The sequence below is a fragment of the Corynebacterium sp. 335C genome (assembly GCF_053525695.1).
On record NZ_JASTTB010000002.1, the window covers coordinates 454,817 to 512,487 of the forward strand.

Consider the following 57,671-nt stretch of genomic DNA (forward strand, 5'->3'; position numbering starts at 1 on the left):
GCGCCCGCTACGAGGACCTCGCCCGCGAAATCGACCACGCCCTCGACTTCATGGCCGCCTGCGGCGTCTCCGACAACAACCTCCAGACGGCGCAGATCTACTGCTCCCACGAGGCGCTCGTCGTCGACTACGAGCGCGCCATGCTCCGCCTCGCCGAGGACCACGAGGGCACCGTCAACCTCTACAACCTCTCCGCCCACCAGCTGTGGGTCGGCGAGCGCACCCGCGGCATGGACGACTTCCACATCGCCCTCGCCGCCCTCATCGGCAACCCCGTCGGCCTGAAGATCGGCCCGACCACCACGCCGGAGCAGGCCGTCGCCTACGTCGAGAAGCTCGACCCGCTCAAGCAGCCCGGCCGCCTGACCCTCGTCTCCCGCATGGGCAACGACAAGGTCCGCTCCGTCCTGCCCGCCATCGTCGAGGCCGTCGAGGCCACCGACCACAAGGTCATCTGGCAGTGCGACCCGATGCACGGCAACACCTACTCCGCCTCCAACGGCTACAAGACCCGCCACTTCGACCGCATCGTCGACGAGGTCCAGGGCTTCTTCGAGGTCCACCGCGCCATCGGCTCCCACCCGGGCGGCATGCACATCGAGCTCACCGGCGAGGACGTCACCGAGTGCCTCGGCGGCGCCCAGGACATCATGGACGTCGACCTGCCGGGCCGCTACGCCTCCGCCTGCGACCCGCGCCTCAACACCCAGCAGTCGCTGGAGCTGGCGTTCCTCGTCGCGGAGATGCTGCGCAACTAGGGCGCGGCGTCGTGCGGAGCGTCGCGCGTGTTGCGTGACGACGCCACGGGCCGCGGGGCCCGCCGTCACCCGGAACCGTCCGGAGGATCGGGGTCCCCGCGGCCTTCGCCGTCCCCGGGGGCGGGCGCCTTCGGCCGGCCCGCGGCACGCCGCCTGACGACGGCGCCCGGCGCCATCCGCCCGTGCGGATGCGCGTTCGGCCGGACCCGCCGCTCGGGGTCGACGTCGCGCGGCGGCGTCCACCGCACCTTCCCGCCGTCGGCGGCGGGGTCGGGGGAGCGGGTGCTCCACCAGAAGCGCGGATCCGTCCGCGCGTCGTCGACGAGCCCGTGGACGCGCCTGTCGACGAGCGTGAGGTTGCCGATGTCGGTGCCGCCGCCCGAGCCCCACGCGTCGACGTGGTGGACGTCGCACCAGGCGGGCGGGGCGTCGGTGCCGGGCGCGGTCGACATGCCCTCCTCCGCGCCGAGCGCGAGGTACTGGGCGAGGGAGGCGGTGCGGCGGGCGCGGCCGAACCACATCGTCTGGCCGCGCAGGTCGAGCACCGACAGGAACACCTGCGACGCCGACGCCCGGCGCAGCGCCTGCTCCACGCTGATGGTCGTGCCGACGTCCGTCACCGCCACCCCGGCCCTCGCCGCGAGCTCGTCGACGCCCATGTACGCGACGATGGTGCCCGCCCCGCGACCCGGGCGCAGGGGAGCGGAGGGCAGCGGCCGGGGAGGGGCGTCGTCGCGTGGGACGGTGCGGCCGGCGGTGCCTGCGCTCGCGTTCGCGTCCGCTTCCTCGGTCTCCTCCGCGGCCGCGGCCCGCGCGGCGGCCTCCGCGGCCTCCTGCGCCGCCTCCGCCTCCGCGATGACGCCCGCCTGCCGCGCCGGCGCGTACCCGGCGGCGACGGCGGCCTCCAGCGCGTCGTAGCGCCGCTGCCCGGCCGACCGCCCGTCGGCGGCGGGGTCGGAGCCCTCGGGCAGGAGGCCGCCCGGCCGGGCGTGGTCCGCCCACAGCCGCAGCAGCACGGCGGCGAACTCCGGGGTGACGCGCCCGCGCAGGTTCCGCATGTTGTCGGCGTCGGGCTGCGACAGGTGCATGTCCCGCCTTCGCGCCCGGTCGTCGTCGGTGTACGGGTCGTCGAGGCCCAGCAGCGTCCGCAGCATCTGGCCGAGCGCCCTGAGGTCGTCGACCTCCACGACGTCGAGGATGGCTGCGATGTGCGGGTCGGCGACGCGGACGACGTCCTCCGCCTTCTCCGGCAGCTTCTCCAGCTCCCTGTCGATGATCTCCAGGGCGTCCGCGCCGACGACGCCGTCGGCGACCTTCGCCCGCACCTCCGGCAGCAGGTTGCGCGCCTCGCGGTCGCGGTGGGCCGGCACCGTCTCCTCGTCCTGCAGCCGGACCGCGGCCCGCACCCGCCGCCGCGCCTCCGCGCGGGAGATGTGCGCGTGGCGGGCGAGGTCCGCGATGTGCCGCGGCTTGCCGCCGACGACGCCCCCGGCGCCCTCCGCAGCCAGGTAGGCGGCGTCGACCAGCGCCATCCGCGCCCGCGCCCGCTCGAGCTGCCGGTACAGGCCGCGCCGCGACTCCCGGTCCAGCAGATCCCAGGCGCCCTCCATGACGTCGACGGCGCGGGCGAAGTCCTCGACGGCCGTGCGCAGCTCGTCGCCGCACGCCGCGGGCTCCCCGCGCATCGCGTCGCCGCCGGTTCCCCCGTCATCCGCCATGGACGTCACCCCCTCGTCCCCGTGATACCCCGAACATTAGTTCATGCGTTCGAAAGGGGGAAGGGTGTGATGGTGAACATCAGGTGAAATGGCGGATAATGTCGAAAACCCGTTCGCCCATGACCTGCGTGACGACGCCCGCCGCGTCGCCCGGGGCGTCGTCACGCGCGGTCCGCGTGAACCGCGGACCCGCACCCCGCGCGCGATGCGCGCGGCGCGCCTACAGCGTGCGGACCTCCACGACGTCGTCCTCCTTCGCGCTCGCGCCCGGCCGCGGCGACTGCGTGATGACTAGGTCGCCGCCGTTCGCGCCGCCCGGTGTCGAGATGCGCAGCCCGCGCGCCTCCGCCTCGCGGCGGGCGTCGTCGACGGTGCGGCCGATGAGCATCGGCACCTCGACCGTCTCGGAGACGTAGACCGTCACGCCGGGGGAGTCGGGGTCGACGACCTCGCCGGCCTTCGGCGACGTCCGCTCGACCTGGCCCGACGGGCGCGACGACGAGTCGTCGACCGTGACCTCCTTGACGGCCAGGCCCGCCTCGCGCAGCGCCCGCTCGGCCTCCTCGCGGGTCTTTCCCGCGAGGTTCGGCACCTCGATGCCGTTGTTGACGGTGAGCGCGACGGCCGACCCCTTCTCGACGTCCGTGCCCTCCTTCGGGTCGACGGCGATGACCTCGTCCGGATCGCGCGACTTGTCGAACTTCTCCTCGACCGACCCGACGGACAGGCCCGCCCGCTCCAGCGCCTTCTCCGCGTCGGCGCGCGACAGCCCGACGACGTCCGGCACCGCCACCGGCGCCGGGCCCTTCGACAGGTGCACCGTCACGGCGGAGCCGGTGCGCACGCTGGTGCCGGCGGCGGGGTCGACCTCGGCGACCTTCCCCTCGGGCACGTCGTCGGAGTACACCTCCTCGCCCCGCTTCTCCGTCAGCGTCCGCTCCTTCAGCAGCTGCGCGTACCGCGCGGGGTCCGCGCCGGAGGGGACGTCCGGCACGGTCGGCCTGCCCAGCGATACCAGCACCGTGACGACCTCGCCGCGCACCACGCGGCTGCCGCCCTCCGGCTCCGTGCCCGCGACGCGCTGCGCCGGCACCTCGTCGTCGTACACGTCCCGCGACGCCGGCTCGAAGCCCGCCTCCCGGACCGTGTGCGTCGCCTGGTTCGGCGACATCCCGGTCAGCGTCGGCACCTCGCCGTAGCGGCCGGAACCCAGCCACCAGGCGCCCAGCGCCACCGCGAGCGTCGCGACGAGCGCCACGATCAGCCAGATCGCGCACCCCGTCCGCGTCCGCTCCCGGCCGCCGGCCTTCGCGGGCCGCGCGGCGCCGCGGTCGTCGGGATCGCCGTAGCCGTCATAGTCGTCCGGCCGGTCGCCGGCGCCCGGCCCGTCGAACAGGTCGTCGTATCCGTCGTCGCGGGCGGCGGCGGGCACCGGCGCGTCGAACCGCGTCTCCGACCCGCCGTCCGGCCCGGAGTGCGGGCCGAACAGGCCCGGCTCCGGGACGCGGCCGAGCACCGCGGTGCCCTGCTCGTCGTCCGGCTCCGGCACGTTCGACCACGCCCGGCCGTCGCGGCGCTCCGCGAGCGTGTCGCGGTCGCCTCCGCCGGCGTTCGGTTCGTCGTCCAGCCCGTCGCCCAGCGCGAACGGGTCTCGGTCGGCGCCGTCGTCGCCGGACTCACCGGAGCCCGCGCCCGCGGCGACCGCGAACCCGGCCGCGCCGGCCGCGCCCGCGAGCCCCGCGGCCCCCGCCACGCCCGCGAAGCCGCCGCCCGCGCCCGTTCCGTCGTCACGCGTCCGCGCCTCCTCCGCGGCGCGGTGGGCGGCGGAGTCGGCGGGCGCGGGCACCGTGAAGTCGGGCAGGCCGAGCGCGTCGGCGGCGGCCTCGAGGTCGGCGGCGAACTCGGCGGCGTCGGCGTAGCGGTCCTCCGGCCGGCGGGCGCAGGCCCGCGCGACGAGGGCGTCGAACTCCGGCGGGACGCCGTCGATGGCCTCCGACGGGTCGGGGACGTCGGACTCCAGCCGCGCCAGGGCGACGGCGAGCGACGTGTCGCCGCGGAACGGGGTGCGGCCGGTGAACATCTCGTACAGCAGCACGCCGGCGGAGTACACGTCGGAGGCGGGCCCCGCCTCGTGGCCGCGGACCTGCTCGGGGGACAGGTAGGCGACGGTGCCGACGATGACCGACGCCGACGTCACCGACGCGTCGGCGGCGGCGCGCACGAGCCCGAAGTCGGCGAGCTTGACCTGCCCGGCGTCGGAGATGAGCACGTTCTCGGGCTTGACGTCTCGGTGGACGAGCCCGCGGGAATGCGCCAGCGACAGCGCGCGCAGCACGGGCCGCAGGACGGCGGCCGCGGCGTGCGGCGGCATGGGGCCGCGCTCGCGGAGCAGCTCGCGCAGCGTGCCGCCGTCGACGAGCTCCATGATGAGGAAGACGTGCCCGGCGTCGTCGGCGCCCTGGTCGAAGACGTTGACCAGGCTGGCGTCGGCCATGCCGGCGACGGCGCGGGCCTCGCGCTCGAAGCGCACGCGGAACGCCCGGTCGTCGTGGAAGCGCGGGTCCATCACCTTGGCGGCGACGAGCCGCCCGAGGCGCTCGTCGACGGCGCGGTGCACGGCCGACATCCCGCCGCGGGCGATGCGCGGCCCGATGCGGTAGCGGCCGTCGAGGAGGTCGCCCTCGCGCAGTTCAGTCATCCCTCATCGCTCCTTCTGGTGGCGGCCCCCAGTATGGCGGAGCGCCCGACACGTGCGCCAACCCGCCCGCGCCCCGCCCGCGCCCCGCCCGCGCCCCGCGCGGTAGCATCGGCGGCCATGAGAAAGATCCCGGCCTGCTCCGACGTCCTCGATCCCTCCGAGCCCGTCCTGCCCCTGCCGGACGTCGCCGATCGCATCGGCGAGCCGGTGACCCGCGTCCACGCCCTGCTGCAGGAGGGCAAGCTCATCGCGGTGCGCCGCGACGAGGTGGCGCAGGTGCCGGAGCGGATGCTCGATCTCGGCGAGGGCGCCGTCGCCCGCTTCGTCCCGGGCGTGCTGGCGCTGCTGCACGACGGCGGCTACTCGCCGGAGGAGATGCTGCAGTGGCTGTTCACCGAGGACGAGTCGCTGCCGGGCCGCCCCATCGACGCCCTCCACGGGCATCTGGCGCGCGAGGTGCGCCGCCGCGCCCAGGCGATGGCGCTGTAGGGGGCCGGCGCCCCGCGGGCCCGCGCCCGCGGGTCACCGCGGGTCACCGCGGGTTATCGCGGGGCTTTGCGACGGTCCCCGCCCCGGCCCGCCGCCGACGATGCGGCGGCCGCCAGGAGGCGGGGCGCGGCGACGGCCAGCCGCCGGTGCCGGGGGACGACGGCGCGGCCGGCGAAGGGGTCGTGGCCCTGCGCCTCGATGCGGTCGAGGATCTCGCCGTAGAGGATGTAGCTGGTGCGGATGGCCTCGCGGGCGGGGGAGCGCAGCAGCGCGATGCCGGGTTCGGCGTCGCGGTAGGAGGCGCGGTTGACGGCGATGAAGTGCCGCATGGCGGCGACGATGGCGGGGGTGGCCCGGCCGGCGTCGCGGGCGGCGCGCAGGTCGGCGGGGCCGACGCCGAAGCGGGCCCATTCGTCGAGGGGGAGGTAGATGCGGCCGCGGTCGAGGTCCTCGGCGACGTCGCGGAGGAAGTTCGTGATCTGGAAGGCGCGGCCGAGTTCGGCGGCCCGCGGCTCGGCCTCGCGGTAGGCGGGGGAGCCGGGTTCGCCGCGGCCGAGGACCGGCAGGGTCAGCAGGCCGATGACGCCGGCGGAGCCGCGCATGTAGCGGTCCAGCTCCGCCCACGTGCGGTATCGGGTGCGGTGGACGGTGGTGCCGGGCAGGTCGTCGAGCATGGCGTCGAGGAACTCGTCGAGCAGCGCCGCGTCCATGCCCCAGCGGCGGATGGCGCCGGCTGCGGCGAGGATGATGAGCCGCTCCCGGTCGGCGACGGGGTCGACGCCGGCGGGCGGGGCGGGCACGCGCGCGTCGGCGAGGTCGCCGGGCCAGGCGACGGCGGCGCGCAGCACCCGGTCGAGGTGCCGGACGCGGGCCTCGACGTCGGCGGGGTCGCGCAGGGGGCGGGCGACGCCGTCGTCGAGGTCGACGTAGTCGTCGATGAGCCGCGCCCACGCGTAGAGGCTGCGGACGCCGTCGGCGCGCTCCTCCGGCAGCAGGCGGATGGCCAGGGCGTAGGTGCGGCCGTGCCGCTCGGTGATCTCGCGGGCGACGGCGCGGGCGCGGGCGAGCACGTCGTCCCCGGCCGGGGCGGCCTCAGCGCGCACCGGGGGCCTCCGCTGCGGCGAGGTTCCCGTCGTCACGCGCCTCCGCCTCCGGCGACTGCGCGCGGTACTCCGCGGACCATTCCTCGGCGGGCGCGGGGCCCGGGGCGGAGTGGTCGACGGCGGCGTCGCGCCCGTCGCCGTGCCGGCCGCGCCACGCCATGGTGTCCTGCCAGCGGCCGCCGGCGAGCCAGCGCGTCGCCAGCACCGCGGCGACGGTGACGACGATCATCCAGCTCGGGTCGTAGAACCGCGTGTTGCCGCCGCCGGCGAAGGACATGCACAGGATGAGCGTCGCGACGACGGTGACCTGCACGACCCACCGTGGCGGGCGGATGGCGCCCAGCGGGGTGAGCAGGCTGGCGTAGTACCACGGCAGCGTCACGGCGTTGAACACGACGGCGACGCCGTAGGCGGCGCACATGCCGGCCAGCGCCCGGCGCGGGGTGCGGCGGAACGCGAACCAGCACACGACCAGGCCGACGATCATGAGCACCGACGACACGGAGCGGGTGACCTCCACGACGGCGTTGAACGTCACGTCGTCGTCGATCCACGCCATCACCCCGGAGATGACGCCCGCCACCATCGACGGGGCAGCCAGGGGGTTGATGACCTTCGTGTTGCCGCTGATCTCGGTGACCCAGCCCCACGTGGAGCCGGTCACCCACGTCACCGCGGCGAGCACGGCCACGAGCACCGCGGTCAGGGCGACGCCGAGGCCGATGATGGCGGGGGAGCGGCGCAGCAGGTCGGCGGCCCCGCCCATTGGGCGGCGGCGGGTCAGCGCGATCCACACGACGAACGGCAGCGCGATGACCGCCGTGGCCTTCATCGACACCGACACGCCCAGCAGCGCCGCCGCGGCGAACGCGCCCGGCAGGGGGCGCAGCTCCAGGGCGGCGACGAGCGCCAGCGACACCAGGCCGACCATGACGGCCTCGTTGTGCATGCCCGCCACCAGGTGCAGCAGCACCAGCGGGTTGAGCACGCCCAGCCACTGCGCCAGCACGGGGTCGCCGCCGAGCCGCTCGGCGATGCGCGGCACCGACCACGCGATGGCGAGGAACCCGGCCAGCGACACGACGCGGAAGCACACGACGCCCAGCGTCACGTTGTCGCCGACCAGCCGGGTGATGGCCTCGCTGAGCCCGAGGTGCAGCGGGCCGTACGGCGTCGTCGTGTTGCGCCAGTCGGCGGAGACCTCCAGCAGCATCGGGTTGGGGTTGGCCGCGGCGCCCTCGGTGTACGGGTCGAAGCCGTCGCGCATCATCGTGCCCTGCATCAGGTACGAGTACACGTCGCGGGAGAACAGCGGCCCCGACAGCGCCAGCGGCACCAGCCACCAGCGCAGCGTGCGGTTGAGCTCCCCGAGCCTGGCGACGGCCTCCCGGTGCGGTGCCCCGGCGACCGCGCCGGGCGCGCCGCCGTCAGCGCCGCCGCCGTCAGCGCCGCCGCCGTCAGCGCCGTCGCCCGCGCGCCGCCAGATCTGCTCGCGGCCCGCGACGACCCAGCCGGTCAGCAGGATGATGACGCCGATCCAGATGAGCGTCTCGAACAGGGCGAAGCCGTGCCCGTAGGTGATCCAGCCGAGGCCGAGGGCCTCGACGACGCCGCCGCGGTAGCGGGTCGCGCCCGCCCCGTAGGAGCCGACGGCGATGAGCGCCGCCCCGATCATGCCGAGGCCCGCCGATCCGACGCGCATGATGCTCACCGTTCGCTTCCCTTCCGTCGCGTGCCGTCCTCCCCGCATTGTCCCCGGGAGGCGCCCCGGTCCGGAAACCGGGAGGCCGCCAGGGCCCCCGACATCATCGTCGTCGGCACGCCGACGCCCGGCACGGTCGTCGACCCGGCCGTCACGACGCCGTCCGGCAGCGCCGGGGAGAGGTTCCGCGGGCGGAACGGACCGGTCTGCCGGAACAGGTGCGCCAGCCCGAACGGGCTGCCGGCGCCCATGCCGCGCGCCGCCCACGTGCCGGGGTGGTCGACGCGGCCGACGCGCCACGCCGCCGCCAGGCCCGGGAAGCCGCGGCCGTCCAGGACGCCCGCCAGCTCCTCCACGTAGTGCGTTGCGACGGCGTCCCAGCCGATCGCCGCCGACTCCAGGTTCGGCGCCGGTGCCAGCACGCTCACGGGCTCCCACGCCACGCCCGCGGCGTCGCGCACGACGCGGTCGGGCGCCGACACGGCCGGCCGGGTGACCAGCAGCGACGGGTCGGACATGATGCGTCCGCCGCGGGGCGCGCAGATCTCGTCGAACGTCCGGTCCCACTCCGCGCCGAAGGAGATGACGTGGTGGCGCCGCGGCCACGCCGCCGCGACCTCGGCCGGCACCGCGCCGTGGGCGACGACCGCCGACGGCGACCAGCGCCGCGCCGCGCGGGCGGCGGCGTCGGCGGCGCCGCGGGCCCCGGAACGCCCGGGGACCCAGCCCTCCAGGACGTGCCGGTCGACGGTCGCGACGACGCCGTCGCACGCCAGGCGGGTGCCGTCGTCACGCACCACCGCCCGCACCCGGTCGCCGTCGCAGTCGAGGCGCGCGACCCGGAACCCCGTGATCACCTCGCCGCCGGCGGCGCGGACGCCCGCGGTCAGCAGCTCCGGCAGCGCCCCGGCGCCGGAGCCGCCGCGCGCGGCGACGGGGTAGTGCACGCCCAGGCCCGTGTCCATGTGCGCGATGCAGCCGTACACCGCCCGCGCGTCCCGCGGGTGCATCCCCGCGTACAGCGCCTGGAAGCTGAACAGCCGCGCCAGGTCCGCGTCCGGCAGCCGCCGGCCGACCGAGCGGCCCAGCGACCCGAAGGCCCCCAGCCGCGCCAGCCGCGCCAGCGCCGCCGCCTTCTCGGGTCCCCGGGCGACGTCGGCGACCCGGTCGAAGTCGGCGTCCATGAAGTGCGGCAGCGCCTCGTCGTGCACGGCCTCGAGCCAGCCGCGGAGCTCGCGCAGGCCCGCGATGACGCGGTCCGCGCGTTCGTTCCCGGCTGCGCCCGCGCCGTCCCCGGTGCCGCCGGCGCCCGCGCGGACGAACCGCGCGGCCTCCGCGTCCATCGCGGCCGGGTCGGAGGAGACGTCGAGGGACCGGCCGTCGGCGAACGTCGCGTGGTAGCACGGCTCGACCCGCTCCACCCGCCAGTCCGGGTCGGCGTCCGCGGCGGTCAGCCCCACCGCCGCCAGCGCCTCGTCCGCCAGCCACGGCAGCGTCAGCACCGTCGCGCCGGTGTCGCACCGGACGGACACGCCCGCGCCGGGCACGGCGACGTCCTCCGTCGCGCAGCGCCCGCCGACGTGGTCGTCCGCCTCCAGCACCGTGACGCGGACGCCGCGGCCCAGCAGGTGCAGCGCGGCGGTCAGGCCCGACAGGCCCGCGCCGACGACGGCGACGTGGCCGGCGGCCGGCGCCATGCGGCGAGCCATGCGGCGCGCCAGGCGTCGCGGCCCCCGCCGCACGGACGCGCGGCCGCCCGCCGCGGTCACTGCAGCCTCTGCGTCGCGCGCCGGCCCATGTCGCGCAGCCGGTCGCGGTGGGCGGCGTCGATGTCCAGGTCGTCGAGCGCCGCGAGCCCGCGCTCGGTGCGCACGGCGATCTCCTCCTCCATCTCCTCGACCGCCCCGGTGGAGCGGATGAGGTCGGACAGCTCCCGGATCTCCGCCGGGTCGGTTACCCGGCCCAGCGCGTGGTCGAGGCGCATCGCGTCGTCCGGCGCGGTCTCCCGCAGGCGGGCGATGGCGGTGCCGGCCAGCACGGTGCGCTTGCCCTCCCGCAGGTCGTCGCCGATGGGCTTGCCCGTCACCGACGGGTCGCCGAACATGCCCAGCTGGTCGTCGCGCAGCTGGAAGGCGATGCCGATGTCGCGGCCGAAGCGCCGCAGCCCCGCGACGGTCTCCTCCGGGGCGCCGGCGATGGCCGCGCCGATGTGCAGCGGCCGCTCGATGGTGTACGCCGCCGTCTTGTACGTGTTGATCCGCTCCGCGGTCTCCACGCGCCCGTCGCCGGCGGCCTCCGCGGTGATGTCCAGCAGCTGGCCGCCGAGGACCTCCAGGCGCATCCGCCACCACGGCAGCCGCGCCCGGTCGAGCGCCGGGTCGGTGATCCCGGAGAACGTCAGCATGTCGTCCGCCCACGTCAGGGCGACGTCGCCGAGCAGGATGGCGACCGACTCGCCGAAGCGCGCCGCGTCGCCGCGCCACCCGCGCTCCCGGTGCAGCGCCTCGAAGCGGCGGTGCACCGTCGGGTTGCCGCGGCGGGTGTCGGAGGCGTCGACGATGTCGTCGTGCACCAGCGCGCACGCCTGGATGAACTCCAGCGCGGACACCGCGCGCAGCACCGCGGCGGGGTCCTCGGGGTCGGCGTGCCGGCCCTCGGCGCCGCCGCAGGCCAGCCAGCCGGCCCACGCGAACGCGGGGCGGACGCGCTTGCCGCCCTGCATCGTGAAGTCCCGCAGCGCCGCCACGGAGGCGGTGAAGTGCCCGCCGATGCCGGCGACGTCGTCCTCCCGCTCGTCGAACCAGTCGGCCAGCACCCCCTCGACGGCGGAGGGGACCTCCGCGGCGGGCAGATCGGGGGAGATGCGCTGGTCGGTCATGGGGTCACCTTCCGGGGGCCTCGTTCGGCGGGGCGGCCGGGGCGGCGGGGCGGGCGGGCCCCGGGGCTCGATGTTCCGGGCAATCGCGCCGGTCTCCGGCCCCGGCCGGATTGGTCCCCCTAGAATAACCGTCCATGTCCGACGTCACGGCCCGACCCGATTTTCCCCGCCGACAGGTGACCGTCCGCCAGGCGCTGGAGCTGCCCAGCCCCGGCATCGTGCCGTTCTCGGTGGAGTTCATGCCGCCCCGCGACGACGCGGCGGAGGCGCGCCTGCTCGCCGCGGCGGAGGCGTTCCACGATCTGGGGGCGTCGTTCGCGTCGGTGACCTACGGCGCCGGCGGCTCCAGCCGCGAGCGCACGATCCGCATCGCGGAGCGCGTCGCCCGCGAGCCGCTGACGACGCTGGTGCACCTGACGCTCGTGGACCACACCGTCGACGAGCTGCGCGCCATCCTGCGCCGCTACCTCGACCGCGGCCTGACCAACCTGCTGGTGCTGCGCGGCGACCCGCCGGGCGACCCGCTGGGGGACTGGGTCACCGCCGACGGCGGCCTGACCTACGCCAACGAGCTCATCTCCCTCATCCGGTCGGAGGAGGAGTTCGCGGGCTTCGAGATCGGCATCGCGTCGTTCCCGGAGGGCCACTTTCGCGCCGGCGGGCTGGACAACGACACGGCGCGGACGCTGGAGAAGCTCCGCTCGGGCGCCGAGTACTCCATCACGCAGATGTTCTTCGACGTCGACCACTACCTGCGGCTGCGCGACCGCCTCGCCGCCGCGGACCCGGAGCACGGCGCGAAGCCCGTCATCCCGGGCCTGATGCCCATCACGTCGCTGCGGTCGGTGCGCCGCCAGGTGGAGCTGTCCGGCGCGAAGCTGCCGACGGCGCTGGAGGATCGGCTGCTCGCCGCGGCCGCCGGCGACGAGGAGGGCAACCGCGACGAGATCCGCAAGGTCGGCATCGAGGTCACGACGGAGATGGCGGAGCGGCTCATCGCCGAGGGCGTGCCGGGCCTGCACTTCATGACCATGAACTTCGCCCGCGCCACGCAGGAGGTCCTGCACAACCTGGGCATGGCCCCGGCGTGGGGCGGCGGCAGCTCGATGCTGCGCGGCGGGTTCTAGCCGGCGGGACCCGTCGCAAAGCCCCGCGCCGCGAGGGGCCCTACGCGTCGCCCGCGTTGCGACGGGACCTGCGCGGCGCCAGCGGCAGCGGCGCGCCGAGGATGGCGAACGGCCGGGCGTCGCCGGGGAACAGGAAATCCCGCAGCACGTCGCCGAAGCCCAGCCGGCGGTAGAGCCGCCACGCGCGGTTGGCCTCCTCCGGCACCTCGGGCGTCGACAGCAGCACGAGTCGCTCGCGGCGGCCGTCCAGCAGCGTGCGCAGCAGCTCCTCGCCGAGGCCCGCGCCCTGGTGGCCGGGGGCGACGTGGATCTCGGCGAGCTCGACGTAGTCCGACAGCGTCGCGTGGATCTCCCGCAGCGGGCGGCGGCGCGCGGCCATCCCGCCGCGGACCTGCCGCGACCACCACTGCGTCGGCCCGCCGGTGTGGCAGAACGCGACGCCGGCCAGCGGGTTGCGCGGGTCCTCCAGCGCCTCCTCCGGCGGGGCGGACCCGTCGTGGGCGAGGATGCACGCCGCCGCCCAGCCCGGCTGCGTCATCTGCAGCAGCCAGGCGCGCACCCGTCCGGGCGCCAGCGCGGGGTCGTAGCCCATGGCGTCGATGTAGAGGTCGACGGTCTCCGTGCACCGGGCGCGGAACGTCGCCGGGGTCATGGGCATCACGGTGTACTGCACGCGGCCAGTCAACCACGCCGGGGGCGGGCCGCGCGGGGGTTCGGCGGCTCCGGTGCGCGCGAGGGGGTCGGGGGGAGGGGCGGGTGCGTTGCGACGGGACCCCGCCGCGGCCGGGGCCGGGGGAGGGGGCGGGGGCTTTCGAACGAACGTGTGTTCGAATATTATCGGGGTCATGTCGGGCCGCCCCCTACCCTCCCGGTCAGGACATGGGCGGAGACGACGGAGAGGAGCGCGCCATGATCATCGACTTCGAACGCAGGGCCGCGTCGCTGGTGGCGCCGGCGGACGTCGCCGTCGGGGCGCTGGGGTACCTCGAGCGGGCGGACGAGCTGCTGCGCCGCGCGCTCGCCGCGCCGCCGGAGGAGGCGATGGAGCTGACGTACCAGGCCGCGCTGCGCGTCGCCGGCGCGGTGCTGGAGCAGCATCCGGGCCGCCGCCGCACCGCGGACCGCAGCGCCTGGGACCGCGTCCGGCGCCATGCCCCCGCGTACGCGGGCGACGCGGACGCCATTTCGGCGTTCTCCCGCCGGCGCGAGCGGGTGCGCCTCGGCCTCGACGACGCGCCGCCGGCGGCCGAGGTCGCACACCTGCGGGACCTGGTGACGGGCTTCCGGGACCGCGTCGAATCCGACTTCGGGGTCCTCGGCGCCGCCGCCTGACGCCGCCGGTCCGCGGGGCTCCCGGAACGTCCGGCCGCTTCCGGCATGTACGGGGCGGGGCATGCGTCCGGGCGCGTACACTGGCACGTGATGAGCCGCGCGCCCACGCCCCGCGCGGACGGGGCGGAACAATGCGGGCCCGTCGCCCGTTGAACCCCGTAGCACCCGCACGCACGCGACCGACCAGCGGAGGAACCCATGGCCCTGTCCGAACAGGAACAGAGGATGCTCGACGAGATCGAGTCGGCCCTCTATGCGGAGGACCCGAAGTTCGGCTCCGCGATGTCCGCCCGCGCCTTCGGCGACGGCGGCGGCTCGCCCCGCGGCTTCAGCATCCGCACCACGGCGCTGCTGGTCCTCGGCCTCGTGCTGCTCATCGGCGGCATGGTCCTGTCCCTGCAGAGCCTCTGGTTCATCGCACTGTCCGTCGTCGGCTTCCTCGTGATGTTCGGCGCCGGCGTGTGGGCGATGACCGGCTCCGGCGACGGCGCCGCCCGCCGCCCGGGCCGCGCCGTCCGCCGCCCGGGCTCCGCCCGCGCGGGCCGCACCGGCCGTTCCGGCCGCGGGGGCAACGGCGGTGGAGGCATGGAGGAGCGCTTCCGCAACCGCTTCGGCCAGATGTAGCCCGCCGGCGCGCGGCGCACCGCCGCCCGCGCCGCACCCGGACGTGACGCGCCCGGCCCCGCATCGGGGCCGGGCGCGTCGCCGTGTCCGGGGTCGCCCGCGTCGTCGTCCGCGTCCCCGCCGCGCCGCCGGGCCTCCGTGCGCGCCTCCGCCGCACTCCCCGTCGCGTCCCGCCCCGGGTGCTCCGCCGCGTCGCGCCTCCGCCGCGCACCCCGCAACGTCCCGCCCCGGCCGCCCCACTTCGCCCCACCCCGCGCGCCCCACTTCGCCCCACCCGGCTCCGCGGGTGTCGTGGCGGCCGGTCGCTTGTCTTCGATCCTGCCCTCGGTGGCGCAACGTGTGTGGCTTGTGATGAAATAGGGGCGCATGTGAAAGTTGTGGCGCCCGCCGCGCGGCTGTGGCGGCGCGTCTGCTGTGGTGTGCATCACCTTGAGTCGGCGGGCGAATGGTTGCCGGAACGCCGGTTCCGGCCTGCTTTTCGCGTGTCGCGGAAGAATTCCCCACCTGTATATCCGCAGGTGGGGCGCCTTGCGATCCATCAATGTGGGCGAATTTCCCGTGTTGGGATGTTGTGGGTGGGGCAAAGTGGGGTACTGTGGGCCGTGATGTCGGAGAGGTCGACCGGCATCGCAGGACCGAAACAGCCATAACCGAACAATCCACGTGAGGCCCGACGGGGCCTTCCGGACGACGGGGAAAGGAGCCGGAGACGCGCATGTTCCTCGGCACCTACACCCCGAAGCTCGATGACAAGGGTCGTCTGACCCTTCCGGCGAAGTTCCGCGACGAACTCGCCGGAGGGCTGATGATCACGAAGGGGCAGGACCACTCGCTGGCCGTGTACCCGCGCGACGAGTTCGTCCGGTTGGCGCAGCGGGCGACGAAGGCGTCGCGGACCAACCCCCGCGCCCGCGCCTTCGTCCGCAACCTCGCGGCGAGCACCGACGAGCAGCGGCCCGATGGATCGGGGCGCATCACGCTCTCGAAGGCCCACCGCGACTACGCGGATCTCACGAAGGAATGCGTGGTCATCGGCTCGATCGAGTTCCTGGAGATCTGGGACAGGGAGTCCTGGGAGGCCTACCAGGCGGAGCACGAGCAGGACTTCTCCGACGGCGAGGATGAATCGCTGTTCGGGGTCCTCTAGCCCCGCCCGGTACGAGGGAGCGTCCGCAAGGACTCCGTCCGCTCGGACCCTGGTGTACTTCCCCGACACCAGGTGCCGGGCGGGCGGGGCCCTGTGCACGCCCCCGCAGGCCGGCTGCCGCTCAGCGGCCGCGTCTGGCGCGACCATCACGCGAACAGCACGACGGAAACCACGACGCGACGCCGGGAGGAGGGGGCATGACGGTCCACCGCGATCACAACGGCACCACCCGCCACACGGGCAACTCCGGTGACGGCCGGGCGCCGGCCCCCGCGACGGGGGAGCGGAAGGGCGATCGCCGCTCCGGCGAGCACGGCCACGTCCCCGTCATGCTCCACCGCATGGCCGATCTGGCCGCCGGCGGCGTCGACGCCGCCGGCGGCCGCGGCGAGGTCCCCGTCCTCGTCGACGCCACCCTCGGCGCCGGCGGCCACGCCGAGCACTTCCTCGACCGCTTCGACGACGCGGTCCTCATCGGCCTCGATCGCGACGCCGCCGCCCTGGCCGGCGCCCGCGCCCGCCTGGCCCGCTTCGGCGACCGCTTCATCGGCGTCCGCGTCCGCTTCGACGGCCTGGGCGACGTTCTCGACGGCACCGCCCCCGACGGCGCGGTGGAGGAGGGCCGGGAGGATCACCCGGCGCTCGCCGCCGCCCGCGGCCACGGCATCGCCGCCGCCCTGTTCGACCTCGGCGTCTCCTCCATGCAGCTCGACCAGGTGGACCGCGGCTTCGCCTACCGCGTCGACGCGCCGCTGGACATGCGCATGGACCCGACGTCCGGCCCGACCGCGGCCGACGTCCTCAACACCTACGACCACGGCGACATCGCCCGCATCCTGTCGACCTACGGCGACGAGCGCTTCGCCGGGAAGATCGCCTCCTCCGTCGTGCGCGAGCGGGAGCGGGAGCCGTTCACGACCTCCGGCCGCCTCGTCGAGCTGCTCTACGACGTCATCCCGGCCGCGTCCCGCCGCACCGGCGGCCACCCGGCCAAGCGGACCTTCCAGGCGCTGCGCGTCGAGGTCAACCGCGAGCTCGAGTCCCTCGAGCGCGCCCTGCCGGTCATCCTCGACCGCCTCGCCGTCGGCGGCCGCGCCGTCTTCATGAGCTACCAGTCCCACGAGGACCGCCTGGTCAAGCGGGCCTTCGCCGACCGGGTGAAGGACACGACCCCGGCGGGCCTGCCGATGGCGCTGCCCGGCCACGAGCCGCGCTTCCGGCTGGTGACCCGCGGGGCGGAGAAGGCCTCCGCGGCGGAGATCGAGGAGAACCCGCGCGCCGCCCCGGTGCGCGTGCGCTGCATCGAACGCGTCAGACCCGACTGAGCGGCCCCGCGCCGCGCCGACCACGACCACCCGACGACGATCACGACGAACCAGGACCTGGAGACACCATGGCGACCATCACGGACGAGACCCGGACCCGCCCGGGCGTCGGACACGCCGGCCCCGGAGCCCCGCCGCGCGACCGCTCCCGCACCCGCCGCCGCGGCGGCGCGCGCCGCATCGGCTCGCGCCAGATCGTCTCGCACCGCGGCCGCCGCCTGACGACGACGACCCTCGACCGCTCCCGCCAGAAGTTCGGCGTCATCGTCCTCGTCGTCTTCGTCATCGGCATCGGCTTCGCCATGTGGCTGTCGGGCATGTCGACGCAGACGAGCCTCGACCTCAGCGCCTCCCGCGAGCAGGAGAAGGCGCTCGCGGACCGGGTCGCCGTCCTCGAGCGCGACGCCGAGTACCTGACCTCCACCTCCGAGATCGCGCGCCGCGCCGCGGAGATGGGCATGGTCGACGTCCGGCAGCCCGCCATCCTGGCCTACGACGCCGAGGGCAACCTCGTGGAGGTCCGCCCGGGTGACGCGCAGGACCAGCAGGGCATCATCGACATCAACGGCGCCCCGGAGCGCCCGGACGCCCCGACGTCCGATCCGGCGCAGACCGACGCCATCGAGGGCGGCACTTCCCCGCTGGTGCCCGCCGACCCGCAGGCCCCGGGCATGGTGCCGTACCAGCCGGCCCAGCCGGCCCCGGCCCCGCAGACCGTCCCGGCGCCCGCCCCGGCCCCGGCCCCCGAGGGCGCCGCCCCGGCGCCGGCCCCGGCTCCGGCGCCCGCCCCGGTGCCCGAGCTGCCGCCCCTGCCGCCGCTGCCCGCGCCGGCCCCCGCGCCCGCGCCCGCCAATGCCGGTCCGGCCCCCGCCCCGGCGGTAGACTGACCCGGTCATGCCAGCCGACACCCGACGGAACCCGAATCCCGGAAAGGGGGAATGATGGGCCCCCGACGCGGAGACGGACGTTCCGACGCCCGCGACCCGCGCCCCCGCCGCAGCTCCGGCGGGGACGCCCGTGATCGCCGCATCCCCGGACGGGACGGCCGCGACGCCGCGCGCCGCGGCGCCCGCGATCCCCGTGATCCGCGCGACGCCCGCGACCCCCGCGAGTCCCGCGGCCGCCGCATCGCCGGCTCCGGGGCCGGGGAGGACCGCGTCGTCACGCGGCGCGGCGGAATCCGCGGCGACCGCGACGCGCACGCCGGCCGCGACCGCAGCGGACGGCGGGGCGGCGACGGCGGGCGCCTCGAACGCCGCCGCGCCAACCGCCCCCTGACCGCCGGCGAGCGGCTGGCCACCGGCCGCGACGACTTCACCATCCGCCGCCGCTGGGTCCAGACCATCGGCCTCGTCGTCGCGATCCTGCTGGTCGGCCGCCTCGGAGTCGTCCAGCTCATCAAGGGCCCGGAGCTCGCCGAGCAGGCGGCGCTCCAGCGCACCGTCCACCTCGTCGACCCCGCACGCCGCGGGGCCATCGTCGACCGCAACGACGAGTCCGTCGCGTTCACCATGGAGGCGCGCTCCGTCACCGTCCACCCGAACACGCTGCGCAAGGAGATGGACGAGCGGCACCGCCTGTGGCCCGAGACGTACGGCCCCTACGAGGAGCGGGTCGACGAGATCGCCCGCGAGCTGCCGGAGATCCTCGGCGTGCCCGACCTCGACGAGCAGCGCGAGTCCTCCCGCGGCCGCCGCCGCGTCGCCGACGAGGAGCCCGAGGAGGGCGCCGCCGTCCGGCACGACGGCATCAGCTCCGAGGAGATCCTGCGGAAGCTGACGGACGAGGAGTCGACCTACGAGGTCCTCGTCCGCAACGTCGACCCCGACCGCGCCGCCGAGGCGGTGCGCCGCTTCCCGGAGCTCGTCGCCGAGCGGCAGGACATCCGCCACTACCCGAACGGGGCGGTGGCGGCGAACGTCGTCGGCAAGATCGGCATGGACGGCGTCGGCCAGTTCGGCTTCGAGGCGTCCCGCGACGCGATGCTGCAGGGCGTCAACGGCGGCCGCACCGTCGACATCGCCGCCAACGGCGTCGCCATCCCGGGCTCCATCCGCGACGAGAAGGACCCGGTCGACGGCACCTCCTACGAGCTGACGCTCGACATGGAGATGCAGTATTACGTCCAGCAGCAGGTGCAGCAGGCGAAGGAGGCCTCCGGCGCGAAGGGCGCCTCCGCCGTCGTGCTCGACGCGCGCACCGGCGACGTGCTGGCGATGGCGCAGGACTCCACCGCCAACCCCAACCGCGACATCGGCGCGGAGGTCGAGGCGGGCCGCGACATCGGCAACACCCCGGTGACCGACCCGTTCGAGCCGGGCTCGGTGGCGAAGGTCATCACCGCCGCCGCGGCGATCGAGGACGGCGTCACCACGCCGGACGAGGTCCACGCGGTGCCCGGATCCATCGACATGGCCGGCGTGACCGTCAAGGACGCCTGGGACCACGGCACGGAGATGTACACGACGGCCGGCATCTTCGCGAAGTCCTCCAACGTCGGCACGCTGATGCTGGCGCAGGACGTCGGCGATCGCCGCTTCTCCGAGATTGTGGAGCTGTTCGGCCTCGGCCGGACCACCGGCGTGGAGCTGCCGGCGGAGTCGCCCGGCATCGTCCCCGGCTTCGAGCAGTGGTCCGGCGGCACGTTCGCCAACCTGCCGATCGGCCAGGGAATGGCGATGACGCTGCTGCAGATGACGGGCATGTACCAGACCATCGCGAACGACGGCGTCCGCGTGCCGCCGCGCGTCATCCGCTCCTCGACCGCCCCGGACGGGACGGTGACGAAGGCGGAGGCGCCGGAGCACGTCCGCGTCGTCTCCCCGGAGACGGCCCGCACGGTCCGCGACATGTTCCGCGGCGTCCTGCAGTCGGACCCGTCCGGGATGAACTCCGGCACGGCGTCCGGCTCCGGGCTGGAGGGCTACCAGCTGTCCGGCAAGACCGGTACGGCGCAGAAGGTCGACCCGGCCACCGGCGCGTACTCGAACTCGATGTACCACATCACGTTCGCGGGGATCGCCCCGGCGGACGACCCGCGCTTCGTCATCGGCATCATGCTGGACGAGCCGGTGCGGGGCGTCCACGGCGAGGGCGGCCAGTCGGCGGCGCCGCTGTTCCGCGACATCGCGGCGTGGTCGCTGAACCACTACAACATCCCGCCGTCGCCGCCGGCCGAGCAGCTGACGCTGAGGACGGGGTGATCGCGTGACGACGACGACCGCGACGGCGACCACGGCGACGACCGCGACGGCGACCACGGCGACGGCCGCGACCACGACCACCACCACGACGACCACGACGACCACGGCGGGCCCCGCGGCCCGCGGCCGGCGCATCGGGCGCGGCCGGGAGATGGAGGAGAAGCGATGACGACGACTCTCGGCCGGCTGGCCTCCGGGTGCGGCGGTTCCGTCGTGCCCGCATCGGCGGGGGACGTCCCCGTCGACGGCATCGAGATCAACGCGGGTCAGGTGTCCGCCGGCGGCGTGTTCGCCGCGGTGCCGGGCACCCGCGCCCACGGCGCCCGCTACGCCTCCCAATCGGAGGGTGCGGCGGTGCTGACGGACCACGCCGGGCTGGAGATCCTGCGCGCCGACGCCGCGGAGGCGGGCCGCGAGGTGCCGCCGGTGCTGCTGGTCGACGACGTCCGCGCCGTGCTGGGCCACGTCGCCGCGGAGATCCACGGCCACCCGTCGCAGGAGTTGACGGTCATCGGCGTCACCGGCACGTCCGGCAAGACCACGACGACGTACCTGCTGGAGGGGGCGCTGCACGCGGCGGGCCACGTCGTGGGGCTCATCGGCACGACGGGCACGCGCATCGGCGGCCGCCCGGTGCCGTCGTCGCTGACGACGCCGGAGGCCCCGGCGCTGCAGCGCCTGTTCCGCCAGATGGTGGCGGAGGGCGCGACGCACGTGGTGATGGAGGTGTCGTCGCACGCGCTGTCGCTCGGCCGCGTCGACGGCGTCGACTTCGACGTGACGTGCTTCCTCAACCTGTCGCAGGACCACCTGGACTTCCACGACACGCTCGACGAGTACTTCGACGCGAAGGCCCGCCTGTTCCGCCCGGAGTCGCCGCTGCGCGCCCCGCGCGCCGTCGTCTGCGTCGACGACCGCTGGGGCCGCCGCATGGCGGAGGTCGCCGCGGCGCCGGACGTGCAGGTGGACACCGTCGCCACCGCGGACAACGCCCGGAACGACGAGGGGGAGCGTGACGACGCCCCGATCGCGGCGACCTGGACCGCCGCCGCGGCGGAGGTCGCGGACAACGGGGTGCAGACCGCGGAGCTGACCGGCCCGGACGGGGCGGTGGCGCTGCGCGTCGGCCTGCCCGGCTCCTTCAACGTCGCCAACGCGGCGGTGGCGTGGGCGGCGCTCGCGGCCGCCGGCGCGGCGACCCCGGAGGCCCTCGAGGGTCTGGCGGGCGTGGCGGTGCCGGGGCGCATGGAGCGCGTCGACCGCGGCCAGGACTTCCTCGCCGTCGTCGACTACGCTCACAAGCCCGCCGCCATCGGCGCCGTGCTGGCGACGCTGCGCGGCCAGACCTCCGGCCGCGTCATCGCGGTCGTCGGCGCCGGCGGCGACCGCGACGCCGGCAAGCGCCCGATCATGGGCGCGGAGGCCGCGCGGGCGGCGGACGTCGTCATCGTCACCGACGACAACCCGCGATCGGAGGACCCGGCCCTCATCCGCGAGGCGGTCGCCGCCGGCGCGGAGGAGGAGGCCGCCCGGCTGCGCGACGCCGGCCGCCCCGCACCCGCGATCAGCGTGGTGGGAGGCCGCGCCGCCGCCATCGACGCGGCGGTCGCCGCCGCCGGCACCGGCGACGCGATCATCGTGTGCGGCAAGGGCCACGAGACCGGACAGGAGGTCGACGGCGTGATCCACCACTTCGACGACCGGGAGGAGCTCGCCCGCGCCCTCGACGCGCGCGGCGCGGGCGACGACGGGAAGGAGACCCAGCAGTGATCCCCATGACCGCCGGCGAGATCGCCGCCATCTGCGGCGGCGAGCTCCTGAACGCGGACGCCGGCGCCCCCGTCATCGGGCCGGCCGAGTTCGACTCGCGCAAGGTGACCCCGGGCTGCGTGTTCCTCGCGCTGCCGGGCGCCCGCGCCGACGGCCACGACTTCGCCGCCGCCGCGGCGGAGGCCGGCGCCGCGCTGGTGCTGGCCGCCCGCCCCGTCGACGCGCCGTGCGTCGTCGTCGAGCCGCTCGGCCCCCAGGACTCCAACGCCGACGCCTTCGCCCACGACCCCGACGGCTCCGGCGCCGCGGTGCTGGAGGCGCTCGGCCGCCTCGCCCGCGCCACCGTCGACCGCCTGACGGAGGCCGGGGACTTCACCGTCGTCGGCGTCACCGGCTCCGCCGGCAAGACCTCCACGAAGGACATGATGGCCACGGTGCTGCGCACCGCCGGCCCGACCGTCGCCCCGCGCGGCTCCTTCAACAACGAGATCGGCCACCCGTACACCGTGCTGCAGTGCGGCCAGGGCACCCGCCACCTGGTGGCGGAGATGTCCGCCCGCGGCATCGGCCACGTCGCCCACCTGGCGCGCATCGCCCCGCCGCGCATCGGCGCCGTCCTCAACGTCGGCACCGCGCACCTGGGGGAGTTCGGCTCCCGCGAGACCATCGCGCAGGCCAAGGGCGAGCTGGTGGAGGCCCTGCCGTCCGCCGACGAGGGCGGCGTCGCCGTGCTCAACGCCGACGACGCGCTGGTGGCGGGCATGGCGCCGCGCACCCGCGCGACGGTCGTCACCTTCTCCGCCGAGGGCCGCGACGGCGCGGACTTCCGGGCGGAGGACGTCGAGCTCGACGAGCTGGCCCGCGCCTCCTTCACGCTGCGCTGCCCCGACGGGTCGGCGCACCCGGTGCGGCTGCGGGTCCACGGCGTCCACCAGGTCGCCAACGCCCTCGCCGCCGCCGCGTGCGGCGTCGCCGCCGGCATCGCGCCGGAGCAGGTCGCCGCGGCGCTGTCGGACCACGTCGCCGCCTCCGAGCGGCGCATGGACGTGCGCACCCGCGCCGACGGCGTCACCGTCATCAACGACTCCTACAACGCCAACCCCGACTCCATGCGCGCCGGCCTCGACGCCCTGGCGCGCACGGCGGCCGCCCGGGAGGGCGCGTCGTCGTGGGCGGTGCTCGGCCAGATGGGCGAACTCGGCGACGACTCCGCCGCCGAGCACGCCCGGCTCGCCGAGGCGGTGGCGGAGCACCGCGTCGGCACGCTCGTCGCGGTAGGTTCCGGGGAGGGCGTGACGGCCCTCGCCGACGCCGCCGAGGCGGCCGGCGTGGCGGTCATCCGCGCCGCCGGGGTCGACGAGGCCGTCGCCTCCGCGGCGGCGGGCGTCCGGCCCGGCGACGTGGTGCTGGTCAAGGCGTCGTACGCCGACGGGCTGTGGCGCGTCGCCGACGGGCTGCTGGCCGACGACGCCCCGGCCGCGGACGACGCGGCCGCCGGGCAGGGAACCGAGGACTGAGAGGGACCACCGTGATCCAGATCATCATCGCCGCCGCCGTCGCGTTCCTGACGGCGGTGCTGCTGACGCCGGTGCTCATCCGCAAATTCTCCGACGAGGGCATCGGCCAGGAGATCCGCGAGGAGGGCCCCAAGTCCCACCAGCGCAAGCGCGGCACGCCCACGATGGGCGGCATCGCCATCCTGGCGGGCCTCGTCGTCGGCTACGCCGTCTCCGTCATCTACGGGCTGGTGACGATGGGCGCGGGCCCGACCGCCTCCGGCGCCCTCGTGCTGTTCCTGACCCTGGCGCTCGGCGCCGTGGGCTTCGCCGACGACTTCATCAAGGTCTACAAGGGCCGCAACCTCGGCCTGAACAAGACCGCGAAGCTCATCTGCCAGGGCGGCGCGGCCCTCATCTTCGGCATCCTCATCCTGCAGTTCCCGGACGAGGACGGCCTGACGCCGGCGTCGACGAACCTGTCGTTCGTCCGCGACATCGACATGCTCGACCTCATGCCGGGGCCGGCCATCCTGGGCATCATCATCTTCCTGATCTTCGTGTTCATCGTCATCGGCGGCTGGTCGAACGCGGTGAACCTCACCGACGGCCTCGACGGCCTCGCCGCCGGCTCCGTCGCCCTGCTGCTGGGCACCTACACCGCCATCTCCTTCTGGCAGTTCCGCGCCTCCTGCAGCATCGAGCTGACCCGCGCCTGCTACGACGTCCGCGATCCGCTCGACGTCGCGCTCGTCGCGGCGGCCGGCCTCGGCGGCGCCATCGGCTTCCTGTGGTGGAACGCCGCCCCCGCGAAGATCTTCATGGGCGACACCGGCTCGCTGGCCCTCGGCGGCCTCGTCGCCGCCCTGTCCTTCGTCACCCGCACCGAGCTGCTGATGATCGTCATCGGCTTCCTGTTCGTCATGGAGCTGCTGTCCGTCGTCATCCAGGTCGCGGTGTTCCAGTCGACGGGCAAGCGCGTGTTCCGCATGGCCCCCATCCACCACCACTTCGAGCAGGCCGGCTGGGCGGAGACCACCGTCGTCATCCGCTTCTGGGTGCTCGCCGCCATCTTCAACGTCATCGGCTTCGCCCTGTTCTACGCGGACTGGGCGGTCAAGGGAGGCGTCTTCTCGTGACCACCGACCCGACCGTGAACCCGACCGCCGGTGCATCCGCCGTCGGCGCATCCGCCGGTTCCGCCGCGGACCGCGCCGCGGCCGCCGACCCGGTGGCGCTGGCCCGCACGGGCCGCGTCCTCGTCGCAGGCGCCGGCGTCTCCGGCGCGGGCATCGCCGCGATGCTCGTCGACCTCGGCGCCCCCGACGTCGTCGTGGTCGACGACGCGGCCGACCGCGCCGCGGACGTCGCCGCCCGCTGCTGCGGCGCGACCGCGACGGTCGACGAGGCCCTCGGGCTCGTCGACGGAGCCGCGCTCGTCCTGACCTCCCCGGGCTGGCGCCCGGACTTGCCGCTGCTCGCCGCCGCGGCCGACGCCGGCGTGCCCGTGCTGGGGGAGGTGGCGCTCGCCCGCGCCGCCGACGCCGCCCGCACGTGGGGCGCGCCGCGCACGTGGCTCGTCGTCACGGGCACCAACGGCAAGACGACGACGACCGCGATGCTCGCCGCGATGCTCGGCGATCGCGGCCGCGCCGTCGGCAACATCGGCGTCGCGCTGCACGACGCGCTGACCGCCGAGCCCCGCGTTGACGTGCTCGCCGCGGAGCTCTCCAGCTTCCAGCTGCACTGGGCCCCGGGCGTCGCCCCGGAGGCGGGCGCGCTGCTGAACCTCGCCGAGGACCACATCGACTGGCACGGCTCCTTCGACGGCTACGCCTCCGACAAGGCCGTCGCCTTGACGGGCGACGTCGCCGTCTACGGCCTGGACGACCCGGAGGTCGTCCGCCGCGTGGAGGAGCTGCGGGCGGACGGGCGGCTCGCCGCCCGCGCCGTCGGCTTCACCGCCGGCGAGCCGGCGCCCGGCCAGGTCGGCGTCCGCGACGGCCGCATCGTCGACCGCGCCTTCGGCGGCGACGACGCCGGCATCGACGTCGCGCCCGTCGCCGGCATCTCGCCGCCCGGCCCCGCAGGCGTCCTCGACGCCCTGGCGGCCACGGCGCTGGCCCGCGCCGCCGGCGTCCCCGCCGGGGACATCGCCGCCGCCCTCGGCGGCTTCACCGTCAGCCCGCACCGCGGGCAGGTCGTCCACTCCGCCGGCGGCGTCGACTGGATCGACGACTCGAAGGCCACCAACCCGCACGCCGCCGACGCCGCCCTGCGCGGCCACGCGAGCATCGTGTGGGTCGCCGGCGGCCAGCTGAAGGGCGCCGACGTCACCGGGCTCATCGACGACCACGGCGACCGCCTGCGCGCCGCCGTGCTGCTGGGCTGCGACGCCGGCCTCATCGCCGACGCGCTCGCCGCCCGCGTCCCGGACGTGCCCGTCACCGTCGTGGAGGAGGCCGACCCGGCCGCCGCGATGGGCGCCTGCGTCGCCGCGGCGGCGGAGGCCGCCCGCCCGGGCGACGTCGTCCTCCTCGCCCCGGCCACCGCCAGCCTGGACATGTTCACGGGGATGGCGCAGCGCGGCGACATGTTCGCCGCCGCGGCCCGCGCGCTGCCGGCGGCGGAGGCCGCCGCGGGGGAGGACCGGCCGTGAGCGCCCCCTCCGCCGCCCGCCCCTCCGACGCCGGCCGCGACGCCGGCGCCGACGCGCGCGGGCGCCGCGGCCGCGGCGGTTTCGCCGCCCGGCTCGCGGACTGGACCAGCCGCCCGCTGTTCGACTACACGCTGCTGCTGGGCATCGCGTTCCTGCTGACCGGCATCGGCCTGGTCATGGTGCTGTCGTCGTCCATGGCGGACGCGGGCGCCGAGGGCAACGTGTGGGCCGTGTTCGTCCGCCAGGCGATCCTGGCGGTCATCGGCCTCGTCGGCATGTGGTTCGTGCTGCGGCTGCCCATCTCCACCATCCGGTGGCTGGCGATGCCGGCGATGCTGGTGTCGCTCGTCCTGCTGGTGCTGGTGCTCGTCCTGGGCGTCGGCCTGGAGTCGACGGGCGCCCAGTCGTGGCTGGCCCTCGGCCCGGTGTCCATCCAGCCGTCCGAGATCGCGAAGCTGGCGCTGGCGATGTGGGGCTCCAAGGTCCTGGCGGACAAGCTGCGCACGGCGACGACGATCCGGGACCTGTTCGGCGGGTTCCTCGTCGGCGCGGTGCTGGTCCTCGGCCTGGTGCTGGTGCAGCGCGACCTCGGCATGACGGCGTCCATCATGGTCGTCGTCGCGGCGCTGGCGTGGTTCGCCGGCCTGCCCCGCTGGATCCTCGCGTGGATCGTGGGCGCCGGCCTGGCGGTCGTCGCGGTGGCGACGGCGGTGGAGGGCTTCCGCTCCGCGCGCATCACGGTGTTCCTGGACACCCTGTTCCTGCGCTTCCCGGAGACGCAGGGCGCGGGCTACCAGTCGTACCAGGGCCTGCTGTCGCTGGCGGACGGCTCGTTCGCCGGCGTGGGCCTGGGCCAGTCGCGCGCGAAGTGGTTCTACCTGCCGGAGGCGAAGAACGACTTCATCTTCGCCATCATCGGCGAGGAACTGGGCTTCCTCGGCGCCGGCCTGGTCATCCTGCTGTACGCCCTGATGGGCTGGGTGGGCCTGCGCATCGCGGCGAAGCAGGTGGATCCGTTCCTGCGGCTGCTGGCGGGCACGCTGACGGCGGCGACGGTGGTGCAGGCGTTCATCAACATCGGCTACGTCGTCGGCCTGCTGCCGGTGACGGGCCTGCAGCTGCCGCTCATCTCCGCGGGCGGCACGTCCATCGTCGTCACGCTGACGACGATGGGCCTGCTGGCGACGTGCGCGCGCCACGAGCCGGAGGCCGTCAGCGCGATGAGCAGCTCCGGCATGCCGCGGTCCGACTTCTGGCTGCGGCTGCCGGAGCCGGCGCCGTACGACCCGGCGGCGCGCGACCGGCGCAGGGAGGCCGCGTCGCGGCGCCCGCAGCGCTTCGGCCCGCCGGTGACGGCGCCGGCCGCGGACCCGGATCGGCTGGACGACGGCCGCGGCGGCATCCGCGACTTCGCGGCGGAGGAGCGGGGCCGCCGCGAGGCGCGCCACGAGCGTCACGACCGCGATCGCCGTTTCCACCGCGAGGACGAACCGCGTGCGGGGGAGCGCCGCACCCGCGGGGTGCGGGAGTACCGGGGTCCGCGTGACGACGATCCCCGCGAGCCCGGGCGCGACGCCCGCGGCGGCCGCGCCTCCCGTGGCGCGGCGGGGGAGCAGCGCGGCGCCCGCGGGCGGTACGGTGAACGCGGACGGGGCGGACGACGCCGCCCCGACGGAAGGAGAAGGTGACCATGGCCGACGCCCCCTCGATCGTCGTCGCAGGCGGCGGCACCGCCGGGCACATCGAACCCGCCCTGGCGGTCGCCGACGCGGTGCGCGAGCTGGTGCCCGACGCGCGGATCACGGCGCTGGGCACGGCCCGCGGCCTGGAGTCCGCGCTGGTCCCCGCCCGCGGGTACGACCTGGAGCTCATCCCGCCGGTGCCGGTGCCCCGCAAGCCGAACCTGGACCTGGCGCGCCTGCCGTTCCGGCTGATCGGCGCCATCCGCGAGACGCGGGCGGTGCTGGACAGGGTCGGCGCGGACGCGCTCATCGGCTTCGGCGGCTACGTCTCCGCCCCGGCCTACCTGGCGTGCCGCGCCGGCCGCCGCATCCCCTTCGCGGTGCACGAGGCCAACGCGCGCGCCGGCATGGCGAACAAGCTGGGCACGTGGCTCGGCGGCGAGGCGCTGGCGGCCGTCGGCGGCTCCGGCCTGAAGGCCGACGTCGTCGGCATCCCGGTGCGCCGGGCGCTGGCGGACCTCGACCGGGCGGGGCTGCGCGCCGAGGCCCGGGAGTTCTTCGGCCTGCCGGCCGAGGGCCCGGTCCTGCTGGCCACCGGCGGCTCGCAGGGCGCCCGCAGCATCAACGACGCCGTCTCCGGCGCGGCGGGCGCGCTGGCGGACGCTGGCATCGCCGTGCTGCACGCCCACGGCCGGAAGAACACGGTCGAGGTGGAGCGCCGCGACGGCGGCCCCGCCTACGTCGCCGTGCCCTACATCGACCGGATGGACCTGGCGTACGCGGCCGCGGACCTGGTGCTGTGCCGCTCCGGAGCGATGACGGTGGCGGAGATCTCCGCCGTCGGCCTGCCCGCGGTGTACGTGCCGCTGCCGCACGGCAACGGCGAGCAGGCGCTCAACGGCCGCGACGTCGTCGCCGCGGGTGCGGCGACGCTGGTCGACGACGCGTCGCTGACGCCCGGCACCGTCGCCGACGTGGTCGTGCCGCTGCTGGTCGACCCGGCGCGCCGCGACCCGATGGCCGCCGCGGCCGAGCGGATCGGCGGCGCCGACGCGGCGGAGGACATCGCCCGCCGCGTGCTGGCGCTGGCCGGGCACCGCGTCTGACCCGCGGGCCGGACCGGCGCCGGCCCCGTGCCAGCCCGGCCCCCTGCCGGCCCGGCTGGCGGGCGCCCGCACCCGACCCCACGCCGGCCGCGGCCCCGGCCGGCCCCACCGAACCCCACCCGAAGACCCCACCGACCCCGAGGGAGCACCCCACCATGAGCGAGCCCACCGGCGGCCTGCCCGCCTCCGTCCACATGATCGGCATCGGCGGAGCCGGGATGTCGGGCGTCGCCCGCATCCTCCTGGCCCGCGGCGTCCGCGTCAGCGGCTCCGACATGAAGGAGTCCCGCGCCGTCATCGGCCTGCGCGCCATGGGCGCCGACATCGCCGTCGGCCATGACGCGGGCAACCTGGAGCTGTTCGGCGGCGCGCCGGAGGCCGTCGTCGTGTCCTTCGCCGCCATCCCGAAGACGAACCCGGAGCTGGCGGCGGCGCTGGAGCGCGGCATCCCGGTGCTGAAGCGCTCCGACGTGCTGGGCATGCTGCTGGAGGGCCGCCGGGCGCTGCTCATCGCCGGCACGCACGGCAAGACGTCGACGACGTCGATGACGGTGGCGGCGCTGCAGGCGGCGGGCCTGGATCCGTCGTTCGCGGTCGGCGGCCTGATGTCGCGGGCGGGCGTCAACGCCCACCACGGCACCGGCGACGTCTTCGTCGCGGAGGCGGACGAGTCGGACGCGTCGCTGCTGACGTACTCGCCGCAGGTCGCCGTCGTCACGAACGTGGAGCCGGATCACCTGGACTTCTTCGGCACCGAGGAGAAGTACTACAAGGTGTTCGACGACTTCGCCGACCGGATCATCCCGGGCGGCACGCTGGTGGTGTGCGCGGAGGACGACCGCGCGGCGGAGCTCGGCGAGCGCGCCGCGGCCCGCGGCGTCCGCGTCCTGGCCTACGGCGGCCCGGAGTCGCTGGAGCGCCGCCCGTCCCTGCCGGCGGGCGCGGTGCTGCACGGCTGGTCGGCCTCCGGCGGCGGCGCCCGCGTGGAGGCGACGGTCCTCGGCGAGGACGTGGCGTTCGAGCTGCACCAGCCGGGCCGCCACATGGCGCTGAACGCGCTGGGTGCCCTCGTCGGCGGCCGCTGCGTCGGCGCGGACCTGTCGCGCATGGCGGCGGGCCTCGGCGAGTTCACGGGCGTGCGCCGCCGCTTCGACTTCCACGGCGCCATCGAGGGCGGCGACTTCGACGGCGTCCGCGTCTACGACGACTACGCGCACCATCCGACGGAGGTCCGCGCGGTGCTGTCGGCGGCCCGCGAGCTGGCGGACGAGGCCGGCCGCGGCAACGTCGTCGCCGTGTTCCAGCCGCACCTGTACTCGCGGACGGAGAACTTCGCCCCCGAGTTCGCGGAGGCGCTGTCGACGGCGGATCGCGTCGTCGTGCTCGACGTGTTCGGCGCGCGGGAGGAGCCGCGCCCGGGCGTCGACGGCAACCTCATCGCCTCGCAGGTGACGAGCCCGGTCATCTACGAGCCGCATTTCACGACCGTGCCGTCGCGGGTGCGGGAGCTGGCGGGCCCGCACGACGTCATCCTCACCATCGGCGCGGGCTCCGTGACGATGCTGGCCGACGAGATCCTCGGGGAGCTGCAGTGAGCCCCCGCCGCCCGTTCCGGCCGGGGCGCCGCCGCCGGGCGCGCCGCGCGCTGGCGTGGGGCGGCGGGATCGTCGCGGTCCTGGTGATCCTCGCCGTCGCCGCGTGGGCGGTGCTGCGGTTCTCGCCGCTGGCGGAGGTGAAGGACATCCGCGTCGAGGGCGCGGGCCACGCGACGGCGGAGGAGATCGCGTCGGCGACGGGCGTCCACGCGGGCGACAAGCTGCTGCAGATCGACACCGGCGAGGTGGCGTTGCGGGTGGCGGAGGTGCCGTGGGTCAGCCGCGTCACCGTCGACCGGACGCTGCCGGACACCCTCGACGTGAGGGTGGAGGAGCATGCGCCGGTGCTGTTCATCCGGGAGGACGACGGGGCGCACCTGTTCGACCGCGACGGCCGGGAGTTCCACGTCGTGCCGGAGCCGCCGCCGGGCGTCATCGAGGTGACGGCCCTGCCGGCGGAGGATCCGGCGCGGGCCCGCGCGGTCGACGCCGTGCTGGCCATCTCGCGGGAGCTGCCGCAGGAGGTGGGGGAGGCCACCGCGCGCATCGAGGCGCCGGGGCCGAACGAGGTCCAGCTGGTGCTCCACGACGGGCGCACCATCATGCTGGGCTCGGCGGACGCGGCGCACGACAAGGGCCGGGCCGCCGCGGCGGTCCTCGGCCGCGAGGGCGCCCACTGGAACGTCTCCAACCCGGAGCGCCCCGCGATGCGCCAGTAGGCGCGCGCCGCGGGCGGCCCCGTCGCAACGCGGGGCATCGCCCCGCGCATCACCGCATGCTGCTTTGCGACGGCGACCCCGCGCCGTCCGACGCGAAGGACCCCGGCGGGCATGATGCCCGCCGGGGTCCGTCCTGTCATGGGCGATGGTAACCCTCAGGCAATACTTGAAGGTCAGCGACACGCCGGGGCGGCGGAGAATCCCGGTAACCTCCGGGCGTGGGGGACAATGGGCGCCGACAGCAGGCACCCTCCGAACCGCCCCCGTGGCGCGGGGACGGGTGCGGCGGACGACCATGCAGGCCAGGAACAGCACAGGAAGGGCGAGACCACGACCATGACCTCCCCGAACAAGCAGGACGACAGCTCGCTGTCCGCGAGCAACTACATCGCGATCATCAAGGTGATCGGCGTCGGCGGCGGCGGCGTCAACGCGGTGAACCGCATGGTGGAGGAGGGCCTCACCGGCGTCGAGTTCATCGCGATCAACACGGACGCGCAGGCCCTGCTGCTGTCCGAGGCCGACGTGAAGCTGGAGATCGGCCGCGACACCACCCGCGGCCTCGGCGCCGGCGCGAACCCGGAGGTCGGCCGCCAGGCGGCGGAGGATCACAAGGACGAGATCGCCGCGGTCATCGAGGGCGCGGACATGGTCTTCGTCACCGCCGGCGAGGGCGGCGGCACCGGCACCGGCGCCGCCCCGGTCGTCGCGAGCATCGCGAAGAAGCTCGGCGCGCTGACCGTCGGCGTCGTCACCCGCCCGTTCTCCTTCGAGGGCCGCCGCCGCGCCCGCCAGGCGGACGAGGGCATCGTGAAGCTGCGCGAGGCCTGCGACACGCTCATCTCCATCCCGAACAACCGCCTCCTGGAGATCGGCGAGCCGAACCTCTCCGTCCTCGACGCCTTCCGCGTCGCCGACGAGGTGCTGTTCAACGGCGTGCAGGGCATCACCGGCCTCATCACGACCCCGGGCATCGTCAACATGGACTTCGCGGACGTCCGCTCCGTCATGGCCGACGCCGGCTCCGCCCTCATGGGCGTCGGCGCCGCCTCCGGCGAGGGCCGCGCCGTCAAGGCCGCGGAGATGGCCATCAGCTCCCCGCTGCTGGAGTCCTCGATGGACGGCGCGACCAGCGTCCTCATCTCCATCGCCGCCGACTCCAACCTCGGCATGATGGAGCTGCACGAGGCGTCGACCATCATCTCCGACCGCGCCGACGAGGACGCCAACGTCATCTTCGGCTCGATCCTCGACGACAACCTGGGCGACGAGGTTCGCATCACCGTCGTCGCCACCGGCTTCGACATCGAGAACGGCAACGCCGCCGCCCCGGCCCCGCGCCGCGTCGAGGCGAAGCAGGAGCCGGCCCCGCGCACCGTGCCCGGCGGCGACAACCTGGGCGACGGCGGCCGCGCCGAGTCCGGCGCCCGCGCCGTCCGCGCCGACGAGGAGCCGCGCGACAGCTTCACCCCGCGCAGCGACGTCGGCTCCCACCGCCGCGAGGAGCCGCTCGAGGACCGCTACGAGGACCGCCGCCACGACGATCGCGACCGCGACCGCGGCTACTCCTCCGGCGGCGGCCTGTTCACCACCGGCAACCGCGACCGCGCCGCCGAGCGCGACCGCCGCGACTTCGGCCGCGGCCGCCGCGACGACGCCCCCGACCTGCCGGGCTTCCTGTGAGCCGACGGACCCCCGAGACCCGCCGCGTGCGCAAGGTTCTGACGAACCGCCGCGGCGGGTTTTCCGCGCCCCCGTACGACGGCTTCAACCTGGCCATGCACGTCGGCGACGACCCCGACGCCGTGCTGCGCAACCGCCGCCGCCTCGCCGAGGGGATGGGCGTGCCCGCCGACCGGTTCGTGTGGATGGACCAGACGCACTCCGTCAACGTCGCCGTCGTCGACGGCCCGCGCCGCACCCCGGTGCCCGACACCGACGCGCTGGTGACGGCGACGCCGGGGCTCGCCCTCGTCGTCCTCGTCGCCGACTGCACCCCGATCCTGCTGTCCGACGAGGACGCGGGCGTCGTCGCCGCCGTCCACGCCGGCCGCGTCGGCGCCCGCGGCGGCATCGTCCCGCGGACCGTCGAGGCGATGGAGGACCTCGGCGCCCGGCCGGAGCGCATCCACGCGCTGCTCGGCGCCGCCGCCTCGGGCCGCAACTACGAGGTGCCGGAGGAGATGGCCGCCGACGTGGAGGCCCACCTGCCCGGCTCCCGCGCCCGCACCGCCGCCGGCACCTGCGGCGTCGACGTGCGCGCCGGCGTCATCCGGCAGCTCCACGGCCTGGGCGTCACCGCCATCGACTCGATGCCGGTGTGCACCATCGAGGACGAGGATCATTTCTCGCACCGCCGCGAGGGCGTGACGGGCCGCCAGGCCGGCGTCGTCATGCTCACGCGCTGACGCGCTCGCACCATCCGCACCACCCGTCACAACCTCGGCGACCCGCCGCGGATGTGGCGTGTCGGAGCGCCCGGCCGCGCCCGGTGCGGGATACGGTGAACCCCGGCATCACGCACCGATCCAGAACAACCATCACGGAGGACCCGACATGGCCGAGTTCATGCAGAACGTCAAGCGCTACTTCGGCATGGAACCCGTCGCCGACGCCCGCGACGCCGACGATTACGCGGACGAGCGCCGCTACGAGCGCCCCGCGTACGCCGACGACCACGGCTACGACGACCGCGCCTACGACGAGTACGAGGACGACTACGCCGACGACTACGCGGACTACGAGGCCCCGCGCTACGTCCGCGAGGAGCCGGCCCCGGCTCCGGCGCCGCGCCGCCCGGTCCACCACCGCATCACGCCGCAGGCGGACTTCGTCGACAAGTACTCCGAGGCCCGCGAGATCGGCGAGCGCTTCCGCGACGGCGACATCGTGACGTTCGACCTGGCGGACCTGCCGATGGAGCAGCGCAAGCGCTACATCGACTTCGCCGCCGGCCTGTCCTTCGCGCTGCGCGGCCGCATCGAGGCCGACGGCAACGTGTTCACCCTGCTGCCGGAGGGCGTGGAGGCGGCCGACGCCGGCCGCGACGCCCTGTCCGGCTAGGCTGGGGAGCCGTGCAGGCCCTCTTCTCAGTCCTCTACATCCTCGTCCAGCTCTTCACCTACCTTCTGCTGGTGCGCATCATCATCGAGATGATCGCGTCGTTCTCGCGGAGCTGGCGGCCCGGCCGGGTGTTCTCCACCATCGGCGAGGTCGTGTTCACGGTGACGGATCCCCCGGTCAAGCTGATGCGCCGGGTCATCCCGTCGATGCCGCTGGGCGCGGTGCGGCTGGACATCTCGGTCCTGCTCCTCTTCTTGATCCTCATGATCCTGCGGATGGTGCTGGCCCCCTTCACCGGCATGTGACGGACGCGGCCTCCGCGTGACGCGGCGGACCCCAGATTCCCCGGGGCCGCCGCGTTCCGCATGTCCGGGGCCGCCTCGCGCCCGATCGGGCGCTCGCGCCGGGGCCGTGAGGGGTTCGCCGGGGGTGGCCGCGGGCTCCGGTCCGCGGCGCCCGCGCGCCGCCCGCGGGGCGCCCGCGCGGCGGACGTTCCGGCGCGCCGCCGGCTGCCGTCCGGTGTCGCCGCGGTGGCCGCATGCCGGGTGGGGCCGCGGTGCGCGGGGGAGAGGCTTCCGGCGCCGCGTGCGCGTGGCGCACGGTCGGTTCCGTGCGAAAACATTCGCTGGCGTGCGGGTTCGGGTGGTGCGTGACGACGCCCCGGGCGCGGCGGCCGCGCCCCGGCTCCGGCGGGGAGCCCCGCCGGCCGGGCGCCGGGGGCGATGCCCGGACGGGCGTCGCGATGGCCCGGTTGCGCCCCTCCGGGCGTCCCGCCGCGCGGGATCCGGGCGGGGCGGGGGTCGCCTCACGTGGCGGTTTTCCGCTGGCGTGGCGTGTGTTGCGTCGGTGAACCCTGTAGCATGTGCGGTGAATGCACGGTAACGTCCTGTGAGACCTCGCCGGCCCCGTGTATTCACGTGCGCCGGGGACCCGCACGGGACCCCGCGGAGACGCGGATTCCGTCCGCGGCGTCAAGTCCGAGAACATGTGAAGGGGAACACTCCAATGCCGTTGACTCCAGCCGATGTGCACAACGTCGCGTTCAGCAAGCCGCCGATCGGCAAGCGCGGCTACAACGAGGATGAGGTCGATCAGTTCCTCGACCTCGTCGAGGACGCGCTGGGCGAGCTGCAGGACGAGAACGCCGATCTGCGCATCCGCGTCGACGAGCTGGAGCGCGACCTGGAGGACGCCCGCTCGTCCGCCCCGACCGGCGCCGCCGTGCCGGTGACCGCCGCCTCCGCCCCGGAGGTCGACGAGGACGAGGTGCGCCGCAAGGTCGAGTCCGAGCTGCGCGCCGAGTACGACCGCCGCCTGGCCGAGCAGGAGCGCAAGATCCGCGCCGCCGCCGAGCAGCGCATCAAGGACGCCGAGTCCCGCGCCGCCGAGGCGGAGGAGCGCGCCGACCGCGCCGCCGAGGCCCCGGCCGCCGCCGCGGTCGCCGCGCCGGCCCCGTCCGCCGAGTCCCACGTCCAGGCCGCCCGCGTCCTGGGCCTGGCGCAGGAGACCGCCGACCGCCTCACCGCCGACGCCAAGCGCGACGCCGACTCCATGGTGTCCGAGGCCCGCGCGACCGCCGAGCGCACCGTCGCCGACGCCAACGCCGAGGCGGAGAAGACGCTGGGCCACGCCCGCCGCGAGTCCGAGCAGACCCTCACCGAGGCCCGCGAGGAGGCCGACCGCCTGGTCACCGAGGCCCGCCGCGAGTCCGACGAGACCCTGGGCGACGCCCGCCGCCGCTCCGAGCAGATGGTCTCCGACGCCGACGCCCGCTCCGCCGCGACCGTCGAAGCCGCGCAGCAGAAGGCCCGCGACCTGCAGGCCGACGCCGAGCGCAAGCACAACGAGATCATGACCACGGTCAAGGAGCAGCAGACGGCCCTGGAGGCCCGCATCGAGGAGCTGCACATCTTCGAGCGCGAGTACCGCACCCGCCTGAAGACCTTCCTGGAGTCCCAGCTGGAGGACCTCAACTCCCGCGAGTCCGCCGCCCCGGCGGACGGCTACGGCAACTAGCCCGCATCCGCCGCGCGCCCCGCGCGGTGAACCCGGCCCCGCCGCACGGCGCCCACGAGGCGCGGTGCGGCGGGGCCGTCGCATGCGCGGGCGCCGCACCCCGCGCGGACCCGGGCCCCGCGCACGCGGGGGCCGTCGCACAGCAAGGGCGGGGAACCCGGGACCCGGCCGCGGCCCGCGTTGCGGGCCACCCGCGCACGTCGGCTATGATCACCGGCATATGCGCGACGATCCGGCAATCACCGGGGAGCGCGCCGGAAGAACGGCGCCGGGCGGCGCCCAGTAGAACCGGCCGGGTCGGGCCCGGAACAGCCCGGACGATGAGCGGGCCCCGCCGCGACGCGGCAGGGCCAAGCGGGGTGGTACCGCGCCACCGCCCGCGGCGGACCGTCGCCCGGGCAGGCGTCCCCGTGCACGCCGCGGCGACCGCCGCGGACGAGCCGACCACGAGAGACCACCGCACATGAAGCCCACGCCCGCCGGCGGCGCCTACCCGCGCACCGACCGCTTCCACGCCGGATCCGGCACGCCCTCCTTCCCGGAGCTCGAGGAGAAGGTCCTCGCGTTCTGGAAGGACGACGAGACGTTCCAGGCCTCCATCGACGCCCGCGAGGGCGCGGAGGAGTACGTCTTCTACGACGGCCCGCCGTTCGCCAACGGCCTGCCGCACTACGGCCACCTGCTGACCGGCTACGTCAAGGACATCGTCCCCCGCTACCAGACCATGCGCGGCAAGAAGGTCGGCCGCGTCTTCGGCTGGGACTGCCACGGCCTGCCCGCCGAGCTGGAGGCGGAGAAGCAGCTCGGCATCACCGACAAGGGCGAGATCGAGGACATGGGCCTCGAGAAGTTCAACGAGTACTGCGGTCGCTCCGTCCTCAAGTACACCGAGGAGTGGAAGGCCTACGTCACCCGCCAGGCCCGCTGGGTCGACTTCGACGGCGGCTACAAGACGATGGACCTCGACTTCATGGAGTCCGTCATCTGGGCGTTCAAGGAGCTCTACGACAAGGGCCTCATCTACCAGGGCTTCCGCGTCCTGCCGTACTCCTGGGCCGAGCACACCCCGCTGTCCAACCAGGAGACCCGCCTCGACGACGCCTACAAGATGCGCCAGGACCCGACCCTGACGGTCACCCTGCCCATCACCGGCGTCACCTCCCACGCCGGCGACGGCGTCGCCGAGGGCCTCGTCGGCGCCAACGCCCTGGCGTGGACGACGACCCCGTGGACCCTGCCGTCCAACCTCGCCCTCGCCGTCCACCCGGACGTCGACTACGTCCAGGTCCGCGTCGGCGACGACGGCCTGGAGGAGTTCCGCGGCGAGCGCATGGTGCTGGCCAAGCCGCTGCTCGGCGCCTACGCCAAGGAGCTGGGCAAGGACCCGGAGATCGTCTCCGAGCACAAGGGCTCCGAGCTCGTCGGCCTGTCCTATGAGCCGGTCTTCGGCTTCTTCGCCGACCACCCGGAGGCGTTCCGCATCCTGTCCGCCGACTACGTCACCGTCGAGGACGGCACCGGCATCGTCCACCAGGCCCCCGCCTTCGGCGAGGAGGACATGGAGACCTGCTCCGCCCACGGCATCGAGCTGGTCATCCCCGTCGACCAGGACGGCAAGTTCACCGAGCAGGTCCCGCCGTATGCCGGCCAGCTGGTGTTCGACGCGAACAAGGACATCATCCGCGACCTCAAGGCCGCCCGCCGCGTCCTGCGCCACCAGACCATCGAGCACTCCTACCCGCACTCCTGGCGCTCCGGCGAGCCGCTCATCTACATGGCGCTGCCGTCGTGGTTCGTCGCCGTGACGAAGATCCGCGACCGCATGGTGGAGCTCAACCACGAGAACATCCGCTGGGTGCCGGAGCACATCCGCGACGGCCAGTTCGGCAAGTGGCTCGAGGGCGCCCGCGACTGGAACATCAGCCGCAACCGCTACTGGGGCGCGCCGATCCCGGTGTGGGTCTCCGACTCGGAGGAGTACCCGCGCGTCGACGTCTACGGCTCGCTCGACGAGCTGGAGCGCGACTTCGGCGTCCGCCCGACGTCGCTGCACCGCCCGCACATCGACGAGCTGACCCGCCCGAACCCCGACGACCCGACCGGCAAGTCCACGATGCGCCGCGTGCCGGAGGTCCTGGACTGCTGGTTCGAGTCCGGCTCCATGCCGTTCGCGCAGAAGCACTACCCGTTCGAGAACAAGGAGTGGTTCGACTCCCACTCGCCGGCCGACTTCATCGTCGAGTACTCCGGCCAGACCCGCGGCTGGTTCTACACGCTGCACGTCCTGGCGACGGCGCTGTTCGACCGTCCGGCGTTCAAGGAGGTCGTCGCCCACGGCATCGTGCTGGGCAACGACGGCCTGAAGATGTCGAAGTCGAAGGGCAACTACCCGAACGTCAACGAGGTCTTCGCCCGCGACGGCTCCGACGCCATGCGCTGGTTCCTCATGTCCTCGCCGATCCTGCGCGGCGGCAACCTCATCGTCACGGAGCAGGGCATCCGCGAGGGCGTGCGCCAGGCGCTGCTGCCGATGTGGAACGCCTACTCGTTCCTGCAGCTCTACGCCTCCAAGCCGGCGGAGTGGTCGACGGAGTCGGACAACGTCCTGGACCGCTACATCCTGGCGAAGCTGGCGGAGACCTCCGACGCGGTGCGCGCGCGCCTCGACGCGGTCGACATCGCCGGCGCCTGCGACGAGGTCCGCTGGTTCTGCGACGCGCTGACCAACTGGTACGTCCGCCGCTCCCGCGACCGCTTCTGGGCGGGCGACGAGGAGCACCCGGAGGCGTTCAACACGCTGTACACGGTGCTGGAGACGCTGTGCCGCGTCGCCGCCCCGCTGCTGCCGCTGACGACGGAGGCGATGTGGAAGGCCCTGACGGGCGGCCGCTCCGTGCACCTGGAGTCCTTCCCGGCGGAGGGCGACCTGCCGCACGGCGCCGACCTGGTGCGCGCGATGGACGGCGTCCGCAACGTGTGCTCGGCGACCTCGCGCGTCCGCAAGGCCAACCAGCTGCGCAACCGCCTGCCGCTGCCGTCGCTGACGGTCGCGGTGCCGGACGCGGAGTCCCTGGAGCCGTTCACGGCGGTCATCGGCGACGAGGTCAACGTCGACGAGGTCGTGCTGACCTCGGACGTCGACTCCGTCGGCCGCTTCGAGGTCGTCGTCAACGCCCGCGCCGCCGGCCCGCGCCTGGGCCGCGACGTGCAGACGGTGATCAAGGCCGTGAAGTCCGGCGACTACGAGGTCGTCGACGGCCGCGTCGTCGCCGCCGGCATCCCGCTGGAGGACGGCGAGTACACCCGCCGCCTCGTCGCGGAGAACGCCGAGTCGGCCGCGGAGGTCGACGGCATGGACGGCCTGGTGGTCCTGGACATGACGGTCGACGAGGAGCACGAGGCCCGCGGCTGGGCCGCCGACCGCATCCGCGGCCTGCAGGACGCCCGCAAGAACGCCGGCCTGGACGTCGTCGACCGCATCGACGCCGTGATGTCCGTGCCGGAGGCCCGCCGCGAGTGGGCGAAGCGCCACAAGGACACGATCGCCCGCGAGGTGCTGGCCACGTCCTTCGAGGTCGTCGTCGGCGAGGAGCTGGACCACGACCTCGGCGACGGCGCCTCCGCCCGCGTGACGAAGGCGTAGCCGCCCGCGGGGCCCGCGCAGGACGCGGGTTCCGCGTCGCCGGTGGTCGCCGCTGCTTTGCGTGACGACGGCGACCGCCCCGGCGCGGATGCCGCAGGCCGCCGCCTCCCCGGTTTCCCCGGGGAGGCGGCGGCCTCGTCATGCCCGGGGGGTGAAGTTGTCCACGGGCCCCGGCCCGTCCACGGCGGGGCGTCCCGCGGGGCCGCGCCGGGCGTCCCGCGCCGGCGCCGCCGCTAGCGTGCGGGATGCGCCGGGCCGGAGGACCGCCGCTCGACGGGAGCGGCGCGGCCCGGCGCGGGAGGGGCCCGACGATGGACGCGACTGACGGATACGGGGAGGACCACTGGGGCGGGGAGGCTGCGCCGCTGCCGCCGACGCGGGAGGACCGCATGGCGAGCGACGCGGCGGAGGAGCTGTGCGCCCGCTACGGCCCGGTGGAGCACTGGAGCTTCGCGGTGACGCGGGAGACGCTGCCGGAGGCGCTGCTGGACGCGGTGTTCAGCGTCCGCATGCGCCACGGCGCCGTCGACGACGCGGTGCACCGGTTCCGCACCTGGGCGGCGGGGAGGGAGGACGGCACGCGCACCGCCGCCGACCTCGTCGCCGCGCTGCAGGAGCTGCCGGACGGGGTACTGCCGCGCAACCGGTGCGCGGGCCGGGCGAAGACGGACATCGCCGCGGACTCGGCGGCGCGGCTGGCGGCGATCGGCGTCGGCGACGTGGACTCCTTCCGCGACGCGGTGCTGGAGCGGCCGGCGGAGGTCGAGGAGACGTGGCGGTCGGTGAAGGGGCTGGGGGAGCAGTCGTGGGCGCACGTGCGGATGCTCGCGGGCTGCCCCTGGGCGCTGCCCGGCCCGCGGGTGCGGCGCTGGCTGGGCGGGGCCCGGCGGGTGGGCGGGGAGATGGCGCGGGACATCGTGCACCGCACCGCCCTGCGCCTGGGGACGGCGCCGGTGGTCGCGGAGTACGCGATGACCATGGACGCCGCCTACCCGGTGCCCGCCGTCTTCCTCGCCGACCGGTACCCGCACGCGGGGGTCCGCGGCGATGCGGAGGAGCCGCCGTTCGGCGGCGGGCGGCCCGCGGCGTACGCGGACGAGGAGTGCGGGAGGTACGACGATGAGGCGTACGGGCCCTATGACGACGAGCCCCGCGGGCCGTACGACGACGTGCCCCGCGGGCCGTACGACGACGTGCCCCGCGGGCCGTACGACGGGGAACCCTGCGGCTCCTACGACGGGGAGTCCCGTGGTCCGTACGACGATGAGCCGCGCGGGCCGTACGGGGAGGAGCCGCGCCCGCCGTTCGGCGGCGGCCCGTCGTGGACGGGAGGCTCCTCCTTCGACCGGGTGTTCTAATCGGCGCCGGGGCCGCCGGGTAACGTGGCGGCCATGCGACGCTGGGTTCTGCACATCGACATGGACGCGTTCTTCGCGTCGGTCGAGCAGCTGACCCGGCCGACGCTGCGCGGCCTGCCCGTCCTCGTCGGAGGCGTCGGCGGCCGCGGCGTCGTCGCCGGCTGCTCCTACGAGGCGCGGGCGTACGGCGCGCATTCGGCGATGCCGATGTCCCGGGCCCGCCGCCTCGTGCCGGCCCGCTCGGTCATCGTGTCCCCGCGCAAGGGCATCTACGGGCCCGTGTCGCGCCGCGTCTTCTCCGTCATCCGCTCCCGGGTGCCGGTGGTGGAGCAGCTCAGCGTCGACGAGGCGTTCATGGAGCCCGCCGAACTCGCCGGGGCGACGGAGGACGAGGTCCGCCGGTGGGCCGAGGACCTGCGCCGCCTCATCCGGGAGGAGACGGGCCTGCCGTCGTCCATCGGCGCCGGCTCCGGCAAGCAGACCGCGAAGATCGGCTCCGGCCTGGCCAAGCCCGACGGGGTGGCGGTCCTGCCGCCGGAGCGGCACCACGAGCTGCTGGCCCCGCTGCCCGTCGGCAAGCTGTGGGGCATCGGCCCGGTGTCGGAGGACAAGCTCAACGCGCTGGGCGTGCGCACCATCGGCGACTTCGCCGCGATGCCGCCGCGCGACGTGGAGACGCTGCTCGGCCGAACCGTCGGCCCGGCGCTGCACCTGCTGGCGCAGGGCATCGACGAGCGCCCGGTGAAGGAGCGGGCCATCGCGAAGTCCATCAGCGCCGAATACACCTACCCGCAGGACCTCACCACCGCCGGGCAGGTCGCCGCCGCCGTCGACCGGGCGGGGGAGAAGTCCGTCGCCCGGCTGGTGGAGGACGGCCGCGGCGCCCGCACCGTCACCGTCAAGGTGCGCCTGGCGGACCTGTCCATCCACACCCGCTCGGAGACCCTGGGCTACGCCACCCAGGACGCGGAGACGCTGTTGTCCGTCGCGCACCGCCTGGCGTTCGACCCGGGGGAGATGGGCCCGTTCCGCCTCGTCGGCGTCGGCCTGTCCGGCCTGGACCCGACGATGCAGGGCGTCATGTTCCCCGAACTCGACGCCGGCGCCGCGGTGGCGGAGGACTCCGCGCCCGCCCCGTTCGAGGCCGGCGCCGTGCTCGCCGGACCCTCCGACGCCGCGCCGGGCTCCGATGCCCTGCCCACCGCCGTCTACGGCGACTCCCGCTGGCGGCCCACCGCCGACGTCCACCACGACGAGTACGGCCACGGGTGGGTGCAGGGCGCCGGCCACGGCGTCGTCTCCGTCCGCTTCGAGTCCCGCGCCACCGGCCCCGGCCGCATGCGCACCCTGGCTGAGGACGACCCGGCGCTGCGGGAGTGCTCGCCGCTGTGCAGCCTCGACTGGGACGACTGGTTCGCACGCGACGAGGCGGCCGAGGGCATCGACGCCGAGCCGCCGCTGCCGCAGGGCGCCTGAGCCCCGCCACGTATCCTCGGTGTCATGCGTTCCCTGAGGAACCCCGACCGCGTCGACGACCCCGGCACCGTCCTGGAGGACGACGGCCGCACCATGCGCGAGCGCATGCTCGCCGGCGACTGGTACATCGCCGACGACCCGGAGCTGCACGACCTCAACCGCCGCGCGATGCGACTGGCCGGCGAGTTCAACGCCGCCTACCCGGCCGACCCCGACGGTTCCGCCGCCATCGTCGCCGACCTCCTCGGATCCGTCGGCGAGGGCACCGAGATCCGCGCGCCCCTCCAGGTTGACTACGGCGTCAACCTGCACGTCGGCGCCCGCTGCTTCGTGAACTTCGGGCTCGTCGCCCTCGACGTCGCCGAGATCCGCATCGGCGACGACGTCCAGATCGGCACCGGCGTCCAGCTGCTCACGCCCGTCCACCCCCTCGCCCCCGAGGCGCGGAAGGCGTACATCGAGGCCGCCGACCCCATCGTCATCGGCGACAACGTGTGGATCGGCGGCGGCGCCGTCATCCTCGGCGGCGTCCGCATCGGCGACAACGCCGTCATCGGCGCCGGCGCGGTGGTCACGAAGGACGTCGAGCCGGGCGCGCTCGTCGTCGGCAACCCCGCCCGCCCCATCCGGCGCCTGACGTAGCGCGGGCGGGTGCCGTCGTCACGCGATGACCGCACCAGCGTGCGGTGCGTGACGACGGGCACCCGCCCGGCCCCGCGCCCTACCCCGCGTCGAAGAGCGTCTGCGGGTGCACGCCCGCGGCGATCGCGGCGGCGAGGATGATGCGCGCCTGCGGGGCGCCGACGCAGCCGGCGCCGACCGCGCCGAGGCGCGCGAGCGTCGCGCCGCCGCCGGCGCCGCCGTAGCTGCCGTGCACGTCGCCGCGGGGCACGCGCGTCGCCATGACGACGGGCGTGCCGGCCTCCAGCGCCGTCCCGAGCGCGGCGGCCATCGCGGTGCCGACGTTGCCGGCGCCCATGCCCTCGACCACCAGGCCGTCCGCGCCGGCGGCGAGCGCCGCCTCCACCAGCGCCCCGTCGGCGCCCGGGTAGGCGGCGATGACGTCGACGCGCACGCCCGCCAGGGGAGTGCGGCGCAGCGGCTCCGGCCGCGGCGGCTCCTCCGGGGCGTTCGTCGCGAAGGCGAGCAGATCGGTGGTGTGCCACTTCGTCGCCCCGCGCACCGGCAGCACCGCGTGTCCGAACACGATGAGGGCGCCGATGCCGCGGGCGGAGTCGTCGGCGGCGATCATCAGCGCCTCGAAGAGGTTGCCCGGGCCGTCGGCCTCCGGGTGATCCGCCGGCAGCTGCGCGCCCGTGAACACCACCGGGCGGGGATCGTCGTGGAAGACGTCGACGGCCATCGCCGTCTCCTCCATCGAATCCGTCCCGTGCAGCACCACCACGCCGGTCACGCCCGGGTCCTCCAGCGCCTCCGCGACGGCGGCGACGACCGCGTCGACGTCCTCCAGCGTCATCGACGACGAATCCAGGTGGGCGACGTCGCGCACCTCCACCTCCAGCACGCCGGGGTCGAAGCGGTCCGCGACGGGGCGGACGACCTGTTCGCCCGACAGCGCCGGCAGCAGCGCCCCGGAGCGGTCGACGGTGCAGGAGATGGTCCCGCCGGTGGCGATGACGACGATGCGGGAGGCCGCGGTGGACGGGGAGGCGCCGGTGGTCTGGTCCATTCCATCAGGATACGGTCGGAGCCCCGATGTGTAGACTCGGGCCCGTTGCCCCGAGGCCGACCACGGCCGAATGTGAGGAGAATCCGTGAACTTCCAGCGCAAGATGACCGCACTGCTCATCGCCGGCGCCGCGTCCCTGACCCTCGCGGCCTGCGGCGGAGACGAGGGGACCCAGGAGTCCACCACCGCCGCCCCGGGCGCCGACACCACCACCAGCGAGGTCGCCGCCCTGCCCACCGCCGCGGAGCTCAACGACGTCCTGGCACGCGCCACCGACCCGAACCTCCCGCCGGAGGAGCGCGCCAAGACCGTCGAGAACGGCGAGCAGGCCCCCGAGATCTTCGACGTCATGATCCAGTCCCAGCAGGAGACCGGCGCGACCCTCCAGGTCGTCGACCCGGTCGTCCCGGGCCTGGGCGGCCCCGGCACCGTCGAGGCCACCGTCGTCTTCACGCTGCCCGAGCAGCAGCCGCAGCACATCAACGCCGTCGAGTTCCGCAACATCGACGGCCAGTGGCGCCTGTCCCAGCAGTGGGCCTGCACCCTGGTGGAGAACGTCGCGCCGGACCGCGTCCCGCCGATGTGCCACCCGGCTCCGGCCCCGGCCGACCCGAACGCGCCGGCCCCGGCTCCGGCCGACCCGAACGCCCCGGCCCCGGCTCCGGCGGACCCGAACGCGCCGGCTCCGGCCCCGGCCGACCCGAACGCCCCGGCGCCCGCCCCGGCCCCGGCTCCCGCTCCGGCGGACCCGAACGCCCCGGCGCCCGCGCCGGCTCCGGCCCCGGCCGCCCCGAACGCGCCGGCCCCGGCCCCGGCCGACCCGAACGCGCCGGCCCCGGCCCCGGCCGCCCCGGTGCAGTAGCACCCGGCACGTCCGGCCCGGCCGTCCGGTCCGTACGACGAAGCCCCGGCGGGACGCACTCGCGTCCCGGCCGGGGCTTCGTCATGTCCCGGGCGCCGCGGGCGGCGGCGGCCGCGGTGCGCCGCCCGCTCCCGCCTACTCCTCCGAGAACTCCAGGGCGCGCAGGTGCTCCTGGACGACGGCGGGCTCGGCGTCCTCGCCGGCCTCGCCGGAGTAGCCGACGGACAGGACGTAGGAGACCTTCCCGGAGACGGGCAGCGGCTTGCGCAGGTCGATGCGGAGGCTCGCGTCGGTCATCACGACCTGGGAGTGGACGGCGTGGAGGGTGACGCCGTCGCCGCCGTCGAGCTCCGTGACCGTGGGGGTCTGGCGGACGCCGACGTGGAGGTCCACCATGTCGCCGTCGCGGCCGAGGAGCTCGTAGACGATCTCCTGGTCGACGCCGAGGTCGTCGACGTGGTGGGAGACGGTCCACGTCGCGCCGGGGCCGATGGCCTCCTCCGGGAAGACGACGGGCAGCGACGCCCACTGGCGCAGCGAGGCCTCGACGCCGGCGCGGGCGGTCTCGGTCGAGGTGTCGGGGGCGCCGAGCGACATGCCGGAGATGACGCCGCGGTCGTCGGCGGTCCACTCCATGCGGAAGCCGCCGGCGGTGGCGATGTCGTCGTTGAGGTCGTGGTCGGAGCCGGTGGGCTCGCCGAGCTCCGCGTCGACGGCGCGCTCGGCGCCGCCGCCGGTGACCTGCGCCTGCAGCGGCAGCTCCATCGTGGTGTCGGGCAGGGCGGCGTCGGAGACGCTCTCGTCGCCGACGGCGACCTTCTGGTTGAAGCCCTGGGTGACGGACAGGACGACGTCCTGCTCCGCGCCGTCGTCGACCCAGCGGACCGGGGCCGCGTCCCCGCCGCCGGCGTCGACGAGGCGCACCTCGGGCGGGACGACCTCCATGGCGGTCATCTCGGGGGCGTCGTCGGAGCAGGCGGCCGGCAGCACGGCCACGGCGGCGAGTCCGGCGGCGAGGGCGGGGCGGCGGAGCGAGGCGAACACGCGTCCAGGGTACCGGCGGGTCGTGGCCGGTCGAATCCGGGCCCGCGCCCGCCGGCGGGCGGTCCCGGACCCGGGCAGGTCCCGCCGCCGCACGGTCGCGGGGCCGCCCCGCGCCGCGTCCCGTCCCGACACCCGCCGCCCCGATGTCGCCGCGGGGCGCCGTCATGGGCGATGATGGTGCGGTGACGAAGCAGCAGAACCGGAACGACGGCGCGTCCGGGGCGGGGAGGTCCGCGGCCGCGGGCGCCCAGGATCCCGCGACGCGCCCCGCCCTCCGCCCGCGCCGCGGCATCCTGGCGCTCGTCGCCGCCGTCGTCGTCGTGATCGACCAGATCACGAAGGTGCTGGCGGTGGCGGAGCTGGAGGGCCGCCCGCCGGTCGACGTCATCGGGGAGTGGTTCCAGCTGACGCTGCTGCGCAACCCCGGCGCGGCGTTCTCCATGGGCGGCGAGGGCTCCACCTGGCTGTTCACCACCATCCAGATCGTCTTCATCGTCGCCGCGATCGCGGTGTCGGGCCGGCTGCGGACGCCGTGGGCGGCGGCCTCCGTCGGCCTCATCGCCGGCGGCGCGGCGGGCAACCTCATCGACCGGCTGGTCCGCGACCCGGGCTTCTACTTCGGCCACGTCGTCGACTTCCTGCAGGTGCGCGGGTTCGCGGTGTTCAACATCGCCGACTGCGCCATCACGGTCGGCGTCGTCATGCTGGCGCTGTGGATCCTCTTCGCGCCGGAGCACGAGTTCGCGAAGGATCCGGTGGCCGCCGCCGCGGACTCCGGTTCGCGTGACGACGCCCCCCGCCCCGGCTCCTCCGCCGGAACCGAGGGGGAGGTCCGCGATGCGTGAGACGCGGCAGATGCCGGTGCCGCCGGGGCTGGCGGGGATGCGCGTCGACGCGGGCCTGGCGAAGCTGCTGGGCCTGTCGCGCTCGGCGGTGGCGCAGCTGGCGGCCGACGGCGACGTGAGCGTCGACGGCGTCACCGTCGGCAAGTCCGACCGCTTGACGGAGGACGCGTGGCTCGAGGTGCTCCTGCCGGAGGCCGAGCCCGTCCGCGCCGCCGTCGCGGAGCCCGTCGACGGCATGGACATCCTCTACTACGACAACGACCTCGTCGCGGTGCACAAGCCCGTCGGCGTCGCCGCCCACCCGACCGTCGGCTGGGAGGGCCCGACGGTGACCGGGGGCCTGGCGGCGGCGGGCTTCCGCATCGCGACGTCCGGCCCGCCGGAGCGCCAGGGCATCGTGCAGCGCCTCGACGTCGGCACCTCCGGCGTCATGGTCGTCGCCGCCAGCGAGCGCGGCTACTCCGTGCTGAAGCGCGCGTTCCGCGACCGGGAGGTCCGCAAGACCTACCACGCGCTGGTCCAGGGCCATCCGGACCCGACCAGCGGGACCGTCGACGCGCCCATCGGCCGGCACCCGTCGGCGGGCTGGCGGTTCTGCGTCCGCGGCGACGGCAAGCGCGCCGTCACCCACTACGAGACGCTGGAGGCGTTCGCCCCGGCGACGCTGCTGAAGGTGCGGCTGGAGACGGGCCGCACCCACCAGATCCGCGTCCACATGTCGGCGCTGGGCCACCCGTGCTGCGGCGACCCGATGTACGGCTCGGACCCGGCGCTGTCGGAGCGGCTGGGCCTCATCCGCCAGTGGCTGCACGCGGTCAGCCTCGGCTTCCACCACCCGGCCGACGGCCACTGGATGGAGATCGAGTGCCCGTACCCGGCGGACCTGGACCACGCGCTCGACGTGCTGAGGTCCCGGTGAGCGCCGCCCGCCGCGCCGCCGGCGGCGGGCGCCACCGGGCGCCGGAGCCGGAGGGGGCCACCGTCGCGTGGCCCGTGGCGCTGATGGCGCTGCTGTGCTCCGTCGCCCTCATCATCACCATCGCCGCGCTCGCGGGGTCGGACCGCACGGACCGGCCGTCGCTGCCGCAGGGCGACCAGCTGGGCCCCGACCCGGTGGAGACGGTCCACGACTACGTCGCCCGCGCCGACTCCGCGCTGACCGACATCGACGAGCCGGAGGCGCCGCACTGGGCGCTGGTGTCGCTGCTGCCGGCGCTGCCCCCGCACGCGGCGGCCGCCGCCGTCGACGGCATCGCGGATCTCCGGGTGGCGACGATGATCGTCGGGCCCACCGGGATCCGCGACATCCCGGAGCCGGTGCCGGGTTCATCCCGGGCCGACGTCCTGGCCCGCGAATACGACGCCTACCTGCGCGCGCTCAATCTGCCGGAGACGATCGCCGCGCCCGGCATCACGGGCCTCGTCGTCCGCGGCACCGCGGACCAGCTGCGGGAGATCCGCCGCCGCGACGGCGTCGCCGCCGTCGAACCGCTGCCGGCCGACGCGGTCGCCGGGCACTTCGGCATCCGCCCGCTGACCGCCGGGCACGACGCGTTCGCCGAGTCGCTGCCCGACGACCTCGCGACCCCGGCGCCCGCTCCCGCGCCCGGCGTCGACGGCGCCCCCGCGGACCCCGCGGCGCCGGCGGACCCGGCCGCGCCGGACGCCCCGCCGGCCGGCGGCGATCCGGCCGCGCCCGGGGCGTCGTCAAGCGGCAACAGCGGCGACGCGCACGCCCCGCAGGCGCCCGGCGGCGGCGACCCCGTGTCCGACTGGGTGCCGTCGGCGGAGTAGCCTGCGGGAATGCTCTACGGTCTCGCCACCTACCTCCTGTGGGGCGTCTTCCCCCTGTACTTCCCGCTGCTGAAGCCGGCGGCGCCGCTGGAGATCCTCGCCCACCGCTTCGTGTGGACCGCGGTGTTCATGGGCGCCATCGTCCTGGTCACCGGGGCGTGGCGGCAGCTCGTCCGGGCGTCGGCGCGGACGTGGGGGCTGGTCGCGGCGGCGGCCGTCGTCATCGGCGTCAACTGGGGCACCTACGTGCTGGCGGTGAACTCGGGGCACGTCGCGGAGGCGGCGCTCGGCTACTTCATCAACCCGCTGGTGTCGGTGCTGCTGGGCGTGGTGTTCCTCAAGGAGCGGCTCACCCGCGCGCAGCTCGTCGCCGTGGGCCTCGCGGTGGTGGCGGTGGTGGTGCTCACCATCGGCGTGGGGCACCCGCCGATCATCTCGCTGACGCTGGCGTTCAGCTTCGGGTTCTACGGGCTGCTGAAGAAGCGCGTGCAGCTGGGCTCGGCGGCGTCGGTGGCGGCCGAGGCGCTGGTGCTCACGCCGGTAGCGCTGGGCTACCTGGTGTTCCTCGGCCAGCGCGGCGAGGGCACCTTCACCACCGAGGGCGTGCCGCACCTGCTGCTGCTCATGTCCGCCGGCGTCGCCACTGGCGTGCCGCTGCTGCTGTTCGGCGCCGCCGCCAAGCGCGTCACGCTGACCACGCTGGGGCTGATGCAGTACATCACCCCGCTGCTGCAGATGCTCATCGCCGTCTTCGTCGTCCACGAGCACATCAGCCCGGAGCGGTGGGTCGGCTTCTGCATCATCTGGGTCGCCGTCATCGTCTTCGCCGCGGACATGCTCGCCCGGGCGCGCGCCCGGCGCCGCCGCCGTCGCGCCCGCGGGCTGCCCGCGGAGGAGCCCGCCGCGGAGGGGTGATCGCGTCGTCCGCGTGACGACGGCCACCGCCGCGGCCCGGATGCCCTCCGTGCGCCGCGGCACGGGCCGCGCCCGGCGCGGCGCCCGTCGTCACGCGCACGGGAAACGCCCCGGCCCCCGCGACGGGGGACCGGGGCGTCGGCGGCCCGCAGCCGGGCGCCGGCCCGGTGCGGCCGGGCCGTTCCGGCCTACTCCGGGTCGAACATCGCCTTCAGGTGGTCGTTGAGGAAGATGCCCTCCGGGTCGACGCGGCGGCGCAGGTCCGCGACCTCGTCGAACAGCGGGTAGCGCTCGCGCAGATCCTCGTTGGTGAGCGTGTGCAGCTTGCCCCAGTGCGGGCGGCCGCCGGCCTCCTTGAAGATGGGCTCCAGCAGCGCGAAGTAGTCGCGGTACGGCTCCCGGTGGTAGCGGTGCACGGCGATGTAGGCGCTCTCGCGGCCGTACGCCGTCGACAACGGCACGTAGTCGGCCGCGGCGGCGCGGATCTCCAGGGGGAACGACACCCAGGCGCGGTGGCGGTCGATGGTCGTGCGCACCTCGTCCAGTACGTCGGACAGGGACTCCAGCGGCACGGCGTACTCCATCTCCGTGAAGCGCACGCGGCGCGGGGAGACGAAGACCTTGTGGGCCTCGTCGACGTAGCGGCGCTTCGACACCGTCCGCGCCGCCAGCTCGTTGAGGCGGCGGGTCAGCTTCGGGGCGCGGCGCGACAGCTCGCAGACGCCGAGCAGGCCGGCGTTGTTGATGACCTCGTCGGAGAAGCCGGACAGGACGCGGGTGGCGCGGCCCGGGGTGCGGAAGCCCTGCGCCGCCTTGCCCTCCCGCCACGCGGGGAGGTCCTGGTCCTTGATGCGGGTGTTCTCCTTCACCAGCGCCGTGGAGGTGCCCGGGAACCAGTAGAACTCCATGTGGTCGGTGTGGCGGACGCGCTCGGCGAAGGTCGTGCGGACCTCGTCGAAGTCCTCCGGGCGCTCGTCGGCGGCCAGGTGGAACGCCGGCACGGCCGACAGCGTCACCTCGGTGACGACGCCGAACATGCCCAGGCCCAGCGTCGCCAGGCGGAACAGCTCCGCCTCCTCGCCGCCGGCCGCGGCGTGGCAGTGCCGCTCGACGCCGTCGGCGCCGACGATGCGGAAGCCCCGCACCATGCCGGCGAAGCCCGTCCAGCCGAGGCCGGTGCCGTGCGTGCCGGTGGAGATGGCGCCCGCCAGGGACTGCGGGTCGACGTCGCCCTGGTTCGGCAGGGCCAGGCCCTTCGGGCGCAGCAGGCCCGGCACGTCGCGCAGGCGGGTGCCCGCGCGGAACGTCGCGGTCACGTGGCCCGCGCCGTCCTCGTCGACGGAGACCAGCCCCGACATCTCGTCGAGCTGCACCCGCAGCCCGTTCGTCACCGCGACGGCGGTGAAGGAGTGGCCCGCGCCCAGCGGCCGCACCGTGCGGCCGGAGGAGGCGGCGGCGCGGATGATGTCGCCGATCTCGCCGGCCGACGTCGGCTTGTGCACCGCGTGCGGATCGGCCGTCTGGTTCCCGGCCCAGTTATGCCAGGTGCCGGCGTCCTTCGTGGTCATGCGTAGCTCCGTCCCTTTCCGCGGTAGGTCTCCCACCGCCCGATGATCCCGCCGCCGGCGACCCCCAGGGCGATGTTCGCGTGCTCCGCTCCCTCGCCGGCCTTCGCGTGCCGGAACCACACGGGGTCCCCGACGCGCAGCCCGCGGGCGTTGTCGCCCGCGAGCGGGGTCTGCACCTCGCCCGGCCCCTCGGACCCGATGTAGGTCAGGCCCTCCGGCCACTCCGGCGTCGGCAGCCGGTCCTCGCCCGCGGGGCCGGAGGCGATGCGGCCGCCGCCGAGGACCGTGGCGATGTCCTTCGCCGGCCTGCGGACCACAGGCAGCACGAACCACTCCGCCGCGTGCGGCAGGAAGGCCCGGTAGTGGTCGAACAGGCCGGGGCCGATGAGGCCGGAGCCGGCGGCGATCTCGGTCACCGCGTCCTCCGCGCCCGTCGACTCCAGGGAGCCGGTGCCACCGCCGTTGACGAACTCGAGGGGCCCGGCGGCCGCCTCGACGGCGCGGACGACCTTCGCCCGGCGCTTCGCCAGCTCGCGGCGGCTGCCCTTCTGCATCAGGCGGATCGCCGCGCCCATGGGGCCGGGCGCGCCGTCGGACAGGCCGGCGATGTGGCCCTCGTACATCATCACGCCGACGAGCTTCAGGCCGGGGCGCGCCGCGATCTCGCGGGCCAGCGCCGCCGCCTGGCGCGGCGTGTGGGTGGGGGAGCGGCGGGCGCCGATGTGCAGCGCCGGCACGGGGCGCCACGACGCGTCGACGTCCATGCAGACGCGGATGGCGCGGTCGGGGTCGCCGCCGGCGGGGGCGGCGGCGCCGGGCGCCCCGTCGTCACGCGACGCGGCGGCCTCCAGGATCCAGTCGAGGTGCTCGACCGAGTCGACCATGAGCGTCACCGCGCCGCGCAGGCGGTCGTCGGCGGCGAGCTCGGCGACGGCCTCCGCGTCGGCGGTCGGGTAGCCGACCACCGCGTCGTCGGTGATGCCCCAGCGCACCAGGTCCATCGCCTCCCGCAGCACGTACGACAGGGTGCCGGAGAACGAGGGGTGCTCCAGCACGTGGGCGATGAGCTCGGGGATCCGCACCGACTTCGACGCCAGCCGGATGCGCGTGCCGCCCGCGCGGGCGGCCATGTCGGCGGCGTTCGCGTCGACCGCGTCGACGTCGACGACGAGCGCGGGCAGCGTCTCCCCGGCGACGGCCGCGCGGACGGCGGGCGAGGGGTATCGGTTCATGCGCCGAAATCTACAGTGATTCGCCCGGCCCCGGACGGGAAACGGGCGAAGCGAGGGGGACTCCGGTGACGCGTCCCCGGTTGCCGCCGGTCGCGGCGGCGCCGGGCCGCGCGGGCCCGGGGGTGGCGGGGACTAGGCCAGCCAGCTGTAGCGCGACGGCTGCTCGTCGGTCCACAGGACCTCACCGTTGGGGAGGTAGCCGGCGGAGGCCGGGCGGATGTCCATGGAGGCGATCGCGGCGTCGAGGCGGCCGGAGGGGAAGAGGGTGTACACGCCGTCGGGATACGGGGCGAACATGGACTGTCACATCCTTTTGAAATGGAAAACGTGAGGAATGTGTCAAGTATCGGGGCGGGGAGGGGGAAGGTCAAGTTACCGATTCGTGATCTTCGGCACATCACGCGGAGCGGGCGGCTGGCAGGCGGGCCGGCGTCGCCTCCGGGGCCGGGAGCGCGGGCGGGGGATGTCGGGGCCTCGCCTAGAATCCGGGCCATGGCCAACTCGTCGTTCGTCCACCTGCACAACCACACCGAGTACTCGATGCTCGACGGCATGGCGAAGATCGATCTCCTGGCCGAGGAGGTCTCGCGCCAGGGCATGCCCGCGGTGGGTGTGACGGACCACGGCAACATGTTCGGCTCGGACGCGTTCTACCGGACGATGAAGGCCAAGGGCGTGAAGCCCATCATCGGCATCGAGGCGTACATGGCGCCGGAGAGCCGGTTCAACAAGCAGCGCGTGCGGTGGGGCGAGCCGCACCAGAAGTCCGACGACGTCTCGGCCTCCGGCGCCTACCTGCACCAGACGATGATCGCGGAGAACGCGCAGGGCCTGCGCAACCTCTTCTACCTGTCGTCGATGGCGTCCTACGAGGGCCAGCTGGGCAAGTGGCCGCGCATGGACGCGGAGCTCATCGCGGAGCGGGCCGAGGGCATCATCGCCACCACCGGCTGCCCGTCGGGCGACGTGCAGACGCGCCTGCGCCTCGGCCAGTTCGACGAGGCGCTGAAGGCCGCCGGCATGTGGCAGGACATCTACGGCAAGGACAACTACTTCCTCGAGCTGATGGACCACGGCCTCGACATCGAGAACCGGGTCCGCGCGGAGCTGCTGGAGATCGGGCGCAAGCTCAACCTGCCGCCCGTCGTCACGAACGACTGCCACTACGTCACCCGCGACCAGGCGAAGAACCACGAGGCCATGCTGTGCGTGCAGACCGGCAAGACGCTGCACGACCCGGACCGCTTCAAGTTCGACGGCGACGGCTACTACATCAAGACCGCCGCCGAGATGCGCCAGACGTGGGACCACCTCGTGCCGGACGCGTGCGACAACACGCTGCTCATCGCCGAGCGCGTCGGCGACTACGACGAGCTGTGGGAGGAGCATCCGCACGACCGCATGCCGAAGGCCGACGTGCCGGAGGGCGAGACGCCGACGTCGTGGCTGCACCACAACGTCATGGAGGGCCTGCGCAAGCGCTTCGAGGGCCAGGAGGTGCCGGAGGAGTACATCACCCGCGCCGAGTACGAGATCGACGTCATCGACGGCAAGGGCTACCCGTCGTACTTCCTCATCGTCGCCGACATCATCGCCCACGCCCGCGAGATCGGCATCAAGGTCGGCCCGGGCCGAGGCTCCGCCGCCGGCTCCCTGGTCGCCTACGCCACCTGGATCACCAACATCGACCCCATCGAGCACGGCCTGCTGTTCGAGCGCTTCCTCAACCCGGAGCGCCCCTCCGCGCCGGACATCGACATCGACTTCGACGACCGCCGGCGCGACGAGATGATCCGCTACGCCGCCGACAAGTGGGGCGAGGACAAGGTCTCCCAGGTCGTCACCTTCGGCACGGTGAAGACGAAGCAGGCGATCAAGGACTCCGCCCGCGTGCAGTTCGGCCAGCCGGGCTACCAGATCGCCGACCGCATCACGAAGGCGCTGCCGCCGGCCATCATGGCGAAGGACATCCCGCTGGAGGGCATCGTCGACCCGGACCACCCGCGCTACGGCGAGGCGAAGGAGGTCCGCGACCTCATCCAGACCGACCCGGACGTGGCGAAGATCTACGAGACGGCCCGCGGCCTGGAGGGCGTCGTCCGCCAGACCGGCGTCCACGCCTGCGCCGTCATCATGGCGTCGGTGCCGCTGCTGGATCACATCCCGATGTGGAAGCGGCCCGCCGACGGCGCCATCATCACCGGCTGGGACTACCCGGCGTGCGAGGCCATCGGCCTGCTGAAGATGGACTTCCTGGGCCTGCGCAACCTCACGGTCATCGGCGACTGCCTGGAGAACATCAAGGCCAACCGGGGCGAGGAGATCGACCTCGACACCCTGGAGGTCGACGACGCGAAGGTCTACGAGCTGCTGTCGCGCGGCGACACCCTCGGCGTGTTCCAGCTCGACGGCGGCGGCATGCGCGAGCTGCTCAAGCGCATGCAGCCGACGGACTTCACCGACATCGTCGCCTCCCTGGCGCTGTACCGCCCGGGCCCGATGGGCGTCAACGCGCACTTCGACTACGCGGACCGCAAGAACGGGCGCAAGCCCATCACGCCGATCCACCCGGAGCTCGAGGAGCCGCTGAAGGAGATCCTCGAGGAGACGTACGGCCTCATCGTCTACCAGGAGCAGATCATGAAGATCTCGCAGAAGGTGGCGAACTACACGGCCGGCCAGGCCGACGGCTTCCGCAAGGCCATGGGCAAGAAGAAGCCGGAGGTGCTGGCGAAGGAGTTCGTGAACTTCGAGGCCGGCATGAAGGACAACGGCTACTCCGCCGACGCCATCAAGACGCTGTGGGACACGATCCTCCCGTTCGCGTCGTACGCGTTCAACAAGTCCCACGCCGCCGGCTACGGCCTGGTGTCGTACTGGACCGCCTACCTGAAGGCCAACTACACCGCCGAGTACATGGCGGCGCTGCTGACCTCGGTCGCGTCGAACGGCGACAAGCGCGCCATCTACCTCGCCGACTGCCGTCACCTGGGCATCCGGGTGCTGCCGCCGGACGTCAACGAGTCGGTCCTCAACTTCCAGTCGGTGGGCGAGGACATCCGCTTCGGCCTGGGCTCCATCCGCAACGTCGGCCACGACGTCGTCGAGTCCATCTGCGCCACCCGCAAGGAGAAGGGCGCGTTCACGTCGTTCTCCGACTACCTGGACAAGATCGACACGCTGCCGTGCTCCAAGCGCGTGACGGAGTCGCTCATCAAGGGCGGCGCCTTCGACTCGCTGGGCCACCCGCGCAAGGGCCTGATGCTCATCCACGAGGACGCGGTGGATTCGGTGCTCCCGACGAAGAAGGCCGCCGACAAGGGCCAGTTCGACCTCTTCGCCGGCTTCGGCGGCGACGACGGCGACGACTCCGCCAACGTCTTCGAGGTGCGGGTGCCGGACGAGCACTGGGAGCGCAAGCACGAGCTCGCCCTGGAGCGCGAGATGCTGGGCCTCTACGTCTCCGGCCACCCGCTCGACGGGTTCGAGGAGTCGCTGGCGCAGCAGACCGACACCGCCATCACCACCATCGTCGGCGGCGAGGTGCCCAACGGCACCGAGGTCGTCATCGGCGGCATCATCAGCTCCGTCGACCGCCGCGTGAACAAGGACGGCCTGCCGTGGGCCATCGTGCAGGTGGAGGACCATAACGGCGCCTCCGCCGAGGTCCTCATGTTCGCCCGCACCTTCGCCCTGGTCTCCACGCAGATCGCGGAGGACGCGATCGTGCTGGTCCGCGCCCGCGTCCAGTACCGCGACGACCGCATGTCCGTCATCGGCGACGACCTGAAGATCCCGGACCTGGGCATCAACGGAGCCTCCGGCGTCCCGCTGCGCCTGACCATGCGCACCGACGAGTGCACCCCCGCCAACATCGTGAAGCTGAAGGAGGTCCTGTCGGCCAACCCGGGCGAGTCGGACGTGTACCTGAAGCTCCTCGACGGCGACAACTCCACGATGCTGGTCCTCGGCGAGCACCTCCGCGTCGACCGGACCCCCAACCTCTTCGGCGACCTGAAGGCGTCGATGGGCGCCGGCATCCTCGGCTGACGCCCCGTCGCGTGACGACGGGTGCCGCTCGGCGGCGCGGCCGCCGCGCGGACCCCGTCGCAACGCGCATGCGCGGCGGCGCGCGCCGGCCGCACCCGCGCGCACGTCCCCGGGCGACCTCCATTCCGCGGCGGCGGGGTGCCCGGAGTAACGTGGCACGACATGACAGGAGACGCCGCACCCAGCACCGACACCGTCCGCCGCACCGCCCGCGCGGCGGACATCCAGGCCGCCCAGGCCCGCATTTCGTCGGTCATCGCCGCGACGCCGCTGCAGTACTGCCCCCGCCTGTCCGAGGCCACCGGCGGGAAGGTGTTCCTGAAGCGCGAGGACCTGCAGGACGTCCGGTCCTACAAGATCCGCGGCGCCTACAACGCCATCGCCCAGCTGACGGAGGAGGAGCGCGCCAACGGCGTCGTCGCCGCCTCCGCCGGCAACCACGCCCAGGGCGTCGCCTACGCCTGCCGCACCCTCGGCATCGAGGGCCGCATCTACGTCCCCAACCCGACGCCGAAGCAGAAGCGCGACCGCATCCGGGCCCACGGCGGCGACGCGGTGGAGATCATCGTCGTCGGCGACAGCTTCGACGAGGCCGCCGCCGAGGCCCACGCCGACGCGCAGAAGACCGGCGCGACGATGATCGAGCCGTTCGACGGGTTCAGCACCATCGTCGGCCAGGGCACCGTCGCCGCGGAGATCATGGCGCAGCTGTCGGCCCAGGGCCTCACCGCCGACACCGTCGTCGTGCCGGTCGGCGGCGGCGGGCTCGCCTCCGGCGTCGTCAGCTGGTTCGCCGACATGTCCCCGCGCACCGCGGTCGTCGCGGTGGAGCCGGCGGGCGCCGCGTGCATGACCGCCGCGCTGGAGGCCGGCGAGCCGGTGCAGCTGACGGAGGTCGACCCGTTCGTCGACGGCGCCGCCGTCAAGCGCCTCGGCGACCTGCCGTACCACATCCTCGACGCCAACCGGTCCCGCCTGCATCCG

General features: G+C 74.8%; 46 protein-coding genes (2 of these 46 running past the window's edge). 34 read left to right on the forward strand and 12 right to left on the reverse strand.

Going from position 1 to position 57,671, the window contains the following annotated elements:
* Positions 1 to 758 carry the 3' portion of a class II 3-deoxy-7-phosphoheptulonate synthase gene (locus QQS41_RS08975; protein ID WP_448852359.1) on the forward strand. 631 nt of this gene lie to the left of the window's left edge, so the window shows 758 of its 1,389 coding nt (coding positions 632-1,389); its start codon lies off the left edge, out of view; the stop codon is at positions 756 to 758.
* Positions 759 to 823: 65 nt separating this feature from the next.
* Here the strand turns inward: QQS41_RS08975 and QQS41_RS08980 are convergent, their stop codons facing one another.
* A complete protein-coding gene (locus QQS41_RS08980) occupies positions 824 to 2,476 on the reverse strand; it encodes an HNH endonuclease signature motif containing protein (protein WP_448852360.1) in 1,653 nt (550 codons plus the stop codon).
* 220 nt (positions 2,477 to 2,696) lie between these two features.
* Positions 2,697 to 5,174: a PASTA domain-containing protein gene (locus QQS41_RS08985; protein ID WP_448852361.1), complete on the reverse strand. Its 2,478-nt coding sequence runs from the start codon at positions 5,172 to 5,174 to the stop codon at positions 2,697 to 2,699.
* A 117-nt stretch (positions 5,175 to 5,291) separates the two neighbouring features.
* Between QQS41_RS08985 and QQS41_RS08990 the strand changes: the two genes are divergently transcribed.
* Positions 5,292 to 5,663 (forward strand): Rv2175c family DNA-binding protein, encoded by a 372-nt coding sequence (locus QQS41_RS08990; RefSeq protein ID WP_448852362.1) that lies wholly within the window; start codon positions 5,292 to 5,294, stop codon positions 5,661 to 5,663.
* A 53-nt stretch (positions 5,664 to 5,716) separates the two neighbouring features.
* Here the strand turns inward: QQS41_RS08990 and QQS41_RS08995 are convergent, their stop codons facing one another.
* The 4 genes from QQS41_RS08995 to QQS41_RS09010 form a co-directional block, all read right to left on the reverse strand.
* Positions 5,717 to 6,802, reverse strand: a complete 1,086-nt coding sequence (locus QQS41_RS08995) for a phytoene/squalene synthase family protein (protein ID WP_448852363.1) — start codon at positions 6,800 to 6,802, stop codon at positions 5,717 to 5,719.
* Positions 6,756 to 8,468 (reverse strand): alpha-(1->6)-mannopyranosyltransferase A, encoded by a 1,713-nt coding sequence (locus QQS41_RS09000; protein ID WP_448852557.1) that lies wholly within the window; start codon positions 8,466 to 8,468, stop codon positions 6,756 to 6,758. The genes QQS41_RS08995 and QQS41_RS09000 overlap by 47 nt, the downstream gene beginning before the upstream one ends.
* 5 nt (positions 8,469 to 8,473) lie before the next feature.
* Positions 8,474 to 10,165, reverse strand: a complete 1,692-nt coding sequence (gene crtI, locus QQS41_RS09005) for a phytoene desaturase family protein (protein WP_448852364.1) — start codon at positions 10,163 to 10,165, stop codon at positions 8,474 to 8,476.
* 68 nt (positions 10,166 to 10,233) lie between these two features.
* Complete coding sequence (locus QQS41_RS09010) at positions 10,234 to 11,346, reverse strand: polyprenyl synthetase family protein (protein ID WP_448852365.1); 1,113 nt, start codon at positions 11,344 to 11,346, stop codon at positions 10,234 to 10,236.
* Between the two features lie 134 nt (positions 11,347 to 11,480).
* On the opposite strand from QQS41_RS09010, the gene QQS41_RS09015 reads away from it, so the two are divergent.
* A complete protein-coding gene (locus tag QQS41_RS09015; RefSeq protein ID WP_448852366.1) occupies positions 11,481 to 12,473 on the forward strand; it encodes a methylenetetrahydrofolate reductase in 993 nt (330 codons plus the stop codon).
* A 40-nt stretch (positions 12,474 to 12,513) separates the two neighbouring features.
* Here the strand turns inward: QQS41_RS09015 and QQS41_RS09020 are convergent, their stop codons facing one another.
* Positions 12,514 to 13,146, reverse strand: coding sequence for a GNAT family N-acetyltransferase (locus QQS41_RS09020; RefSeq protein WP_448852367.1), 633 nt, complete (start codon positions 13,144 to 13,146; stop codon positions 12,514 to 12,516).
* 206 nt (positions 13,147 to 13,352) lie between these two features.
* On the opposite strand from QQS41_RS09020, the gene QQS41_RS09025 reads away from it, so the two are divergent.
* The 24 genes from QQS41_RS09025 to QQS41_RS09140 all read left to right on the forward strand — a co-directional run bounded on the left by QQS41_RS09025 (position 13,353) and on the right by QQS41_RS09140 (position 43,329).
* Positions 13,353 to 13,805 (forward strand): SAV_6107 family HEPN domain-containing protein, encoded by a 453-nt coding sequence (locus QQS41_RS09025; RefSeq protein WP_448852368.1) that lies wholly within the window; start codon positions 13,353 to 13,355, stop codon positions 13,803 to 13,805.
* Between the two features lie 198 nt (positions 13,806 to 14,003).
* Positions 14,004 to 14,429, forward strand: a complete 426-nt coding sequence (locus QQS41_RS09030; protein WP_448852369.1) for a DUF3040 domain-containing protein — start codon at positions 14,004 to 14,006, stop codon at positions 14,427 to 14,429.
* Between the two features lie 715 nt (positions 14,430 to 15,144).
* Positions 15,145 to 15,576: a division/cell wall cluster transcriptional repressor MraZ gene (gene mraZ, locus QQS41_RS09035; RefSeq protein ID WP_448852370.1), complete on the forward strand. Its 432-nt coding sequence runs from the start codon at positions 15,145 to 15,147 to the stop codon at positions 15,574 to 15,576.
* Between the two features lie 329 nt (positions 15,577 to 15,905).
* Positions 15,906 to 16,901 (forward strand): 16S rRNA (cytosine(1402)-N(4))-methyltransferase RsmH, encoded by a 996-nt coding sequence (gene rsmH / locus QQS41_RS09040; protein ID WP_448852558.1) that lies wholly within the window; start codon positions 15,906 to 15,908, stop codon positions 16,899 to 16,901.
* Positions 16,902 to 16,969: 68 nt separating this feature from the next.
* The gene (locus QQS41_RS09045; RefSeq protein ID WP_448852371.1) at positions 16,970 to 17,788 is read left to right on the forward strand and encodes a hypothetical protein; all 819 of its coding nucleotides are present in this window, start codon (positions 16,970 to 16,972) and stop codon (positions 17,786 to 17,788) included.
* 54 nt (positions 17,789 to 17,842) lie between these two features.
* Positions 17,843 to 20,104 carry a penicillin-binding transpeptidase domain-containing protein gene (locus QQS41_RS09050; protein WP_448852372.1) on the forward strand — a complete coding sequence of 754 codons (2,262 nt, stop codon included), beginning with the start codon at positions 17,843 to 17,845 and terminating at the stop codon, positions 20,102 to 20,104.
* Between the two features lie 4 nt (positions 20,105 to 20,108).
* Positions 20,109 to 20,273, forward strand: coding sequence for a hypothetical protein (locus tag QQS41_RS09055; RefSeq protein WP_448852373.1), 165 nt, complete (start codon positions 20,109 to 20,111; stop codon positions 20,271 to 20,273).
* Entirely contained in the window at positions 20,270 to 21,874 is a 1,605-nt protein-coding gene (locus QQS41_RS09060) for a UDP-N-acetylmuramoyl-L-alanyl-D-glutamate--2,6-diaminopimelate ligase (RefSeq protein WP_448852374.1), read from the forward strand. The genes QQS41_RS09055 and QQS41_RS09060 overlap by 4 nt, the downstream gene beginning before the upstream one ends.
* Complete coding sequence (locus tag QQS41_RS09065) at positions 21,871 to 23,391, forward strand: UDP-N-acetylmuramoyl-tripeptide--D-alanyl-D-alanine ligase (RefSeq protein WP_448852375.1); 1,521 nt, start codon at positions 21,871 to 21,873, stop codon at positions 23,389 to 23,391. The genes QQS41_RS09060 and QQS41_RS09065 overlap by 4 nt, the downstream gene beginning before the upstream one ends.
* An 11-nt stretch (positions 23,392 to 23,402) precedes the next feature.
* On the forward strand, positions 23,403 to 24,509 hold the full coding sequence (gene mraY, locus QQS41_RS09070; RefSeq protein ID WP_448852376.1) for a phospho-N-acetylmuramoyl-pentapeptide-transferase: 1,107 nt from the start codon (positions 23,403 to 23,405) through the stop codon (positions 24,507 to 24,509).
* Positions 24,510 to 24,601: 92 nt separating this feature from the next.
* Positions 24,602 to 26,029 (forward strand): UDP-N-acetylmuramoyl-L-alanine--D-glutamate ligase, encoded by a 1,428-nt coding sequence (murD, locus tag QQS41_RS09075; RefSeq protein ID WP_448852559.1) that lies wholly within the window; start codon positions 24,602 to 24,604, stop codon positions 26,027 to 26,029.
* Positions 26,026 to 27,717 (forward strand): putative lipid II flippase FtsW, encoded by a 1,692-nt coding sequence (ftsW, locus tag QQS41_RS09080; RefSeq protein WP_448852377.1) that lies wholly within the window; start codon positions 26,026 to 26,028, stop codon positions 27,715 to 27,717. Before murD ends, ftsW begins: the two co-directional genes overlap by 4 nt.
* 2 nt (positions 27,718 to 27,719) lie before the next feature.
* Positions 27,720 to 28,817: a UDP-N-acetylglucosamine--N-acetylmuramyl-(pentapeptide) pyrophosphoryl-undecaprenol N-acetylglucosamine transferase gene (locus QQS41_RS09085; protein ID WP_448852378.1), complete on the forward strand. Its 1,098-nt coding sequence runs from the start codon at positions 27,720 to 27,722 to the stop codon at positions 28,815 to 28,817.
* Between the two features lie 155 nt (positions 28,818 to 28,972).
* Positions 28,973 to 30,412 (forward strand): UDP-N-acetylmuramate--L-alanine ligase, encoded by a 1,440-nt coding sequence (gene murC, locus QQS41_RS09090; protein ID WP_448852379.1) that lies wholly within the window; start codon positions 28,973 to 28,975, stop codon positions 30,410 to 30,412.
* Positions 30,409 to 31,131, forward strand: coding sequence for a cell division protein FtsQ/DivIB (locus QQS41_RS09095; protein ID WP_448852380.1), 723 nt, complete (start codon positions 30,409 to 30,411; stop codon positions 31,129 to 31,131). Before murC ends, QQS41_RS09095 begins: the two co-directional genes overlap by 4 nt.
* A 336-nt stretch (positions 31,132 to 31,467) precedes the next feature.
* Complete coding sequence (ftsZ, locus tag QQS41_RS09100) at positions 31,468 to 32,814, forward strand: cell division protein FtsZ (RefSeq protein ID WP_448852381.1); 1,347 nt, start codon at positions 31,468 to 31,470, stop codon at positions 32,812 to 32,814.
* Positions 32,815 to 32,840: 26 nt separating this feature from the next.
* Positions 32,841 to 33,539, forward strand: a complete 699-nt coding sequence (pgeF, locus tag QQS41_RS09105) for a peptidoglycan editing factor PgeF (protein WP_448852382.1) — start codon at positions 32,841 to 32,843, stop codon at positions 33,537 to 33,539.
* A 148-nt stretch (positions 33,540 to 33,687) separates the two neighbouring features.
* Positions 33,688 to 34,194 carry a cell division protein SepF gene (sepF, locus tag QQS41_RS09110; RefSeq protein WP_448852383.1) on the forward strand — a complete coding sequence of 169 codons (507 nt, stop codon included), beginning with the start codon at positions 33,688 to 33,690 and terminating at the stop codon, positions 34,192 to 34,194.
* An 11-nt stretch (positions 34,195 to 34,205) separates the two neighbouring features.
* Complete coding sequence (locus tag QQS41_RS09115; RefSeq protein ID WP_448852384.1) at positions 34,206 to 34,499, forward strand: YggT family protein; 294 nt, start codon at positions 34,206 to 34,208, stop codon at positions 34,497 to 34,499.
* Positions 34,500 to 35,199: 700 nt separating this feature from the next.
* On the forward strand, positions 35,200 to 36,210 hold the full coding sequence (locus tag QQS41_RS09120) for a DivIVA domain-containing protein (protein ID WP_448852385.1): 1,011 nt from the start codon (positions 35,200 to 35,202) through the stop codon (positions 36,208 to 36,210).
* 463 nt (positions 36,211 to 36,673) lie between these two features.
* Positions 36,674 to 39,853 (forward strand): isoleucine--tRNA ligase, encoded by a 3,180-nt coding sequence (gene ileS / locus QQS41_RS09125; RefSeq protein WP_448852386.1) that lies wholly within the window; start codon positions 36,674 to 36,676, stop codon positions 39,851 to 39,853.
* Between the two features lie 311 nt (positions 39,854 to 40,164).
* Entirely contained in the window at positions 40,165 to 41,211 is a 1,047-nt protein-coding gene (locus tag QQS41_RS09130) for a hypothetical protein (RefSeq protein WP_448852387.1), read from the forward strand.
* A gap of 33 nt (positions 41,212 to 41,244) precedes the next feature.
* Entirely contained in the window at positions 41,245 to 42,687 is a 1,443-nt protein-coding gene (locus tag QQS41_RS09135; protein WP_448852388.1) for a DNA polymerase IV, read from the forward strand.
* A 24-nt stretch (positions 42,688 to 42,711) separates the two neighbouring features.
* Positions 42,712 to 43,329, forward strand: coding sequence for a sugar O-acetyltransferase (locus QQS41_RS09140; protein WP_448852389.1), 618 nt, complete (start codon positions 42,712 to 42,714; stop codon positions 43,327 to 43,329).
* Between the two features lie 79 nt (positions 43,330 to 43,408).
* Here the strand turns inward: QQS41_RS09140 and QQS41_RS09145 are convergent, their stop codons facing one another.
* Complete coding sequence (locus QQS41_RS09145; RefSeq protein WP_448852390.1) at positions 43,409 to 44,377, reverse strand: asparaginase; 969 nt, start codon at positions 44,375 to 44,377, stop codon at positions 43,409 to 43,411.
* An 85-nt stretch (positions 44,378 to 44,462) separates the two neighbouring features.
* On the opposite strand from QQS41_RS09145, the gene QQS41_RS09150 reads away from it, so the two are divergent.
* On the forward strand, positions 44,463 to 45,239 hold the full coding sequence (locus QQS41_RS09150; protein ID WP_448852391.1) for a hypothetical protein: 777 nt from the start codon (positions 44,463 to 44,465) through the stop codon (positions 45,237 to 45,239).
* A gap of 135 nt (positions 45,240 to 45,374) precedes the next feature.
* Here the strand turns inward: QQS41_RS09150 and QQS41_RS09155 are convergent, their stop codons facing one another.
* Positions 45,375 to 46,283 (reverse strand): hypothetical protein, encoded by a 909-nt coding sequence (locus QQS41_RS09155; protein WP_448852392.1) that lies wholly within the window; start codon positions 46,281 to 46,283, stop codon positions 45,375 to 45,377.
* 182 nt (positions 46,284 to 46,465) lie between these two features.
* Here QQS41_RS09155 and lspA point away from each other — a divergent pair, with 182 nt between their 5' ends.
* From lspA to rarD, 4 genes are read left to right on the forward strand one after another with little or no spacing between them, the layout of a single operon-like run.
* On the forward strand, positions 46,466 to 47,128 hold the full coding sequence (gene lspA / locus QQS41_RS09160) for a signal peptidase II (protein ID WP_448852393.1): 663 nt from the start codon (positions 46,466 to 46,468) through the stop codon (positions 47,126 to 47,128).
* Positions 47,121 to 48,047 carry an RluA family pseudouridine synthase gene (locus QQS41_RS09165; protein WP_448852394.1) on the forward strand — a complete coding sequence of 309 codons (927 nt, stop codon included), beginning with the start codon at positions 47,121 to 47,123 and terminating at the stop codon, positions 48,045 to 48,047. The genes lspA and QQS41_RS09165 overlap by 8 nt, the downstream gene beginning before the upstream one ends.
* On the forward strand, positions 48,044 to 48,922 hold the full coding sequence (locus tag QQS41_RS09170; protein WP_448852395.1) for a hypothetical protein: 879 nt from the start codon (positions 48,044 to 48,046) through the stop codon (positions 48,920 to 48,922). The genes QQS41_RS09165 and QQS41_RS09170 overlap by 4 nt, the downstream gene beginning before the upstream one ends.
* A gap of 9 nt (positions 48,923 to 48,931) precedes the next feature.
* On the forward strand, positions 48,932 to 49,837 hold the full coding sequence (gene rarD / locus QQS41_RS09175) for an EamA family transporter RarD (RefSeq protein WP_448852396.1): 906 nt from the start codon (positions 48,932 to 48,934) through the stop codon (positions 49,835 to 49,837).
* 188 nt (positions 49,838 to 50,025) lie between these two features.
* Here rarD and QQS41_RS09180 read toward each other — a convergent pair whose 3' ends face one another.
* From QQS41_RS09180 to QQS41_RS09190, 3 genes are all read right to left on the reverse strand, one after another.
* Positions 50,026 to 51,405 (reverse strand): D-arabinono-1,4-lactone oxidase, encoded by a 1,380-nt coding sequence (locus QQS41_RS09180; protein ID WP_448852397.1) that lies wholly within the window; start codon positions 51,403 to 51,405, stop codon positions 50,026 to 50,028.
* Entirely contained in the window at positions 51,402 to 52,637 is a 1,236-nt protein-coding gene (locus tag QQS41_RS09185; RefSeq protein ID WP_448852398.1) for an alanine racemase, read from the reverse strand. Before QQS41_RS09185 ends, QQS41_RS09180 begins: the two co-directional genes overlap by 4 nt.
* A gap of 132 nt (positions 52,638 to 52,769) precedes the next feature.
* Positions 52,770 to 52,934, reverse strand: coding sequence for a hypothetical protein (locus QQS41_RS09190; RefSeq protein WP_448852399.1), 165 nt, complete (start codon positions 52,932 to 52,934; stop codon positions 52,770 to 52,772).
* A gap of 195 nt (positions 52,935 to 53,129) precedes the next feature.
* On the opposite strand from QQS41_RS09190, the gene dnaE reads away from it, so the two are divergent.
* Together dnaE and ilvA are read left to right on the forward strand one after the other, a co-directional pair.
* Complete coding sequence (dnaE, locus tag QQS41_RS09195; protein WP_448852400.1) at positions 53,130 to 56,687, forward strand: DNA polymerase III subunit alpha; 3,558 nt, start codon at positions 53,130 to 53,132, stop codon at positions 56,685 to 56,687.
* A gap of 162 nt (positions 56,688 to 56,849) precedes the next feature.
* Positions 56,850 to 57,671: the 5' portion of a threonine ammonia-lyase IlvA gene (gene ilvA, locus QQS41_RS09200; protein ID WP_448852401.1), read on the forward strand. Its footprint extends 474 nt past the window's final position; the window shows 822 of its 1,296 coding nt (coding positions 1-822); its start codon is at positions 56,850 to 56,852; its stop codon lies off the right edge, out of view.

Coding starts and splice junctions, on each gene's coding strand:
- crtI (WP_448852364.1), bottom strand. CDS start 10,165: ATGGCGCCGGCCGCCGGCCACGTCGCCGTCGTCGGCGCGGGCCTGTCG.
- dnaE (WP_448852400.1), top strand. CDS start 53,130: ATGGCCAACTCGTCGTTCGTCCACCTGCACAACCACACCGAGTACTCG.
- QQS41_RS09135 (WP_448852388.1), top strand. CDS start 41,245: ATGCGACGCTGGGTTCTGCACATCGACATGGACGCGTTCTTCGCGTCG.
- QQS41_RS09140 (WP_448852389.1), top strand. CDS start 42,712: ATGCGTTCCCTGAGGAACCCCGACCGCGTCGACGACCCCGGCACCGTC.
- QQS41_RS09015 (WP_448852366.1), top strand. CDS start 11,481: ATGTCCGACGTCACGGCCCGACCCGATTTTCCCCGCCGACAGGTGACC.
- rarD (WP_448852396.1), top strand. CDS start 48,932: ATGCTCTACGGTCTCGCCACCTACCTCCTGTGGGGCGTCTTCCCCCTG.
- rsmH (WP_448852558.1), top strand. CDS start 15,906: ATGCTCCACCGCATGGCCGATCTGGCCGCCGGCGGCGTCGACGCCGCC.
- QQS41_RS09190 (WP_448852399.1), bottom strand. CDS start 52,934: ATGTTCGCCCCGTATCCCGACGGCGTGTACACCCTCTTCCCCTCCGGC.
- QQS41_RS09180 (WP_448852397.1), bottom strand. CDS start 51,405: ATGACCACGAAGGACGCCGGCACCTGGCATAACTGGGCCGGGAACCAG.
- QQS41_RS09030 (WP_448852369.1), top strand. CDS start 14,004: ATGGCCCTGTCCGAACAGGAACAGAGGATGCTCGACGAGATCGAGTCG.
- QQS41_RS09130 (WP_448852387.1), top strand. CDS start 40,165: ATGGACGCGACTGACGGATACGGGGAGGACCACTGGGGCGGGGAGGCT.
- QQS41_RS09045 (WP_448852371.1), top strand. CDS start 16,970: ATGGCGACCATCACGGACGAGACCCGGACCCGCCCGGGCGTCGGACAC.
- QQS41_RS09000 (WP_448852557.1), bottom strand. CDS start 8,468: ATGCGCGTCGGATCGGCGGGCCTCGGCATGATCGGGGCGGCGCTCATC.
- mraZ (WP_448852370.1), top strand. CDS start 15,145: ATGTTCCTCGGCACCTACACCCCGAAGCTCGATGACAAGGGTCGTCTG.
- sepF (WP_448852383.1), top strand. CDS start 33,688: ATGGCCGAGTTCATGCAGAACGTCAAGCGCTACTTCGGCATGGAACCC.
- QQS41_RS08990 (WP_448852362.1), top strand. CDS start 5,292: ATGAGAAAGATCCCGGCCTGCTCCGACGTCCTCGATCCCTCCGAGCCC.
- QQS41_RS09185 (WP_448852398.1), bottom strand. CDS start 52,637: ATGAACCGATACCCCTCGCCCGCCGTCCGCGCGGCCGTCGCCGGGGAG.
- QQS41_RS09050 (WP_448852372.1), top strand. CDS start 17,843: ATGGGCCCCCGACGCGGAGACGGACGTTCCGACGCCCGCGACCCGCGC.
- QQS41_RS09060 (WP_448852374.1), top strand. CDS start 20,270: ATGACGACGACTCTCGGCCGGCTGGCCTCCGGGTGCGGCGGTTCCGTC.
- murC (WP_448852379.1), top strand. CDS start 28,973: ATGAGCGAGCCCACCGGCGGCCTGCCCGCCTCCGTCCACATGATCGGC.
- QQS41_RS09010 (WP_448852365.1), bottom strand. CDS start 11,346: ATGACCGACCAGCGCATCTCCCCCGATCTGCCCGCCGCGGAGGTCCCC.
- QQS41_RS08985 (WP_448852361.1), bottom strand. CDS start 5,174: ATGACTGAACTGCGCGAGGGCGACCTCCTCGACGGCCGCTACCGCATC.
- QQS41_RS09120 (WP_448852385.1), top strand. CDS start 35,200: ATGCCGTTGACTCCAGCCGATGTGCACAACGTCGCGTTCAGCAAGCCG.
- QQS41_RS09165 (WP_448852394.1), top strand. CDS start 47,121: ATGCGTGAGACGCGGCAGATGCCGGTGCCGCCGGGGCTGGCGGGGATG.
- QQS41_RS09085 (WP_448852378.1), top strand. CDS start 27,720: ATGGCCGACGCCCCCTCGATCGTCGTCGCAGGCGGCGGCACCGCCGGG.
- QQS41_RS08980 (WP_448852360.1), bottom strand. CDS start 2,476: ATGGCGGATGACGGGGGAACCGGCGGCGACGCGATGCGCGGGGAGCCC.
- QQS41_RS09025 (WP_448852368.1), top strand. CDS start 13,353: ATGGGCGGAGACGACGGAGAGGAGCGCGCCATGATCATCGACTTCGAA.
- QQS41_RS09145 (WP_448852390.1), bottom strand. CDS start 44,377: ATGGACCAGACCACCGGCGCCTCCCCGTCCACCGCGGCCTCCCGCATC.
- ftsZ (WP_448852381.1), top strand. CDS start 31,468: ATGACCTCCCCGAACAAGCAGGACGACAGCTCGCTGTCCGCGAGCAAC.
- ileS (WP_448852386.1), top strand. CDS start 36,674: ATGAAGCCCACGCCCGCCGGCGGCGCCTACCCGCGCACCGACCGCTTC.